This is a genomic window from Bacillus sp. JJ783 (assembly GCF_036963225.1).
Taxonomy (GTDB): domain Bacteria; phylum Bacillota; class Bacilli; order Bacillales; family Bacillaceae_G; genus Bacillus_A; species Bacillus_A cereus_U.
The window spans coordinates 1-57,073 of record NZ_JBALMG010000136.1; the positions used below are offsets into that span (position 1 = coordinate 1).

Genomic DNA, 57,073 nt, shown 5'->3' on the forward strand with positions numbered 1-57,073 from the left:
CCCTGTTGTACATTTACGCCCTGTTGTACATTTACGCCCTGTTGTACATCGATGATGAGAGAATTTATCATCATCGCACTCAAAATTACTTGGATCTTGATATAAGAAATCCTCCATCCCTGCACTTTTGATTTCTTCAACAGCTTTTCTAATATCACGTTTCATAGAAATCCTCCTTATCGTGTATTAAATTGAAAAGGTATTCTTTTTCCTTAACATGATATGAGATACGGTTTCTTTCTGAACAGGACAAGAGTGTAATTTTATATAAATGGATGATAGCGGATGTATGGACAAGGCGTGGTGCATACATTGAATGAAGAGAACTGAGAAGGGATGAGAAAACATGCTGCCTTCATATGATTTTTTTGTTCATCCAATGTACTTAGTGGAATTGAAAAAAGACATTTGGTCAGATAGTCCAGTGCCAGCAAAATTAACTTATGGAAAAAAGAAGTATGACATTGATATTGTCTACCGTGGTGCTCATATTCGTGAATTTGAGAAAAAATCTTATCATGTTAAGTTTTATAAGCCAAAAAAATTTCAAGGGGTGAAGGAATTTCATTTAAACTCTGAATTTATGGATCCATCTCTTATTCGTAACAAATTATCACTAGACTTTTTTAATGATATTGGGGTACTTTCACCGAAGTCACAGCACGTATTTATAAAAATAAATGGTCAAATCCAAGGCGTATATTTACAGTTAGAATCGGTTGATGAAAACTTTTTGAAAAGTAGAGGGTTGCCGAGTGGTTCTATTTATTATGCGATAGATGATGACGCGAATTTTTCTTTAATGAGTGAGAGAGATAAAGATGTTAAAACTGAGCTTTTTGCAGGGTATGAATTTAAATGTTCGAATAAAAATAGTGAAGAGCAACTGAGTGAATTCGTTTTTCAAGCAAATACACTATCGAGGGATGATTATGAAAAAGAAATTGGGAAATACCTTCATGTTGATAAATATTTACGCTGGTTAGCTGGCGTTATTTTGACTCAAAACTTTGATGGTTTTGTTCATAACTATGCACTGTATCATAACGATGAAACAAATTTATTTGAGGTCATCCCGTGGGATTACGATGCGACTTGGGGGCGTGATGTACAAGGGAGACCGCTTAATCATGAGTACATTCGCATTAAAGGATATAATACGTTAAGTGCAAGTTTGTTAGATATACCTGTTTTTAGAAAGCAATATCGAAATATATTAGAAGAAATTTTAGAATTACAATTTACAGAATCCTTTATAAAACCAAAAGTAGAAGGCATGTGCGAATCCATTCGTCCATATTTACTTCAGGATCCATATATGAAAGAGAAAATAGAAGTTTTTAATCAAGAGGCTGAGATGATTTTTCAATATATAAATAAAAGAAGCAACTATATACAAGAACATCTTCATGAATTGGGATGATTTTGAAGGAGATTGAAACATTATCAATCTCTTTTTTTGTATACTAAAGATGGAGAAATAAAAAAGCGAAATAATATTTAGTAGAATGAAGTTGATTAAGAATGGAGTTGTGTAGATATGACGGTTAAATGGATTGATTGGGTAAAACAAATACAATCAATAGCACAAGCAGGTTTAACGTACTCCAAAGATGTGTATGATCTAGAGCGTTTCCAACAATTACGAGACATTTCAATTGCGATGATGTCACATTACACAAAAACAGATTGGGAAGTAGTAGAGAATTTATTTGCAAGTGAGACAGGCTATCAAACACCTAAAGTTGATATACGGGCAGTTATTTTTCAGAATGAAAAATTATTATTTGTGAAAGAAAAAAGTGATGGAAAATGGGCATTGCCAGGTGGATGGGCCGATATTGGTTATACGCCAACAGAAGTCGCAGTAAAAGAAGTATTAGAAGAGACAGGTTATAAAGTAGATCATTTTAGGCTACTAGCAATATTCGATAAAGAAAAACATCAACCATCTCCATCAGCAACCCATATATATAAGGTTTTTATAGGTTGCGAGATTGTTGGTGGAGAAAAGAAACTAAGTATTGAAACAGAGGATATAGATTTTTTTAGTGAAAATGAAATACCTGATTTATCAATCGCTAGAAATACAGAATGGCAGATTAAAGAAATGTTTGCGTTTATGAAGGATCGAAATAAGGAAAAGATACTTGATTAATTAAATGAATCAAGTATCTTTTTAGGGTATATTGATGAAGGGTTGTACATGTTCTTGTAACAAAAAAGAGTATAGTGTAGTCCTCTTTAAAGTCTATGAGTTAGGTGAAGAGATTCACATGATTATATTGGCAGATGGCAATCTTTATGTGATAATGGAATGGTATGTGAAGAAAAAAGGAGATAGAAAAGAATATGTTAGCGAATATAATAGATCAGTTATTACAATTCTTTGCAAGTCTAGGATACTTCGGAGTAGCGCTAGGTTTAATGATTGAAATTATCCCAAGTGAGATTGTACTTTCGTATGCTGGATTTTTAGTGGCAGAAGGGAAAATTAGTTTTGTCGGAGCTGTTATTGCCGGAACAATCGGTGGTACTTTAGCGCAAATCTTTTTATACTGGCTTGGATACTACGGAGGGCGTCCGGTTGTTGAAAAATACGGGAAATATCTGCTTATTAATAAGCATCATCTAGATATTGCAGAAAATTGGTTTAAAAGATACGGGGCGGGTGTAATATTCTCTGCACGCTTTATTCCTGTTGTACGTCATGCTATCTCTATTCCTGCAGGACTAGCTAAGATGCCGTTAAAGCTCTTTACACTGTATACAGTAGTAGCGATTATTCCATGGTCAATTCTTTTTATATACTTAGGAGAAAAGCTTGGTGGAAATTGGCGACATATTAAAGAGTATGCATCTGATTACACACATTACATAATTATAGGTGCGGTTTTCTTTATTGCTCTTTACTTCGGTTTAAAGCTTTTGAAAAAGAGAAAAACAACGCATTAAAGTCAATGATTTTTCATTGGCTTTTTTTAATTGTTTTGGTTCTAAAAAAAAGGAGTTGTCCATAATGTGTAATAATAAAGCGTAGCGGGGGAATGTGATGAAAGGATCACCGTTTTTACGTGGAACGATATTTTTAACGATGGCAACGATGATATCTAAAATGTTAGGGTTCATATATGTTATACCATTTACAGCAATGGTAGGTACGAGTGGGTACGTATTATATACGTATGCATACCGTCCTTATACAATTATGCTTAGTATTGCAACGATGGGATTGCCACTTGCCGTTTCGAAAATGGTATCAAAATATGATCAACTCAATGATTATCATACGGTTAAAAGAGTATTAAAGAGTGGTATCGTTTTTATGTTTATAATGGGAGTTATTTCATGTTTTACACTATATATATTAGCTCCACATTTAGCTAAACTTGTAATTGATGGAAATGATCAAACCGGGAATAGTATAACGGAGGTCACTAATAACATTCAAATTGTAAGTTTTGCGCTAATACTTGTACCAGTAATGAGTTTATTAAGGGGCTTCTTTCAAGGATTTCAATCGATGGGACCTTCTGCACTAAGTGTAGTTGTAGAGCAATTTTTTCGGGTCTTAACCATTTTAATAGGAAGTTTTGTCGTTTTATATGTTTTAAAAGAGTCTATTTCGCTAGCGGTCGGTATTTCAACGTTTGGTGCATTTATGGGAGCTATAGGTGGATTAACGGTTTTAAGTGCGTATTATGTAAAGAGGAGAAGGCACTTAAAGAAAAAAGAGATGGCAAGTATACCACAAACAGCAAAATCTTTTTTCTCGTTATATAAGGAGCTCTTTACATATTCAATACCGTTTGTTGTGGTTGGTTTAGCAATTCCGTTGTATCAGACAATTGATACATTTACAATTAATAAACTACTTATACAAATAGGATATATGCAAGGAGAAGCTGAAAAGATTAATGCGATAATTGGTCTTGTTCAGATGGTTGTACTTATCCCGGTTTCTGTTGCAACGGCTTTTAGTATGTCCCTTGTACCTGAAATGACGAAAGCTTATACAGCGGGAAATGAGAAGCTACTGTATAAGCACTTTACAAGGACAAATTTATTAGTGGTAGGAATTACCGTACCGGCGGCGATTGGAATGATGGTTTTAGCAAAACCAGTGTATACTCTTTTATTTGGTGCGGGAAATGATCCAGAGATGGGCAGTATTATTTTGCAGTATTATGCTCCTGCTTGTATACTATTCTCACTATTTACAGTAACCGCTGCCATGTTACAAGGAATTAATCAACAACAGAAAACAGTGCTAGGATTAGTAATCGGAATAACTGTGAAGATAGTTTTAAATATTGTATTGCTACCGTATTTTGATTATGTAAGTTTTATCATTTCAACATACGCTGGCTATACGATTTCAGTCGGCTTTAACTTGTGGATGCTTTCTAAATATGTTATAAAGGCAACATAAGCTTTTTTAAAGGCAGAGAACACTCTGTCTTTTTCTATGTTTACAAGATTTTTCTTAAAAAAACGTTTTCAAAATAATTTTTCTATTGAAATTTAATCGTTTGTTTCATATGCTGAAAATAGCGGTTCAAAAACTGTTGTTTAAGTGAGGTAGATTCCCACATGTAAAAAGAATCGGGGTGATAGTATGTTAAATATTTATTTAACAGACCGAAACGGAAAACTACAAGAGATTGAGGAAATGCAAAAGGGCTGCTGGATTAATGTACTTCATCCAACAGAAGAAGAAATTCAGTATCTAGTACAAACTTTAAATGTAGACTTAGATTTCATTAAAGACCCTTTGGATGATGAAGAACGCTCTCGTATTGAAAAGGAAGACAATAATACTTTAATTATCGTGGATATTCCGACAGTCAGACATGATGAAGAAGGAAATTCAATTTATGACACGATTCCAATAGGTATGATTGTAATGCCAGATTGTTTTGTTACTATTTGCTTAGAAGAAAATCCAATTTTTGAACGCTTTATTAATCAACGTATTAAAGAATTTTATACGTTTAAAAAGACGCGCTTCGCACTTCAGCTCTTATATACAATTTCTACTTATTATTTAAGGTACTTAAAGCAAATTAATCGAAAAACAATCGATTTAGAGCACCAATTAAATAAGTCGATGAAAAATAAAGAAATTTTCACATTGCTCGGCCTTGAAAAAAGTTTAGTTTATTTTACAACATCATTAAAGGCAAATAAAATTGTAATTCAAAAATTAATGCGAAACAGTACATTTTTGAAAATGTATGAAGACGATCAAGATTTACTAGAAGATGTATTAATTGAGAATAAGCAGGCTATTGAAATGGCGGAAATATATAGTCACATCTTAAGTGGAATGATGAATACATTTAGTTCGGTTATTTCTAACAATTTAAATAGTGTTATGAAACTGTTGACTTCTATTACAATCATTTTATCATTACCAACGATGGTTTCTAGTTTCTTTGGAATGAATGTAAAGGTTCCATTTGAAGGGGAAGCATATGGTTTTGTAATTGTACTTATAATATGTGTAACATTATCTTTCACTTTAGCATTTGTTTTTTGGAAGAAACGTTACTTTTAATGATAAGAAAGCTGCTCTAGCATAGTTATAAAACTGCGCTAGAGCAGCTTTTTTTGCTATAAAATCTCAATTTTGGAACAGAATATAACTTGTGAAATGTAATTTGTATGAAGGTTATGAATTCCATATAACTCTTGTTCAAATAATAAAATGGAGTTAAAATTACATATTGTTAATGAAAAGTTGGAGGAAATACATCATGGAATTGTTTCAATTACCGAAAGCATTCCTGCAAATGAATACAATCTTTATCTCAATATTAATCGAAGCACTTCCTTTTGTGCTAATTGGTGTATTTATTTCTGGATTCATTCAAATGTTTGTGACAGAAGATATGGTGGCAAAATGGATGCCTAAAAACCGATTTCTGTCTGTTTTATTAGCTACTTTTTTAGGTATGATGTTTCCTGGGTGTGAATGTGGAATTGTTCCGATTGTAAGACGATTAATCGGAAAAGGGGTTCCACCCTATGCAGGAATTGCATTTATGTTAACTGGACCGATTATTAATCCAGTTGTATTATTTGCAACATATGTTGCTTTTGGAAGTAGTATGCACATGGTATGGTATCGTTCTATTGTGGCGATTATCGTAGCAATTATCGTTGGAATTATATTATCATTTATGTTTAAAGAACATCAATTAAGAGATGATCACTTCCCAGAAGTGAATCATAAGCGTCCGTTACGTAAAAAAATGTGGGATGTATGTACACATGCTGTTGAGGAATTCTTCTCAATGGGAAAATACTTAGTGTTAGGAGCGTTAATTGCTGCTGCAGTTCAAACGTTTGTACAAACTTCAACATTGCTTGCTATTGGACAAGGTCCGTTTTCTTCATCAGCTGTAATGATGGGACTTGCTTTTATTTTATCACTTTGTTCAGAGGCAGATGCATTTATTGCTTCTTCGTTCCAAAGTACATTTTCAACAGCGTCACTAGTCGCGTTCCTCGTATATGGACCGATGGTGGATATTAAAAATATGTTTATGATGCTTGCGACATTTAAAACAAAATTTGTAATTGTTGTGACGGTTACAGTTACACTTGTTGTTTATGCAAGCTCACTACTCATTTATGCGATGGGGTGGTAGGTTATGTTTCGAGCATATATATTACTAGGTTTCACAATTTTAATTGGTCAGCTTCATATTTCCGGTAACATTACGAAGTATATAAATATGAAGTATGCCTATTTATCAAAAACTGCAGCTATTATTTTAGGTTTCTTAACGATTATACAAATTATTATCGTTTTCCAGAAAGAGCATCAAAAGGAAAAAGAGAAACATGATTGCAGTTGTGATCATAGCCATTGTGGGCATGATCATTCGAAAGATGAAAATACATGGTGGAAACGAACGTTTTCTTATACTCTGTTCTGTTTTCCGATTATTTCAGGATTATTTTTCCCAATTGCAACATTAGATTCGGACATTGTTAAGGCGAAGGGGTTTCACTTTCCTGTTGCACAAGCGGAAAGTAAAGATCCATTTATGACAAGACAATTCTTAAGACCGGATACGAGTATTTATTACGGGAAAGAAGGATATCGTGGTGTAATGGAAAAAGGGAAGAAAGAGTTTGTTACGAAAGACAATATCACTTTAAAAGATGAAGATTTCTTAAAGGGTATGGAGACAATTTATAATTATCCTGGTGAATTTACTGGTAAAACCCTGTCTTATAAAGGATTTGTTTTCCGAGATGATTCTTCTAAAAAGGAACAATATTTCTTATTCCGTTTCGGTATTATACATTGTGTTGCGGATTCGGGTGTATATGGTATGTTAGTTAAAAAACCAGAAGGTGTAGAGTGGAAAAATGATGATTGGATTCAGGTGGAAGGAGAAATTTCAACTGAATTTTATCAGCCATTCCATGCAAATATTCCAGTGTTAGAAGTAACGAAATGGAATAAAGTTGAACAGCCGAAAGAACAATATGTATTTAGAGGAGCCGATTGATAAAATCGGTTCTTTTTTGTGGACTAAAAGTTCTAAAAATTGTTAATATTAAACGTGTAGTTCATGAGATGTAGTAAATGTTTGGATATTAGAGATATATAATTAAAGGGGTGATAACAATGACTGAAGTAAAGGGTAAAACAGCTAATGAATCAAGAGTTTTTAAAACAAGTCGAGTATTTCCAACGGATTTAAATGATCATAACACGCTATTTGGTGGAAAGATATTGGCGGAGATGGATATGGTTGCTTCAATTTCAGCAACGAGACACTCGAGAATGGAATGTGTCACAGCGTCTATGGATTGGGTAGATTTCTTATACCCAGTACGTTCTTCAGATTGTGTTAGTTATGAATCTTTCGTAATTTGGACGGGAAGAACTTCTATGGAGATATTTGTGAAAGTAGTAGCAGAAGATTTAATTTCAGGTGAAAAACGTGTAGCAGCAACTTCATTCGTTACTTTTGTTGCGCTTAGCAAGGAGAATAATCCAGTCCCTGTACCTCGTGTTATCCCTGAGACAGAAGAGGAGAAAGAATTGCATCGAATTGCTGTGTTACGTGCAGAACAGCGTCATATTCGTAAGGCGGAGAGTAAGAAGGTAGCTACACTGCTAACTTTTTGATGTAAAGTACTTTCCTAGTGGTACTATTTTTGTAATGGGCTAGGGGGTTTTATGAAATGAAAAGCGGACACCTAAAAATAGGTGTCCGCTTTTATAGTTTTTTCATCCCCATATCGTATTACAATAACTGCTTAGCAGAAGCAAGCAGCACCGACGATAATTAAGAGGATAAATAATACGACTAGTAGCGCAAATCCATTACCATGTGCGAAGCCCATTGTTATTTCCTCCTTTTATTTTAAGATACAACATACAATATGCAGATGAGCTCTTGTTTGATATGGACGTATATCATGCAATGACATATTTTTTTGTATGATAATGTTTAAAAAAAGGAAAGATATAGGAATAACAGTAGTTAGAGAAAGGAACGTATCCATGAAGCACTTTTTAATTGTAATAATTTGTTTGATAGGTGTATTCATATGGATGAACGTTGATGTGGAAATGGGGAAGAAAATGGCTAGTGGATATGGATTAGAAAAAATTCGATCAGGGGATTTTCAATTATATACGAACGGTGATGAGTTATATAGAAGTTTATTTGAGAATATAAATCGTGCAGAAAAGAATGTGTATATTCATTTTTATATTGTAGGTAAAGATGAGGTAAGTAAAGAATTCTTACAATTATTAGAGAAAAAAGCATCTAGCGGAGTAGATGTAAAATTGTCAGTAGACCGCATTGGCGGATATAAGCTTAAGAAAAAGATAATTAATCAATTAAAAGAAAAAGGCGTGAAGTTTACATTTAGTAAAAAACTTAAATTAAAAAACTTATTTTATTCTTTGCATCAACGTAATCATAGACGCATTGTTACTATAGATGGGAAAGTTTCGTACATTGGTGGCTTCAATATCGGAAAGGAATATCTTGGGCAGGATCCTAAATTTGGTCCGTGGCGTGATTATCATGTACGCATCGAAGGGAATGGAGCTACTGATATGGAACGGAAATTTGCGGAAGATTGGCAGGAAGATACGGGAGAAAAGGTCCCTATACGTCAAGAGTTACCTGTACAAGGAAATATAAAATATCAATATGTATTTTCGAATGGGAAAGGTTTATGGCAGGAGTATGGAGCGCTTTTAAAGAAGGCAAAACATTCCTTAATTATCGCTACACCATATTTTGTACCGAGTAAAGAGATGGTAAAAGGACTGAAAGATGCATTAAATCGTGGTGTTCATGTGAAAATACTCGTTCCATTTAAAAGTGATGCCGTATTGTTAAAACAGGCTGCCTATCCTTATTTGAAAGACATGTTAGATGCTGGAGCGGAGATTTATCAATATCGAAATGGATTTTTTCATGGGAAAGTAACAATCATTGATGAGGACATCGTTGATATCGGTACAGCGAATTTTGATAATAGAAGCTTTTATTTAAATAACGAATCTAACTGTTTCATATATGACAAGAAAGTCGTTGCTGACGTATGGAGTCGATTAAAAGAAGACTTTCATAAATCAAAACGATTTTCTGAAGAAGATTTTGAGAAAATTAGTAGCTGGGATTGGTTTCTAGCAAGAATAGCGAATGGTATCGCATCATATTTATAGTATATAGATGAAAAATAGGAAGGGAGGAGCTTTAATGGATTGTATGAAAGAATTGATGACATATAGTTACACACTTATATATAAAGTTGGAGAGTACACGGGCAAGGTTCGAGATGAAGAATTAAAGGATATTTTACAGCATCATTTGCCGTATATGTTACAAGCATATAATGAACAAGTGAATTTTCAAGAAGGAGAAAATGTACAGCATATAACTTGTAAACAAATGTGGCCGGAATTTACAGAAATAGATAGGGAAACAGATAATGAATATACAGGGGATATGGGGATTGCTATTTGTTATATTACACATTTGAAACGATTGGCATTAAAGTTTGCTCAAGTGGCAGTAGAAGTTGCGAACCCGGAGTTTCGTTCTTTTCTGGAAAATTGTTTTGTGAAAATGAATCGTTACGCATATAATGTTTGGCAATATGTTGTGAAGAAGGAATATAAGATTAAACATGTATATGAAAATGAAAAATTCGCGTGAAAAGCTAAGGTGGAATGAAAGGCGCCTTAGTTTTTTTATGTCTAATTAGAGGGGGGATTAAAGATTGGTTATGTTATCCGAAAATTTACAAAAGTTTACAATATCTTTACTATTTTTAAATCATACCTTTAAAAATAAAGAGTAATATGGGATTGTACATATTCTATCAAAGGGAGGAAACGCAAATGAACAAATGGGTTAAGTCATTAACTGCTATGGCACTTGCAAGTTCTTTATTAATGGTAGGTTGTAGTAAAGGTGAGGATAAAAAGAAAGAAGATGACACAACTTCGCAGCAAGATGAAAAGAAAGATAAAGAAACAAGCGGAACAGAAAAATCTTCTGATTCAAAAGAAAAGAAATAAATGGATAATAGAGCTTCCTCACATATATGAGGGAGCTTTTTTGTTGCGTATTTGTAAGTTTTGCGGAAAAATAGAGAGAAAGAATTGAAAAGGAGAAAGTAAATGAAAGTATGTATATTAGGAGCGACAGGTAGAGTAGGGTCACACATTATGAAATTGGCATTACATGATTCATATGAAGTGACGGTATTAGTTCGTGATTTGAGTAAAGTAGAAATAGAGCATGAAAGGTTGCATATTATAGAGGGAAATGTGTTAAACGGAAATGATATAAAGGAAGCGATTAAAGGATGTGATATTGTAATTAGTGCTCTTGGAACTGATCGGAATGGGACGTTAGAGAAGAGTTTACCGATTATTATAAAGCAAATGGAAGAAGAGGGCATAAAGAAAATTGTTACAATAGGAACTGCTGGTATTTTACAAGCGCGAACAAATCCAAATATATATCGTTTCCAATCAAAGGAATCGAAAAGAAAAACAACAACAGCTGCGGAAGATCACTTAGCTGCTTATAAAGCACTACATAACAGTAATTTATGTTGGACTGTTGTTTGTCCGACGCATTTAATAGATGGTGATGTAACAGGTGTATATCGAACTGAAAAAGATATGTTGCCAACAGATGGATCGAAAATCACAGTTGGTGATACAGCTCATTTTGCATGGAGTTTACGTAATAAAAGCTTATACGAGAAAAGCCGAGTAGGTATTTCATATTAAAAAACCATCCCAAAATAGGGATGGCTAAAAAATGATATAGCATACAAAGATGATAATCATAATGATTTGGAGAATGGCTTTGGCTACTGTACTACTTAAAAAACCGACTACAGTTGCAATTCCGACTAAAAGGGCGTCTTTTGGCGCCTTTTTATGCATTAGTTCCGTAATAAATACAGATAAGAACGGTATGATAATAAGCCCGAATGGTGGGAAGAAGAAAGATCCGACAATGATAGAAACCATACCAACACGTTCGCCCGATTTTGTACTTCCGTATTTTTTTAGGAAGTATCCATTTGCAATAAAGTCAGCAACGAAAATGAAGAGTGTAAAAATGACTTGAATAATCCAAAAAGATGTCGTTAACTCTCCGCCATTTATTCCAAAATGATAAATGAAATAGCCAGCCCATACGGCAAGGATGCCAGGAATAATGGGGTAAATAAAGGAAAGAAATGAAACAATGAAACAAGCAATGATACAAATTGTTAGTAAAACAGTCACTTTATAACTCCTTTGTAGTATCTAATTTATGTACAGCGATCTTTTTAATTTGATGCCCATCAAGTTCTAATACTTTAAATTGAAAACCATCATATTCAACTGAATAGCCAGCCTCAATATTTAAATCAATTGATTGAGAGAGAAGCCAACCACCAATTGTATCTAAATCACTTTCATCGATATGTAGGCCAAACATATCATTTACTTCAGAAATGAGTACTTTCCCATCTAAAACAGTAAGCTTAGGAGTACGCTTTTCAATCATTGGTGATTCGTCTGCGTCAAATTCATCTTGAATTTCTCCGATAATTTCTTCAAGAATATCCTCCATCGTTAAAAGGCCAGCAGTTCCACCGTATTCATCCATAACAATCGCCATTTGTACGCGGTTCTTTTGGAGGTGTATTAACGTTTTACGAATGGGAACTGTTTCAAATACAGTTAAAACAGGATGTATGTAAGCATCAAGTGGTTTGTAAATGCCTTTTGTTTGATTATGAAAAATCTCTTTCGTATTTATCATTCCGATAATATCATCTTTATCCTTTTCAATAATAGGATAACGTGTATACTTTTCAGTTGCAACGATTTTCATATTTTCTTCTAACGTATTTTCAGTAGATAAACAAACCATTTCAGTTCTAGGTACCATAATTTCTTTAGCAACACGATCATCAAATTCAAAAATATTATTTACATATTTATATTCGGTTTGATTAATTTCGCCGCTTTTATAGCTTTCACCTAAAATGAGTCGTAGTTCTTCTTCGGAATGAGCAAGTTCATTTTCTTTTGCAGGTTCTAAACCTAATAATTTAGTGAAAAATACAGCTGAACTATTCAGTAACCAAATGAATGGATACATAATTTTATCAAACAAAATAAGCGGTTTTGCAAATTTTAATGTGATTGCTTCAGCTTTTTGGATTGCGAAAGACTTAGGAACTAACTCGCCTAATACAACATGGAAAAAAGTAATCACACTAAACGCAATAATAAAGGATAGCGTGTTAGCCATTGTTCCAGTAATATTGATTCTTTCAAATAGTGGTCGTAATAAATGCTCTACAGTTGGTTCACCAAGCCAACCAAGTCCTAAAGAAGTGATAGTAATACCGAGCTGACAAGCAGATAAATAAACATCTAAATTAGATAAGACGCTTCTTGCAGCTAATGCTTGTTTATTACCTTCATTAGCAAGCTGGTCAATTCGACTTTTTCGTACTTTTACGACAGCGAATTCTGAAGCAACGAAAAAACCAGAAATAAGGATAAGTATAAAGATGAGAAAAATATTTAATATGTCCAAGTGTGTTCTTTATTCCTACTTTGGAATAAAGATGTCACCTCCTGCAATTATGTTATACTTTTATAATAAATCCAAATGAAAAGATTAGTCAAAGAAAATGGGTAAATAATGGTAGGTTTTAATAGTAGTTTTTTAATTTGCTGTTATTTTGTCCTCTATATAATAGGAATAACCGTCTACTTTTAATTTAGGTAGACGGTTATTCTATGTTATGGTTTCGAAATACTTCTAGTTAAAGTATACGTGTTCTGTTTAGCGTAGTTTGTTGTCCATAAAGCTTGGAGAAACGATAAGATGCTATATGGAATATAAAGTAGTAATAAACCAATTGTGACAACTATAGGTGCATTTTTGCCAAATTGGACGATAAATTGTAATAGTCCATTTGTATGAAAAATACATTCCATAAAAACGAATGAAAGAATAATGGAACTCAAAATAGATTTATGATTGGAAGTAAGCGCAATAAATAACGTATCAACAAGGAAAGATGAATTTTTTATTTCGTATTCATTAGTAGTATTTAAGAACGGTAGCCATTTTTTAATTGCTTGCATAACGATTATCATAGAAGTGCTACATACGATGATAAAAGAGGAGAAGAAAGGAAACTTTATGAATTTCGCGATGTAGAGAAGTGATAATAGGACTAAACATTGTAATATCACAGTGCCAAAAGAATACGGTATCCAGCGAAATAAAGAACTACACTTTTTTAATGAGTTTGGTGCTTTTAAAAATAGATGGCCAATCCCTAGACTTATAAAGAAACCGATTACAAGAGTGAATGTGAAACGAACGATTGATAAAAAATATATTTCCCATATGTAGGGGAACAGTGGTGACGAATGGTTAGAGGTATGTATTATATTTTGTGTATGTATAAGCTGATTTGCTGAGAAAAGGATAGGTTCATGCATCCAATCAATTGTTGGAATTGAAATGGAAGAAAACCGCATTAGATTATGGGAAATACTTACAAATCCAGTTAAGTAGGAATAATTATGTGTAATGAATAATGCTGGAAGAGGACTTATGACAAAAATAATCAAAACACCGGCTATAAATTTACATATATGTGAGCGCAATAAGGACATTCAATCACCTACTCTTTGAATATTCAGAAAATTCTTATTCTTATTTTAGCTTTTTTCGGATAAAGTTACAACACATTTTTCTCGAAGTAAGTTAGAGAGAATATACTATACTGAGATTATCCCGCTTTAACGAGCAGTAGACTCCACCTCAAAATTCGGCGAATGCGTAGAAGTTAGGTCGGGAGATCAACTGCCTATAAAAGCCCGATTGGTGAAGGCTAATAATAAATGGGGTGGAAAAATCCCCACTTATTAAAGTTTCACTTTAAACAAGTGTAGGATTAATGAATAAATTATGACGGAAAAATGAATAATTTTCAGAAAAATAAAATAATATATTTATTTTTTTCTGAAAATATAATATAGTTATGGCACAGAAAGTATTTTAGCATAAGGAGGCTTTTTTATGAGGATTAAAGGGAATTATGTGCCAAAGAGGGAAGTTTTGTTTTGCTCAAGTTCAATTACGATAGGGGAAACGCTGGAGCATTTAAATAAAACGGGGTATCGTTGTGTACCAGTTTTAGATGAAAAAAAAGAGAAGTTTTTAGGGAATGTATACAAAGTAGATATTTTAGAATATAAAGGTTCACTTGAAGATAATGTATTACAATTATTGAACGATAAAAATGGGTACGTGAGAGAAGACTCTTCCTTCTTTAAAGTATTTTTTACAATTAAAAAACTACCGTATTTATCAGTAGTTGATGAAAAAGGGGTCTTCCTTGGTATTTTAACTCATAAAAAAGTTTTTGAACTATTAGAAGATGCATGGGGAGTCCATTCTAGTAAATATTCTGTCATGATTGGAACACAAGATTATAATGGGGCCATTCAAAAATTATCGACAGTGCTAAAGAAATACACTGGTATTCAAAGCTTAATGACTTTTGATAATGATGCTTTATTAGTACGTAGAATTATGTTTACATTGGGAGAAGAGTTTGAAGATAGTGAATTAGAAACATTGCTGAAGGATTTAGAAGATCATGGATTTAGAGTTGTGTATGTTGAAGAGATGAAGAATCCACGTGAAGTTGAAACGATAGAGTAACAAGTAAAAGCCATCTTATTTTTTGATGGCTTTCACTTTCTTTCACATAAAAATATTCAAATATAATAAAATATAAAAATCGTAAATTTCTAAAAAAATTTGTGTAATAGAATAAATAAAGGAGGTATGTGTGGATAATTTTGATTTTCAAAAAATTCTATTTAAAAATATGTTTTTATTTTTCAGCCAAATATGTTACTATATGTGTGATAAAAACAAAGAGGTCTGACAACCGAACTCCACGTTATAACACTCTAATGACTTAAATATTCAAAAAAATCAAAATCTATAATTTGGAGTAATTAAAAGGGGAATGGAGAAATTATGGAGAAAGACATTGCTTTGTAAGGGGCATATTTTATGATTATGAACAGAGAGGAGGATGCATAGCATATTGTGAGAATAGAGAAAAACAATGAAAAAGTGCTATGCAAATGAAAGAATGAAGGGACGATTAAGGCCAGGTGATACGCTAGCAATCGGTTTAATGTTATTTGCATTATTTTTAGGAGCAGGAAATTTAATTTTTCCACCAGTTTTAGGTCAACAAGCAGGAGAAAATGTTTGGATTGCTACAATTGGATTCCTTGTAACGGGAGTCGGACTTCCCCTATTAGCTGTCACAGCTGTCGCGTTTGTAGAGGGGGACTTGAAAGCGCTATCTTCTAGAGTTCACCCTATATTTGCGTTTGTTTTTCCACTGGTTAGTTATTTAGCAATTGGACCATTCTTTGCGATCCCGCGTACTGGAGCTGTTTCATTTGAAATGGGAATGAAGCCGTTTTTATCAGAAGCAATGGTTTCAGAATGGTACATGCTATTCCTTTACACTATAGTTTTCTTCGGAATAACGTGGTATTTATCATTAAATCCATCTAAATTAGTTGATTGGTTTGGAAAGTTTCTCACACCGTTGTTAGTATTAATTGTTGCTGTTATTGTCGGAAAGGCAATTATTGATCCGATTGGAACACCGGCTGCACCACTCGCTGCTTATAAAGAAAATGCTTTCTTTGGTGGGTTTATTCAAGGGTATTTAACGATGGATGCAATTAGTGCTCTTGTATTTGGAATTGTTGTTGTACAAGTTATTCGCTCAAAAGGAATAAAAGAGAGCGGACAAATCGCAAAAATAACAGTCGTATCAGGAGTAATTGCTGTAATAGGTTTAACGTTAATATATTTATCACTTGCTTATCTAGGTTCAACGAGTACATCACTTGGTGTTTCAGAGAACGGTGGTCTTATTTTAACGAATGTTGTAAATGAGTTGTATGGAACGAGTGGGAAAATTTTATTAGGACTTGTTATTACACTTGCTTGTTTAACGACTTCGGTTGGATTAGCATCTGCCTGTGCAGGGTTCTTTTCAAACTTATTTCCGAAATTTTCACATAAAACGATTGTAACAATAGTATGTGTATTTAGTTTAATTGTATCTAACTTAGGATTGACACAATTAATCGCAGTAACTTTACCAGTGTTAATGATCATTTATCCAGTTGCAATTGTATTAATTGTACTTTCGTATTTCCATAAATGGATTGGAAAGCGTAATACAATTTATATTGGTGCAATATTAGGTGCATTGTCGATTAGTTTATTTAATGGCTTAGAAAGTGCGAACATAAAAATTGACGCAATTTCAAATGTACTACAAATGTTACCATTATATAAAGAAGGAATAGGATGGTTAATCCCAGCATGTATTGGCGGGGTTCTCGGTTTCTTCTTCTATAAATCAAATGAATCAAGTGAGTTACAAAAGAAAGGTGCCTAGGCGCCTTTCTTTTTTTGAAGGGGATTTTTATGTTTTGTCTAAGTAATAATTGGGAGGATTGATAAAATGGCTAGTTTTGAAGATTTTTTAACTTTGGATTTGCGTATTGGGACGGTAAGAAAGGCGGAGAAATTTAAAGAAGCAAGGATTCCTGCAATTAAGTTAGAGATTGATTTTGGAGAGTTAGGGGTTAAGCAATCAAGTGCTCAAATTACGAAAAGATACAATCCAGAAGATTTAATCGGTCAACAAGTCGTTGCTATAGTGAATTTCCCGCCAAAGCGTGTGGCAGGATTTAAATCGGAAGTACTTGTACTTGGCGGAGTTCCTGAAGCTGACGATGTTGTTTTACTTCAGCCTAATATGGAACTACCGAATGGAACGAAAATTAGTTAGTGTGAAGGTAGGTGTTAATTTGGATATCGGACGAGAATATTTAAAATGTGCAATTTCGAATTTTAAAGCAACACAAAACCAAGGAGAACGAGTACTTTCTCAATTATCTTATGAACAGATAATGTGGTCTTCTCATGAGGAGGCAAATAGTATTGCGATTATTATTAAGCATTTACATGGTAATATGCGTTCAAGATGGACAGATTTTTTAACGTCTGATGGTGAAAAAATAAATCGTAACCGAGATGGTGAATTTGAAGGCGGCTACAATTCAAAACAAGAAGCTCTTGCTGCGTGGCAAGAAGGGTGGGATTATGTTTTTCGAGCTTTGGATAATGTAACGCCAGAGAAGGTTTTGCAGAAAGTATACATTCGCGGAGAAGAGCACACTGTAATGCAAGCGATCGAAAGGCAAATTTCTCATTATGCTTTACATATTGGACAAATCATTTACATTGGTAAAATGTTAAAAGAAAATGATTGGGAATGTTTAAGTATTCCTAGAAGTCAGTCTACTAGTTATTTACAGAAAAAACGTTCAACGTAATAATATGAAAGAAACCGATATAAAATAGGAAGCAAAAAAATAAGCCAAACGATAGATGGCTCCGTGAACATTAGAATGCTACCCGCAATAAGCCCATATATAATAAGAAAGAAACCAAAGAGTGTATTTATAGGAATAAAACGTGAGACAAATAATTGCTGATTTTTGAAACAAGTGTTGTGAAATAAATAAAAGCGGAAATGCCATGTAGAGGTAATAAGATCTTTCTTTCTCGCTATTCTTTTTTTACATTTATGACAGATAAATGGTGGCTGCATTTCGTTACACTCCATTTTTGGAATTCATTAGTTTCATAACAATTTGAGACAAAATTAAGTACAAAGTGTATACCCCTATATACGCTCCTGCAAGTAGAAAAAATGGATTTAGTAAAATTCCATGAATGCTTGTCATGAAAACTAAATTTTGTATTAAAACATCATATATATTAATAGAAATAATTGTCCCGAGTACATACAGTGCTAAGTATGCGAAAATATGTAGCGTAATACGAATTTTAGGATGTAAAGCAAACAAATAAAAAATAAATGATAAGACGATTGGTAATGTTCCTATTAGTAGCTTCAATTCATTTCACCTCATTAACAATATAGCCGGAATTTAAGCGGTCTATTCTCTAGAGCTTGTACATAACTTGAAATAGAGAGGGTGATAGTATGAATCGAGGCTTTTTTTACGTGAAATTAACAAGTGTACGCAAGTTAATTATATTTGTTATTACTACGGTATTAGCGACTTTCTTTCTTATTAGTGTAATGGTAACTTCCATGAAAGAGACAAAGTCAACGTATTTATATAATTGGTTAAATGAGTTATCAATGAATGGTTACATGTACGTTATTGGGAAAGAGAATCATTATTTTACACAGGAGTACCGGAATTTGAATCAAGACTTTTCTATTTCTTCATTCCTCTTTTCGATGGCTACGAATATTCGTTTTGATGATGTACGTAGTTTTGTCGGAAAGGAGCTTCCGGGATTTGGAAAGTATGATACAGAAATCGTTATAGCAGGTGAAGGAACAAATTACTCCAACTTACCGATAGAGTCGAGTGTCCCTCTTGAAGAAGTAGTGAAGGAACGGACTGGAGAAGCTGGACAAGTTCCTAAGCCTGATCCGAATAAAGAGAAGAAACAACCATCTCAAACGACGGGAAAAAGGCAAGTTGCATTGATTTATCATTCACATAGCTGGGAATCTTATTTGCCGTTACTCAACTTAACGAATGATCCAAATCCAAATAAAGCAACGAGTTCTGTCACGAATATTTCAATAGTTGGCGATCGATTGCGTGAACAGTTAGAAAGTGAAGGGATCGGTGCTACTAACGATAAAACGGATGTTGGTCAAAAATTAATAAGTAAAGGATTAAACAGTAATAGTTCTTATAAACTATCACGAGAAATTGTACAAGAAGCGATGGCTGGTAATAAAGAACTCCAATATTTTTTCGATTTGCACCGTGATAGTGCACGGAAAAATGTCACGACAAAAACAATTGGAGATAAATCATATGCAAAGCTTGCTTTTGTAATTGGGAAAGGAAATAAAAATTATGAAAAGAACTTACAATTAGCAACAGCTCTTCATGAGGAAATTAATAAGAAATATCCAGGAGTGAGCCGTGGTGTAATTCAAAAAGGGTTTCAAACAGGAAATGGAGTCTATAATCAAGACTTATCGGGACAAGCGATTTTAATTGAAGTTGGTGGTGTAGATAATACAGATGAAGAATTAAATAGATCGATTGATGTTCTTGCTAAAGCATTTGGAGGATATTTTTGGCAAGCGGAAAAAGTGAATGGATAAAGTGGGAATTTAATTAGCCCTCATCAATCGGGATACCCGTTAATACGGGAAACACGTAAGCGAGAAGCTTACGTGTTTTTTATTCATAATCTATAGGTAGAAAGACATGTCACAGTATAGACATAATTACCTATTATTATAGTAATATCGAAATTTGTCTATTTATAGTAAGAAATTTAGAAAGGAATTTTCAGAATAGTGGAGAAAATGTTTTTACAAGGAAAATTTTAAACTAACAGAATGGATAGGGGATCAAGATGATACGAGAGATTAGAGTAGAAGATGCAGCATCATTTTTACAATTAAGTAAGCAATTAGACGAAGAAACGAAATTTATGTTATACGAACCAGGAGAACGAAAAACTACAGTAGAGCAACAAGAAAAGATGGTCCACCGTTTTATAGAAAATGAATATGCGACAATATTTGTAGCAGTTGAAGATGATAGAGTAATTGGATTTATTTTAGCTAATGGTAATGATGTTCAAAGAAAGAGACATGTGGCAGGCATTGTAATTGGTATTTTGCAAGAGTATAGTGGCCGAGGTATTGGAACGAGTTTGTTTAAAGAAGTAGAGAAGTGGGCAAGATTACATGATGTATGGCGTTTAGAATTAACGGTAATGGCCCACAATACAAGAGCTCAGGCACTATATAGTAAAATTGGATTTGCACAAGAAGGTGTCAAAAAATCTGCTCTTATCATCGATGGAAAAGGTATCGATGAGTATGAAATGGCCAAATTATTAAAATAAGAGGTCGTTATATGAAAAAAAGATGGGCACTACTTGGTACCGTAGCAATGATACTGATCATTGGAGTAGCAGGAATAAATTATAAGATGTACAAGGAGCAAGAGGCGCGGGAAGTAAATGTAAACAATATATTTCCGAAAGCTAAAGAAACGATTGCTAATATGGATGGGGATATCGCAGTCATTAGTAATCCAAATTCGATGCTTGTACTTGTGAATAAAAATAGGCGTTTACCAGATGGGTATAGACCCCCAGATTTAGTTGTTCCGAAAGTACGTTATTCTAGTGAAGGTGATCAGGAGAAGAAAAAGATGAGGAAAGAGGCAGCGGTGGCACTTGAGGAAATGATTCAGCAAGCCGATAATGAGAGGATTTTCCTTTTTGCAGTCTCTGGATTTAGATCTTTTGATCGACAAAAAGCATTAAATACAATGTATAAAAAACAAGATGGAGAAGCAAAGACAGCGATGTCTAGTGCAGTCCCTGGTACGAGTGAACATCAAACAGGACTAGCTATGGATATTACATCTCAATCTGCTAAATTTCAGTTAGAAACTGTTTTTGGGGAGACGAAAGAAGGAAAGTGGCTTTCTGAAAATGCCCATAAGTTTGGTTTTGTTATTCGATATACGAAAGAGAAAGAAGGGATTACCGGCTATCGTTATGAACCGTGGCATGTACGGTATGTTGGGAATCCGCAAGCTACATATTTATATGAAAACCAACTGACGCTTGAAGAAGTAACGCAGTAATGAATTGAGGGGAGAGGGCTAAGATGACGATGTTATATAAGAAAAAGGTACATGCATATATTACGAGAGAAAAAGAAGGGGTTATGCAACTACTCGTTTTTAAACATCGTGATATACGAGAGGCTGGTATCCAAGTGCCAGGTGGGACAGTATATGAAGGGGAAACGTTAGAGGCGGCAATTTTACGCGAAGTACAAGAAGAGTCAGGACTACGCCATTTTTGTATCGAACGCTTCCTTTCTGATTACATTATTTATATGAAAGAAAAAAAGGAATATCAAAAACGTCATTTTTTCCACATTTCATTATTAACAGATGTGAAAGATACGTGGGAACATATGGTAAGTGCCGGTGAGGAAGACAAAGGTTTAGTATTTTGTTATGAGTGGATTGATATTAACAAATGTCCTGAATTAGCGGGTAAACAAGGCGAGTTTTTACATTTGTTAGAAGAGGTATATGTAAAATAATAAAAAGAGTCTGAGGCGATATTGAATTCGTTTCAGACTCTTTTTATTTCTCTGGAAATTAAAGGTTTTTAAACTGGTAAGTTGAAGTCCTTTAAAGGGATTGTAGTTGTTTATGCGAGGAGCGGAGAAAATGAAAAAGTAATAGATATACGTCATATATAAAAGGAGAATGAAAATGGAAATTCAGTTCAATACATTATTGCAAAAAGAATTAACAATTCATGATATACAAACTGCAATGGAAGAAGGAAAATTAACGTCGAAAGAATTAGTCATGTATTATCTTCATAGAATCGCAAAATATGACCAAGATGGTCCGAAACTCAATTCTATTTTAGAAATCAACCCAGATGCTATCTTTATTGCAGAAGCGCTAGATCATGAAAGAAAGACAAAAGGTATAAGAGGTCCATTGCACGGTATCCCTGTATTACTGAAGGACAATATTGAAACAAGTGATTCTATGCATACAAGTGCAGGGACAATTGCTCTTGAGCATAATGTTAGTAATCAAGAGGCATTTCTTGTTAAAAAACTGCGTGCAGCAGGAGCAGTGATAATAGGGAAAGCAAATATGACAGAGTTAGCAAATGGAATGTCTTTTGAAATGTGGGCTGGATATAGTGCTAGAGGCGGTCAAACGATAAATCCTTACGGCACAGGAAAGGATGATATGTTTGTTGGTGGATCGAGTACAGGGTCTGCCGTTGCAGTTGCTGCTAACTTTACAGTATTATCCGTTGGTACAGAAACAGATGCTTCTATTTTAAGCCCAGCTGTTCAAAACTCTGTTGTAGGTATTAAACCGACTGTTGGTTTAATTAGCCGTAGAGGCATTATTCCGTTCACATATTCTCAAGATACAGCCGGTCCGTTTGCTAGAACGGTAACAGATGCAGCTATTCTACTAGGGAACTTGACGGGAGTGGATGAGGTGGATGTAGCCACTCACAAAAGTGAAGGAAGGACAGAGCAAGATTATACAACTTATCTTGATGTAAATGGATTAAAGGGAGCGAAGATTGGCGTATTTAACAATGCATCAGAAGATTATTACGAAAATGGTGAATATGATGAAAAATTGTTTGAAAAATCGATTCAAGTGTTACGCAATGAAGGAGCGACAGTAATAGAGGATATCGATATTCCATCTTTTCATAGGGAATGGAGTTGGGGAGTACCGCTCTATGAACTTAAGCATAGCTTAGATAATTATCTTTCCAAATTACCTTCTAATATTCCAGTGCATTCGATTTCAGAACTACTCGATTTTAATAGTCAGATAGAAGAAAGGGCATTGAAGTACGGACAAAAAAAGTTAGAAATAAGAAAAGATTTTCCTAATACGTTAAGAAATCCTGAATATTTAAATGCAAGATTAGAGGATATATACTTTTCACAAGAACAAGGAATTGATTTTGCATTAAAAAAATACAATCTTGATGCGATACTGTTCTCTTCATATATAGGCTCTACAATTTGTGCAAAAGCGGGCTATCCATCTATAGCAATACCAGCAGGATATATGAAAAACGGAAGACCTTTTGGGATTACACTTGCAAGTACTGCTTTTAGTGAAGGGACATTAATTAAACTAGCATACGCTTTTGAACAAGCGACAAAACATAGAAAAATACCAAACTTATCGTAAATAGAAACGAGAGAAGGTTGCCTGAAATGGATTTATGGAGGCCAGCCTTCTCTTATTAATAGCTAAAAGTATTGTCGATTTCTGTTGATGAATCGATATCTCATATCGAATCGTTGATATATTGTAAGTTGTGATAGATATAATTGAAAAATCGTTGATATAAATTCATTGGACTATGTAGTTGGAAGTCTTATATAAGAAATAAATCACTTAGATACAATATGTTAAATAGAAATCTCTTTCTTTTGCAATCTCTGATGCTTTAATAAACGAAAAGACAAACAAGCAGAACATAAAATAAGAAAAGAAGCGATGATATAAATAGTACGAACACCGAAAATATCGGTAATTGTAGCTGATCTAGTTGTGATATAGATGTGAGTTATACAATGTCAGCGAGGGTAATACACATTTTGGAGCCTAAATAGTAAGCTAGTGAACGTTTCGGCAATAAGAATTCCACCTTCAAATCAATAATATTTTTAAAATTATAATCTGAAAAAAATATTTTTGAAACAATTAAATTTTTTGTCATTTTTTGAAAGGAATTTTCATGTATAATGAAGAATATATTAATATAGTATTTTATTAATGCTTGTTGTAACAGCGAATATATATAATAGCTTGTAGCAAACGCCCCTCTATGAGAAAGGGCGGATAAACCATTCTTTTCTTCATATACATATAGAAAATGAGAAAGAAAGTGAGGGTTGCATATGGCTGGATGGGTGATTTGGTTTATAATAGCGGGTATTTTATTTATTGCAGAAATGTTGTCGATTACTTTTTACATGCTTTGGCTTGGAATTGGAGCTGTTGTCGGAGGTCTTATTGCTTTGTTTGCTCCTGATGCACTATTCTTACAAGTTGTTGTTGGGGCGATTGTAAGTTTAACATTGACTTTCTTTACGAAAAGAATTTCAAAAAACTTTCGAGAAGCAAAAGGTTTTACTGATACAGTAGATAAACTGGTTGGTAAAAATGGAATTGTTATGCAAGCGATTACAAGTGAAGTGAACGGTATTGTGAAAGTGGATGGAGATACTTGGACAGCTATTTCGGATACTCCTATTGATGCTGGAGAAAAAGTCGTTGTTATAAAGAGGCATAGTACTATTTTACAAGTGAAAAAGGAGAGTGAATAAATATGGCAGTAGCATTAACGTTAACGATTATTTTCGCATTGATTGTCGTTGTATTTATTGCATTGACGATTAAAATTATTTCGCAGCAAAAAGTTGGGGTTGTTGAAAGGTTTGGTAAATTTCAACGGATTATGCACCCAGGATTAAATATTTTAATCCCAATTGTAGATCGTGTTCGTGTATATCATGATTTGCGTATTCAACAAACGAATGTACCACCACAAAAGGTAATTACGAAAGATAATGTACAAGTAGAAATTGATACAATTATTTTCTATCAAATTGTTGAACCAGAGCTTGCGACATATGGTATTTCAAACTATGAATATGGTGTTCGTAATATTACATCTGCAACAATGCGACAAATTATTGGTAAAATGGAGCTTGATGAAACATTATCAGGTCGTGAAAAAATTTCAACAGAAATTCGTTTAGCACTTGATGAAGCGACAGAAAAATGGGGCGTTCGTATTGAGCGTGTCGAAATAGTCGATATTAACCCACCAAAAGATGTGCAAGTATCAATGGAAAAACAAATGAAAGCAGAACGTAATAAACGTGCGATCATTTTAGAAGCTGAAGCAGCGAAACAAGATAAAGTCCTTCGTGCTGAAGGGGAAAAACAAAGTAAAATTTTAATGGCTGAAGGGGATAAAGAAGCGCGTATTCGAGAAGCTGAAGGTTTAAAAGAAGCAAAAGAATTAGAAGCGCAAGGGGAAGCAAGAGCGATTGAGGAAATCGCAAAAGCAGAACAAAATCGAATTGAATTACTTCGCGCAGCAGATTTAGATGAGCGCGTACTTGCTTATAAATCATTTGAATCATTGATTGAGGTTGCAAAAGGACCAGCAAATAAAGTCTTTATTCCGTCTAATGCAATTGAAACACTTGGTACTCTTGGTGCTATTGGGGAAATTTTTAAAGAGAAACAAGCGAAGAAATTACCTTCGTCAGATACAGAAAAATAACTATAAGAGTGAGGAAGAGAAATGGGATGCCATTTCTCTTTTTTGTGCGTATATTACGAAAGGCTTGTACATATCCATGTATAAAGAAGGTGATACAGTGAAAAAGTATGCAACTCGTATACATGGGAAAAAACTAGTTTCGTTACTCTTTTTATATGCACTAATAGTAATTATTATTGCGTCGATTTTGACGTCACTTTTACATACAATGAAATCGAATTATGCGAATCAATGGTTTGGAAAAGTATCTATGCAAGGTTTTATTCAAATGATAGAAAGTGAGAATCGCTATTATGGATTTGATTATTTTAAGCAAAATAAACGAGAATCAGTTGGGAATTTAATGTTCTCTATTGCGACAGATTTGAAAATAAAAGATTTAAGAACATTTGTCGGGAAAGAAGTACCTGGTATGTCAAAGTATTACTCGAATATTATCGTAGCTGGGGAAGGGACGAACTTTACGAATATTCCAAATGAATCTAGTGTACCGATTGAAGAAGTAACGAAAGAGCGAGAAGTAGCAAAAGATAAAGTTACAGAAGCAGAAAAGAAAAATCCAGTGCAGAAAAAGAACGGAACGAAAAAAGGAGAAAGCGCAGTATACATTTATCATACACATAGCTGGGAATCCTTCTTTCCGTTATTACCAGGGGCTACCGATCCATCAAGTCCGGATGTAAATGTGTCCTTACTAGGGAAACGTATGAAAGAACAACTTGAAGGACAAGGAATTCCGGTAATTCATGATAAAACGAATATGGGGGATTTATTAGCGAGTAAAAAATGGAAATGGCCGCAATCATATAAAGCGTCTCATGGATATGTAAAAGAAACATTAGCACAAAATAATAAAATTGCGTTTCCGATTGATATACACCGTGATGATCAGCGGAAGAAGGTAACAACAAAAGTAATTAACGGAAAATCGTATGCAAGATTATATTTTATAATTGGGATGGAAAATGAAGGGCGTGCTGAAAATGAAAAAATTGCAAGGGCAATCAATAGTTATTTAGATGAAAACTATTACGGATTAAGTAGAGGGATTTTTCCGAAGTATAAAAAAGATGGAAATGGCGTTTATAACCAAGATTTATCTAAAAATGCGATGTTAATTGAAGTTGGTGGTGTTGATAATACGTTAGATGAATTATATAACACAATTGATGTGTTAACGGAAGCGTTTAGTAAGTATTATTGGAATGATGCAGAGAAAGTGAATGGGTGACGAACGGGAAACCGTTCCTTTTTTATTTTTGAAATCCTAAAATATGGTATAATAGAATTTTGTGAATATTAAACAAGGAGTGGGATAAACATGCAAATACTATTAATACGTCACGGTGAATCAGAAGCTGATATTTTAAATGTACATGAAGGTCGAGCTGATTTTGAATTAACAGAAAAGGGAAGGCAGCAAGTACAAAGACTTGTACAGAAAGTGAAAGCGGACTTTCCACCAGATTTCATTTGGGCAAGCACATTAAAACGTGCTCGAGAAACGGCTGAAACATTAGCTGAAGCGATTCAGTGCCCAATTCAATTAGAAGAGGAATTAATGGAGTTTAATAATGGAGTGCAAGCAGGTTTATCATTTGAGGAAGCAAAAAAATATCCAGAGCCAAAGTTTCTTCATGACCGGTTTGAAAACGGGGAATCATTTATTGAATTTAGAATGAGAATAGAAGGAATCTTTTCTAAAATCGTGACAGAAAATACATATGATCGGATTGCAATTGTTGCACACGGTGGTGTAATAAATAGTATTTTACGAGCATTTTTCCAAATGCCAATTAGTATGGACTATTATTTTAAAATGGGAGATACGGGTATTAGTTTGATTGAACTTACGGATAAACAGAAAACTGTTCATTTTATAAATGATACAAATCATTTGGATGGATTGTAAGAGGATATGTACAAAGTTGTATTTTTCGATGTTGACGGTACTCTTTTAAGTGAGATTGATAGAAGTATGCACGAAAGTACAAAAGAAGCGATACAAAGGTTAATAGATAAAGGAATTTACGTCGTTGTTACAACTGGGAGACCATATAGTTTATGCTCACAATTTAAAGAACTGGGCATAAATACGTTTATTTCTGCAAATGGTGCACATATAAAATGTGCTGATGAAGTTATACATAAATCGGTACTTTCGATTGAAATTGTTCATGATATTTCAAATTTCGCTGAATTACATGGTCACAGTGTTTCTTATTTTACAGAAGAATTTGTAATGAATGGTATTGCCTCAAAAGACGAACGTGTAATACGAGCATTAAATGAAACGTTAAATTTAGAGCGGTATCCTGACAAAGTTAGAAACTTGTCAGAAGAGATTTATTGTGTATGTCTGTATGCTGATGAAACAGAAGCTCAAAAATTCTTTGAAAGATATCCAGCACTTACGTTTGAACGTTTTCATGGTTACGTTATGAATGTGTTGGAAGATAATAAAGTATCGAAGCTAACTGCAATTCAAAAGGTATTGGAACATCTGGAAATTTGTAAATCAGAAGCAATTGCTTTTGGTGACGGTGGAAATGATGTTGAGATGTTACAGTATGTAGGACTGGGAATTGCGATGGGGAATGGCGGAGAAGAGTTAAAAACAAGAGCAGATTTCGTTACAAAGAAATCAAGTGAAGGTGGTATTTCTTTTGCTTTAAAAGAGTTTGGGATTATTTAAAAATAATAGCTAGTCAGTGCAGAGAGAGCCTGTTTAATAACAGGATTTTTTTGTCTAATAATATTCTTGCAATAAAAGGAAGGGAATGAGTATAATGAAAAGTAGTTAGGTAAGCTAATTAAATGAAAGGAAGGAGAGTGAAAATGAATGGATTCAAAAAAAGGTGCTCTTCCTTTAGGGATTGAGCCTTATGCAGAGTTAATAAAAAAGACAGCATCAGCGGATACGGATCAAGTCGCAGCAAAACTTGGTTTGTTAATGTTATGGACGTCTGATAATGTTCTTGATGCTGTTGACGTAGATTTAGCTCCGCTTGGTATTTCGGAAAGTAAATTAGATTTTTTACTGTTATTTATTTTGCGTGAAATGGAATCGAATGGGGAAGAAGTGAACATGAGTCCTTCGGATATTGCGAGTCGATTAGGGATTACACGTGCTTCTGTCACTGGCTTATTAGATTGGATGGAGAAACGAGAGTTAATCGTAAGATTCCATCATTCTGAAGATCGAAGAAGATTAAAGGTGAAAATTACTCCAAAAGGAAAAGAACGAGTTACGCATTCTTTACCAACTTTTTGGTTATCTTGCGCTTCGTTAGTTGATGACTTTAATCAAGAAGAGCGTCAAGTTTTAGAGAAGCTATTAAATAAAATGCAAGTAACTATGCAGGTGAAATTAGGAGAAGGTAGATAAAAAAGTTGATTGTGAGAGTCGACTTTTTTATTTAACCATATAATTAGGTTACCTTATTATATGGTTAGCTAATTTGATCAAGGTGGTGATATGTCTTTTAACGTAAACAAATTAAGTGAGTATTGAAGGAATGTCATTTTGAGTAATTTGCTTCAGATGTTTTAAACCGATGGGAAAAATCATTGTAAGGGGGAGATTTTATGATGGAAATATCAAAAGAAGTAAATAGTGAAAGGAATTATGCAGTAATGACAGCGGTGTTATGTTGGGCAGGTATGGTAGTTATGTCCAGCCTATATGTGACGATTCCTTTAAATGCTCTATTTTCAGACCTTTTTAAGGTTTCATTAGCGCAATCTGCGGCTACAGGCAGTATATTTTCTGTAGGCTTTGCTATAGGTTGTTTGTTATTTGGGGCAATCTCTGATAAATATGGGCGGAAGAAAGTGATTTTTATCGGATTACTTGCGCTGTCGATTGTTTCTTTTTTATTAGGGTTTGTCGATAGTTTATTTTGGCTTGTTATTCTTCGAGGATTACAGGGTATAGCAGCAGCTACATTTTCTCCAGTAGCGTTGGCTTACGTTGTAGAAATGTTTCCAGTAGAAAAAAAGGTTACAACAATAGGATTTGTTAGTACCGGTTTTTTAGTAGCTGGAATTGCAGGGCAAGTAATAAGTACAGCTGTTAGTCAGCATTTTGGATGGCATATGGTGTTCTTTCTTCTTAGTATTGTCTATATCATTACTGCTGTATGGATTCATTATTCTCTTCCGAAAGGGGAAACGTCTCAATCCTATACTGATATTTTGGGACCAATTAAACAGATGGGTAAAGTTTTTACACATAAAAGCTTAGTATTGAGCTATATGATTGCTTTTGTTTTATTAATGGCTTTTGTTAATATGTATACTGTTTTAGGGAATTATTTGAGCTCTCCTACTTACAATTTAACTCCAGAACAAATTCTTTATTTTCGCTTAGCAGGGCTATTTGGTATGTTGCTGTCACCACTTGCGGGTCGCTTAACAAAGAGGTTCGAAGTAAGGCAAGTTCTTCAAGGCGGATTGTTGGTCTCTATTTTTAGTCTAAGTTCAATGGGCTTTATTTCGAACCTGCCGCTACTTGTAATGATGAGCGTCTGTTTTGTAATAGGTATTGCTATATCCGTTCCGTCTTTAGTTTCTCTTGTCAGCCAATTAGGAGGAAAATCAAGGGGAATAGCAGTTTCTATTTATACTTTCATTTTATTTTTAGGAACTAGTATAGGACCTATTATTTCTATTTATCTTATGAAATTAGGGGACTATGCTCAGACGTTTATTTTATTAGGATTGATACTCTTTATTGGTGTTGTTTCCACTCTTTTTATTCGAATAAAGGAATGCAAGGATCTTTAATATGCTCAACTAATAAAATATGAATTTGCCCGCGATGATGATAAAAATGTGCAACGATTTCAAGCAACCACTCGAATCGAGAGTAAGAAATACCCCAATAGGCAGTTGTAACTTCTGCTAATTCTTCTTGGGAATAGGAAAGAAATGTTTTAGAGAGAAGATTGTATCCTTCAATCATCGTTTGTTGCATGTGAGCAATCGATTCAGGCGTACGTTCTAAATAAAAGGTATGTAACTCTTTTTCAGTAATACCATTTAATATGAGTAAATCAGCGTGGCAAATAAGGGAAAGATGTGTACACATTTCAAATAATGACCGCTTTGATTCAATCGGCTTTATTTTCAAATCACTTTCAGTATATTGGTTCAGTATTTGAATGGAAGTATCGATAGCAATTTTAACTTGATTCAATGCAGATGGAACAAACATTGTAATTATTCTCGCCTCCATATATAATAGTTTCTTAAGGGTATTATATCATACTCAAAATTCCGAAAATTCTAGTAGTTTGACTAGCATAGTGAAAAGTATTATATTGTAAAAGGTCATATGAAACGTGAAATAGAATGGAATGTAATTATTGAGTTAGGAGTTAGACCAATGAGCTTGAAATATGGAAGAGATACAATTGTTGAAGTTGACTTAAATGCTGTAAAACATAATGTAAAAGAATTTAAAAAACGTGTGAATGATGAAAATATTGCAATGATGGCTGCTGTAAAAGCGAATGGGTATGGTCATGGGGCAGTTGAAGTTGCGAAATCGGCTATTGAAGCAGGAATAAACCAACTTGCAGTTGCATTTGTAGACGAAGCAATTGAATTAAGAGAAGCTGGAATCACTGTACCTATTTTAATTTTAGGATATACACCAGTAGCAGCTGTAGAAGATGTAATTCAATATGACGTTATGATGACTGTTTATAGAGTAGAAGATTTACATGGTATAGATGAAGTTGCAAACCATCTTCAAAAGAAAGTGCGAATTCATGTGAAAATTGATACAGGAATGAGCCGTATCGGTTTACAGGAAGAAGAAGTTAAACCGTTTTTTGAAGAGTTAAAAAGTATGCGATATGTAGAAGTAGTAGGGATGTTTACACATTACTCTACCGCTGATGAAATAGATAAAACTTATACAAATATGCAAACAAGTTTGTTTGAGAAAGCTGTAAATACAGCGGAAGAATTAGGAATTCATTTTCCATATATTCATAGTTCAAACAGTGCAGGATCAATGGAACTTAGTAACACATTTCAAAATATGGTTCGTGTCGGTATTGGAATTTACGGTATGTACCCTTCAAGAGAAGTGGATCATACAGTTGCTTCCTTACAGCCAGCGTTGTCTTTAAAATCAAAAGTAGCTCATGTTAAACATGCGAAGAAAAATCGTGGTGTTAGCTATGGGAATACGTATGTAACAACGGGTGAAGAATGGATTGCAACTGTACCAATTGGTTATGCTGATGGTTATAATCGTCAGTTATCTAATAAAGGGCATGCATTAATTAATGGAGTTAGAGTACCTGTTATTGGTCGTGTTTGTATGGATCAGCTTATGCTAGATGTTACAAATGCAATGCCAGTACAAGTAGGAGAAGAAGTTGTATTCTACGGCAAACAAGGTGAAGAAGAGATTGCGGTGGAAGAAATAGCAGATATGTTAGGTACAATTAACTATGAAGTTACATGTATGTTAGATAGAAGAATTCCACGTGTTTATAAAGAAAATGATGAAACGACTGCGGTTGTAAATATATTAAGAAAAAACTGAATCGATATGATTCAGTTTTTTTATTTTTGACAAATGAAAAATGTTCTATTTGCACCATGTATTTGAATGTTTTTAAATCCCACAGAGTTTAAAGAGATAATAATTTCGTCTCTAGAATAACATGCTTCCTCGATGGAAAAGTTAATATTATTCCGATAATTCGTAATAATCATACTTTGTCATAATTTCAAATCCACACTGTGTATATAGTTTTAAAGCATTGTTATTTTTCGTTTCGACGTCTAATTCAATTGTTGAAACGCCTTTTGTAATAAGTGTATGTACCATATAACTAAGAATATCTTTACCATATCCTTTACCTTGATAAGAAGGATGAACTGCGAATCCTGATAGTGTAGTAGACTGCTCTTGCTCAGTAACGGTAATCGTTCCAATTGCTTTTTCATTAATAAAAGCAATGTAAACTTGATGAGAAGGTGACTTCATCATTTTTTGTAACCATGTGGATGTATTTGCTGCCGAATCTCCAAAAGCTTTACTAGCGATTTCTATAAGGTCAGGAAGTAATTCAGAAGATGCAACGGTAAGGTTAATATGATTTTTCATTGTTTTTTGTGCTTCGTTTATTTTGAACTCCATACCGTACTCACTATATAAATAAGGTAAGTTCATTTGTTTTGCAAATGATTTCCCTGAAATAGAGTCACCATTAATTATAAGAAGGGCTTCATCTGCCTCTCTTTTTTGTATTTCTTTCATTGCAGTTTGTAAAAGAGTAGTGCCTATAAGTTGTTTTCTATAGTTTGGATGAACAAATCCTATTAACTCCAGTTTAGTCGGTCTTTCAAAGTCATACATACTTAATGCACCGATTAATTGAGTACCATCATAAAATAGAAAATCATTTACCACTTCTTTATTACGGGCAGTTAAAAAGTTGACATGCAAATCTGACGAGTAATCAATTTTATCGTGTTGCCCGCAAACATGAGCTAAATCTTTCAGCTGTTGTATTTCGTTTGCTGTTAAAGATTTCTTTTTTTCAATATTCATTTCACAATCCCTCCTTTTTCTGTAAATTCTCTAAATTAAGTATATAACATAATGTAATTAAGAGGTAAAAATTAGGGGGAGATTATTATTTCTTTATATAGTGTATTAAAGTTTGAGATTCTACATAAGAAGTACCAAAAAGGTGAAGAATGTGTGTATATAAAGCAATTTCTTTGTATTTGCGAAAAAAATTAGTTATGATAATACTAAGAAAATATATATGTTTTGGGGGTAATGAATGAAAAAATTATTTGAATACGTATTATTAACAATTGGATCTATTATTGTAGCTGGTTCACTAGAGCTTATTTTAGCGCCTAATGGATTAGTAGATGGTGGAGTAACTGCGATTGCTATTATGGCAAATAAGGTTGCAGGGCTACCACTTTACGGAGTGTTTTTAGGACTTAATATTCCTATTTTACTATTTACTGCAAAAGTAATGGGAAAGAAGTTTTTTATCCGTACATCCTATGCAAATGTTGTTACAACACTCGGATTGATTTATTTAAAACCATTTCCAGCAATTACGACTTCGGAATTATTAATTGTACTTTATGGAGGAGTTCTATTTGGTGTTGGTGTTGGGATTGTTGTAAAAATGGGCGGGGCAATTGATGGATCAGAAATGTTAGCTGTTTGGATGAATAAGCATTTTAAAGTACCAATTAGTACATTTTTACTTGCTGTAAATGCGGTTATTTTTGTATTTGTTGCTATTTTATTTTCAATTGAGCAAGCGATGTTCTCATTAGCAATTTTCTATATTGTTACGAAGATGATTGATTTCATATTAGACGGTATTAATCAAGGAAAGAGCGTCATGATTATTTCGAATAAAAATAAAGAAATTGGCGAACTGCTTATGAAAGAATTACAACTGTCTGTTACGTATCTACATGGAGAAGGTGGTTTTTTAGGAGAGCACCAGAGAATTATTTATTGTATTACAAACCGTTTCATTTATCCGAAAATGAAAGATCTCGTTCTCTCTGTAGATCCAAGTGCTATAATTGAAGCTTCTTATTCAACAGAAACAACTGGTGTAAAGCGTCCAGGAAGGACAGCGAAATCAGGGCAAGTATCAGAAAAATAGTGAATGAAAATAACTCCACGCAAGTATAACTTGCGTGGAGTTATTTTTAGTTAGGGAACCAGACTCTTTTCAGTAATTTGACAACAGTTTCGATACAATCTTCTGGAATACTACCAAAACCGAGTAATACAAACGACGCCTCTCTTAAATTATGAATAGAATCGTATGTTGAGAGAGGGTACAACTTAATGCGTTGTTTCGCAGCGGCATGAATAAGTTCTTGTTCGTTCATCCCATTATGAACGTGAAGTACGATATGAAGTCCTGATTGTTCACCGAGTATATGAATGTGAGCTCCCATTTCGTCCGTGACAGATTTAACTAATGAAATGTGCTTTCTTTTATATAGCGTACGAATTCGATTTATATGACGTTCCCAATCACCTTTTTGAATAAAGGTGGCAAAAGCGAGTTGCTGCAGGGTAGAAACCGTTTGTTTAAACATGCCACCAAGTTCTTTATAGGCTCTTAAAAGATGAGGTGGTAAGACGATATATCCCATTCGCAAAGAAGGTAAAAAGGATTTCGAGAAAGTTCCCATATAAATAACACGTTCCTTTGAATCCAGTCCTTGTAAAGAAGGAATAGGTTTGCCTACATAACGGAATTCCCCATCGTAATCATCTTCAATAATATATCCCCCGCAATCATTCGCCCATTTTAATAGTTCGAGTCTTCTAGATAAAGGCATAATTATTCCAAGAGGAAATTGGTGTGATGGAGTGACGTATGCTACATTAGCACCTGATTCACGTAAAGCTGAAATATGAATCCCTTTATCATCTAAAGGGATAGGATGAATAGGAAGATCAGCACTTTGAATCATAGCAGTTATACGGTGAAATCCAGGGTTTTCGATTCCGTATTCTTTTTTTGAACCAAGCAGTTGAAGTAGTAGCCAAAGAAGAGGCTGCGTACCGGCTCCGATAATAATTTGATCAGGTGAAGAATGTACCCCGCGGGCATGATATAAATATTTTGAAATATGCTCTCGAAGAACAAACTCGCCTTGAGGATCTTCTTTAGAAAATAATTTATCTTCGTACTGGCATAAGGTTTCGTGTAATGCTCTTTTCCAATTTGTAATTGGAAAAGCAGTTTGATCAATAAGCCCTTGGCTACAATCATAGTCATATAGTTCTTCTATCGTGTTTTTAGTTTTGTGTGACGCAATGTTTTCACTTTTTTGTATGATATCAATATCAACCTCTGCAACAAAAATCCCACGTTTCGGTTTACTTTCTACATAACCCTCAGCTAGTAATTGTTGATAAGCAGATTCAACAGTAATACGGCTAACATTAAGTTGTACCGCTAAATTTCTGTGAGAAGGAAGGCGTGTACCGGCAGGCAGTGATCCCTGAGAGATTTCTCGTTTCATATATTCGTAAATTTGTAAATAAATTGGTATTTTACTTTCTAATTGCAATGGGATAGTAAGATCCATTTTATGAATTCTCCTTTAAAAACTGGCCATATAAAAAATAATCGAACTGTCACTTAAGTTAGGGGCAGTTACTTTTTATAATAATGATATAACATTTAGAAAATTTTATGAATAGTAAGGAGAGAATCATAATGAATATTAGAGAAGTAGTAACAGAAGCTGATTTACATGATGTATTCCCCGTATTACAGCAATTAAGAACGAAACTTTCAAGAGAAGAAGCAAGTTCTTTATTTCAAAAAATGAAAGAAGAAAAGTATAAACTACTCTCGTTACAGAATGAAGATGGCGAAGTTGTTAGTCTCGCTGGTGTAGCGATTTGTACGAACTTTTATAATGAGAAACATGTTTTTGTATATGATCTTGTAACTGCGAAAGCTCACAGATCAAAAGGGTATGGTAAGGTTCTACTATCATATGTAGAAAAATGGGGGGAAGAGAAAGGGTGCAGTTCTATCGTTCTTACATCAGCGTTTCCAAGGGTTGATGCCCATCGTTTTTATGAAAGAGAAGGCTATGATAAGGTAAGTTATTCTTTTTATAAAGAGTTATAATACTAAGTAGGTTCTATGTGAGATAACATATAGAACCTACTTTTATTTAGAAGTATAAGATGAAGAGGGTTAATTGCTTATTTTGTCGAATAGTTTCTTTACAATTGAGCCGATAATATTGAATTTAAAGAAGGTTAGGGGAGTTTATACTTGGAAAAGATTCAGAAACTATTAGTCCCAAAAGGTGTAAGAGTTATCGTAATATCTGATATTCATGGGGAATTAAATCTTTTAAAAGAATTATTACATAAAGTTAATTTTAAAGATGATGATTATTTAATTATAAATGGCGACCTTTGTGAGAAGGGGAGCGATAGCATTGGCGTCGTAGACTATGTGATGGATCTAGTAATTAGCAAGTCAAATGTTTATGTTGTTGAAGGGAATTGTGAAGTTGTAGTTGAAGCGCTTGTAAATGAAAATCCTGCGCTAATAAATTATTTATGTACGCGAAAAAATACAATTTTTAATGAATGGCTAGGGAAATTGAACGTTACCGTTAATGAAGAAAGTGATATTTGTGAAGTGAAAAACATATTGATGAGCCATTTTTCAAAAGAAATAAAGTGGCTAACAGGATTGCCAACTGCTATTGAAACTGAGGAGTATATCTTTGTACATGCTGGCCTTGAAGATAGAGAGGATTGGAAACAAACAGATAGGAAAAATGCAATTGCAATGCCAGGGTTTTTTAATAAGTCACACCGAGCGGATAAGTACGTAATTGTTGGACATTGGCCTGTTGTGAACTATTCTGAAGAAGCGCCGTCTAATAATCCAGTTATTGATAAGGAGAAAAAAATTATTGCGATTGATGGTGGTAATGCGATTAAAGAAGCAGGGCAATTAAATGCATTTATTATTTATCGAGATATTTTAAATGATACATTTTCCTATACATATGTAGATCATTTTCCGCAGTATGAAGTATTGGCCGATTTTAATACGAATTCAGTAATGCAGGGCGGGGTTACAGCCCATTCCGAACGAGAAAGCCCATCGCCTTTAGGCATGGGATGAAAGTGAGGTTGGAAACGGGGTGCCACTGAAAATCGCAAGGTTCGTGGTACTTTAAGTATCCAAAGTATAGGTAGTTTCTTCGAGTCTTTTTGTTGTAATTTTTCGAAAGTAAATGATACATTGTAACTAGAATCAATGATGATAGAAGTACGTTTCAAAGTGTTTGAGAGGAAAATCTCCTCACCTCATGTAGTTGTAAAGTTTATGGACACGTTCTCATTTTGTTTCTATTGCTAGAAATGTATCAAATGAATGATGTTGAAAATCAAAAAACAAGGGGATGAAACGTATGTCACAGACCCTAACAGTGAAAGTGAAATTGATTCCAACAAAAGAGCAAATCCGTTTATTGGAACAAAGTAGTCACGAATATATCAAAGTTATAAATACACTTGTATCAGAAATGGTTGAAGCAAAGAAAAGTACGAAAAAAAGCACAAAAGATATTGAAGCAAATATCCCAAGTGCAGTGAAGAATCAAGCGATTAAAGACGCGAAAAGTTTGTTTGCTACAAAAGTAAAGAAAAGTAATTATAAAATCATTCCGATTCTAAAGAGACCTGTTTGTGTATGGAACAATCAAAATTATTCATTTGAAGCCACTCATATTTCAATCCCGTTTAAGGTAAATGGAAAGTCGACGCGTTTAAAGGTCCGCGCTTTATTAATCGATAAAAACAATCGCAATCTGAATCTGTTAAAACATAAATTAGGTACACTTCGCATCACAAAGAAATCGAATAAGTGGATGGCACAAATATCTGTCACGCTTCCTACAAATGAAAGGGCGGGAACGAAAATTTTAGGAGTAGACTTAGGTCTCAAGGTCCCCGCAGTAGCAATCACAGATGATGATAAGATTCGTTTTTTTGGAAATGATAGGCAAAACAAATGTAAGAAGCGTAAGTTTCGGTGTATTCGTAAGAAATTAGGAAAAGCCAAAAAAGTGAATGCGATTCGGCGATTGGATGATAAAGAACAAAGATGGATGCAAGATAAAGATCATAAAATAAGTCGTGAAATCATTAATTTTGCGATTGCAAATCATATTTCTGTCATTCGATTAGAACAATTAACGAATATAAGACAGACGGCAAGAACAAGCCGTAAAAACGAAAAAAACCTACACACTTGGTCATTCTATCGTTTGTCAAAATTTATTGAATATAAAGCGATATTAGCTGATATTCAGGTTGAATATGTGAATCCAGCGTATACAAGTCAAAGCTGTCCGAAATGCGCTGAAAAGAACAGGGCACAAGACAGAAAGTACAAGTGTCAATGTGGGTTTGAGACACACCGTGATATCGTTGGGGCGATGAATATTCGCTACGCAACTGTGATTGATGGTAACAGTCAATCAGCCTAAGCACCTATATGGTCTGGTTTAGGAGGGGCAATGAGATGCCCTCATCTTGAAGGCTGTTCAAAACAGAAATGGACTGCGAACGCTTAGTTATTCAAGAATCCCACCCGTAATTCCGTAAGGATTCGGGCTTGCGACTTTAGTCGTGGGAGTCTCAATGTATGTAAACAAATAGGAACAAATGAACTACTTTATGTGAAAAACGAGTATATAAAGCAACTTGAATCAGGTGAGTATACAGTGAAAATGGATATTTCTTGTGCGCAAATAGGCGTTAGAAAAGGGGATATCGTTTCTCTCATTGATGATAGCTGCATGGGATATGATTTAATTAAAAAAGATGGAGTAGAAGGCTGGATAGAGAAAGGGATTCTACTTGAGATAGAAAAGAAGGGAAATAAAATATTTAGCTAAAATAGGAGGGATATAACCTCCTATTTTTTATTAACTATGTTACGAGTTCGTACTTCATCTAATTTTTTCTGAAGTTCCGTTTCTAAATTAAAATCGAAAAAATTAGCGAACTTACATAAATAATTCGTATCTTATAACAAAATTATACAATATAGAGTAGAGTTTTGTTTTGATTTTTCAGAAAAAACATTATAATTATATATGAAATAAAGAGAGATGTAGGAGGAAATTATGCAAAACGTTATATTAAAGGGGAACAAAGTTACAATTCGTACAATTGAGGAATCAGATATAAAAACATTATGGAGTATTGTATATAAAGAAGAAAACCCAGAATGGAAGAAATGGGATGCACCATACTTTCCAATATCAATGCAAGAATACACGCCATATAAAGAAAATTCACAAAAACGTTTAAAAGAAGAACCGCTATCGAATTTAATTGTCGAAAATGATGGTCAAATCATTGGGACAGTAGGTTTTTATTGGGAACATAAACCGACGCGTTGGTTAGAGATGGGAATCGTTATTTATGACCCAGCATACTGGAATGGTGGCTACGGTACAGAAGCATTAACACTATATAGAGATTTACTATTTGAAAATATGGAGATTGGTAGAGTAGGGCTCACAACTTGGTCTGGAAATGAACGAATGATGAAAGTAGCGGAAAAAATAGGGATGCGATTAGAAGGTAGAATGCGAAATTGTCGATATTATAACGGGACATACTATGATTCTATTCGAATGGGAATGATTCGTGAAGAATGGGAAGAGCTTTGTGTAACGAAGGGGTGAGGAAGCGTGTACGCTATTATTGCTACATTTGATAGAGTGTTTACTTATAAAATTAGAGAATTGCAAAGTGAATTAACGAATATAATCGGAACAAACCAACTAGCTGGAGTAGAACCCCATATTACATTGGCTGATTATAATGAGTTAGATGTTAATTTATATACGGAGAAATTAAAGGAGTTTGTAGCTTTTCAAGAGAACATTGCTGCTGTAACTTTTCCTTCTGTTGGAACTTTTCCTACTAACGGAACGATCTTTCTAGCACCGACCATTACCAATGAATTATTAAGATTTCATCATTCTTATCATGATTATTTCAAAACTTTTCATGATAATCCAAACTCATATTACGTACCAGAAAAATGGGTTTCGCATTGCACGATTGCTAATGGGTTAAATTCAAATCAGTTTTTAAGTGTAATGGATTATATATATAAAAAATTTGATGTTACAACAGCTTCGATTGAGAAGTTGAAATTAATTAAAGTAAATTATGAAAATGGTTCTGCCGTTTCTTCTAGTATTTTAGCAGAGTGTAATTTAAAGAGAATGGAGACATCGAGATGACATATGTAATTAGAGAAATGAAGCAAGAAGATATTCATGCTGTACAAAACGTAGCGAAAATAGCTTGGCATGATACTTACGAAGGAATTATTCCGAGAGCGATTCAAGACAACTTTTTAAATGAAGCGTATTCCGATGAAAAAATGAAATATCGCCTTGAAAATACACATTTATTTGTTGCGGAAGAAGAGGGAGAAGTAATTGGATTTGCGAATTTTTCACCAATTAGACTGCAAAATGAAGCAGAATTAGGTGCGATTTATTTGTTGCCAGATCAGCAAGGGAAAGGGATAGGGACAGCTTTGTTACAAAAAGGGATCACGACGTTAAAAGGGATTCGAAAAATGTACATTCATGTAGAAGCGGAAAATGAAAAAGGAAAACGATTTTATGAAGCAAAAGGTTTTGCGGCTTTAGAGCAATTTGAAGAAGATTTCGAAGGGCATATGCTGCAAACAGTGAGAATGGTTTTATACATATAAGGAGGATCAGAAATGAAAATTTTTGATTTCAGTGAAAAAGTGGGAAAGCATATATCAGCATTTCAATCTAACTTTATAATGTCAAAAATATTAAAACATCAAGGGAATATACATATCGGTTCTATGCATCTACAACCGAGTGGAGTTATTGGATATCATGAAGCAGTTGTATCTCAACTGCTTCTAATTGTACAAGGAGAAGGATTTGTTTGCGGATCAGATAAAGAAAAAGTGAAGATAGGAGCTGGACAAGCTGCGTTTTGGGCGGAGGGCGAGTTACATGAAATGAGTACGGAAAAAGGATTGATGGCAATTGTAATTGAGTCAGACGGTCTTGAAAATGGTATTTCAATGATGATTAGAGGGCAGGAGGGAGAAAGGAATGATTACAAAAGCGAATGAGGAAGAAACGAAACAAATATTAAATTATGCAGCTCAATCTCTTTTCGAAGGAACAAAGGGGAATTGTCAGGTAAGTACAGAAAAAGCGATTGAAATTACAAAACCTTTAGTAGAAAAAGGGGCGTATTATATAGTTACAAAGGAAGAAAATAAAGTAGTAGGATGGATACTAATAGGAGGAAATGTGGACTATTTCTCTCGTGAAAAACTTGGTTTTATTTATGAATTGTATGTTTTTTCAGAGTATCGCGGGAGAGGGTTATCACGAAAACTAATGAAAGCTGGGATCAAGGAACTACAAGAAAAGTATTCAGAAATTCGCTTGAATGTATTTGCAGGGAACTTTGCAAAAGAAATGTACGAAGATTTTGGCTTCGTTGAAAGACAAGTAATCATGACTTTGAAGTGAGAAAACGATTTTAAGTGGGCGAAGAAACAAGAAAAAGAAAATGAGTATGTAATTTGTAAAGGTTATATTCTGAATTTTGGGTAAAAAAGGTTTTCTTTTTATTATTAAATAGAGGTAGAAACGCTTAGTAGTCCTTTTAAAAAAAACAATAAATTTATATTGTATAATATAATGTTATTATAGTAAAAGAGAAATTTTGGGAAAATATCATTTTTTTGTTTAGAAATTTTTAAATTATTGATATAATCAATTTGTAGAATTGATTATTGGTTAATTTTACTATTTTTGAATTTTAAGGGGGATTTAATAATGGCAGGACAAATTCGTATGTCACCAGAGGAGCTTAAATCGAAAGCAACTCGATATGGACAAGGTGCAAATCAAATTGAGGACATTTTACGTCAGTTACAAAACTTACAAAATGAATTAAGAGGAGAATGGGAAGGTCGTGCTTTCGAAGGTTTTGATCAACAGTTCAATCAATTAAAACCAAAAGTACAAAACTTCGCACAGCTATTACAAGAAATTAATATGCAGCTTAATAAAACTGCAGAGGCTGTTTCTAGACACGACGAAGATCTTTCTCGTAATTTCGGTCTACAATAAAAACGGGTAAAAAGAAACATGTAATTTAGCCATGCAACTTTCGTTGTATGGCTAAATTACTTTAAAACTAGAGTAAGATAAGGAGTCCTTAACTTAATAGACTCGCAGCCGCAGGAGTGATAAGTAGTGAAAAAGTTTAAGTGGAGCATCTTGTTGTTTATTATTTTAGCTCTTGTGCTATCAACAGGAGTCTCCTATTTAGCATTAAATCAAAATGTTAAGAAAGCTAATGAGAATAGCACGCCAAAAATGACAGTTGCATTAGTAAATGAAGATCAAGGAACTGTATTTGAAGGGAATAAAATAGCGTTTGGAGATCAATTTGTTAAAAATGTAAATAAAAATACGAAACAAGAATGGTACGTAGTTAGTCGCGGAGTAGCAGAAAATGGTTTGAAAAATAATAATTACAATATGATGATTGTAATACCTAATGATTTTTCTAGGAAGGCCGTTGCGATTGATTCAGAACTACCAGAGAAATTAACGTTAAACTACAAAGTAAATGCAACTGGGAATAAAGATTTGAAAGCTGAGGCTGAAAATACGGCGTCTACAATTTTAGAGGATTTCAATAAGCAAATCATCGACGTTTATTTTGCAAGTATTATCGGTAAGTTGCAAGGTGCACAAGATAATATAGGTAAAATAATTGAAAAAGGAAACGTTCAAACAACTATGTACAAAAAAGATGTACACAGTCCTTTGGCAAATTACACAAATCAATTTAAAATAGTGCAAGATTATACTGGTGTTTCTGTTAATAGTTTTAAAGGATTTCAGGATGTATTAAAAGGTTTCGGTCAAGTGTTAGATGAAGGGAATAAATCTAACAATACTTACTTAGAAGGCTTTAATAACTTCCAAAAAATGCAATCTGATAATAACCTGTTAGCGAATAATTTTACGAGTCAATTTAATCAATACATGAGTGAAATGAATACAGGCGATGTTTTAAAGCAGTTAAGTGCATTGGAATCCGCTAATAAAGTTATTACAAATCAATTTACGCTTTCAGAGAAAGAACCAAATATTTTAGCTGATGCTTCAGCAATTCAAAAATATTTAACAGATGTAAAAAAACAAGTGTCAGAATATGATACAGAACTTGCAGGAAAGTTAGAAAGTGATATTCAAGAGACTGTAATTAAAAAGTTAAAGCAATCTATGTCGAACGATGGAAAGCAAGAGATCTTTATAAATACGTTAATGAAACAACCAGACGTTCGAATAAAGAAACAAATCGAAAATTTAATTGCGAAATTACCTAGTTTAAACATGGAAGAAATCGCTCAAAGTGATTTGCCAGATGCAACGAAATTACAACTGCAAAATGTAATTCAATTTACAAATAAATATAATAAAGAAAATAACTTTAATTATGATCCTGTAAATAAAATCTCTTTAGGAAATTCAATTAAAGAAGTAAAGAATAGTCTTTATAAAGAGGGAATTACATTTAGTGATACAGCGAAAGTAATTAAAATGGAATCTTCACAAACTTTGAAGATAAAGATTCCAGAAGAATTTGAACTAGATGGAAGTACAGGATTCTTACATATTGATGGTGATGATCGTACAAGTGATTTTCTTCAAAGCGAAGCAAGAGAAATTACAATATCTCCTCGTAATGAAGGGGATATAAAGATTAGCTTGCATGTGAAGTTAAAAGATCCAAACATCAATATAGATGTTTTCTCTCCTGTAATGTGGCAGTGGGAATTGAGCGGGAATCATAAAAAAGAAACCAGTTCTGAAAAAGAAGAACCTAATAAAGAAGATAAAGGAACACAAACTGAAAACAGCAAGGTGGAAAATGTGGTTCATAAATCACAGTATGGCATAATGCCGTTAGTACACAATGCTCAAACGCCTATTATTCAAAAAACAGAACAAGGTAACAATGATAATGGAGGAACCTCTGAAGGCGGAACGGGAACAGATCCAGGAGGAAACCCAGGAGGCGGAACAGGAACGGATAATGGTGGTAACTCAAAAATTATTGAAAGTACAACGAATCAAGTTGTACATCAAAAAACAGAAGTATTAACAAAAAATACATCTAGTGTATTAATAAAAGAAGCAGTAGATACAGTTGAAAGTTATCAAGGTTTAATTAGTCTGTACGAAATGTATTATGGGATTGATTTAAGAACGCAAGATGTAGGTCCTAAGCTAGAAGAGGGAAGTTTAGATGCAATTGCAACTGAACAATCTTTGTACTACGTATTAAATAAACAAAGCTTAATTGATTTAATTTCAAACCTTGTTTCATCTAGTATTACGACAGAAGTTAAGCAAGATATGACAGGTTTAAAACAAAAAATAGACTCTTATCAACAATTCATTACTAGTGCGGATCAAAATTCAATGCTACTAGCAGAGAAATTAAATGAAACATCGCAGCAAGCAAATAATATGAATCAAAATTTAGGGGAATATTTAAAAGGTTTAGCGACATGGCGTGAAAGTAGCTTAAAGCTAGTTGAGGGACAGCAAGTGCTAACAACAAATAATACTGGTGAGCAAACAGCTGTTTTATCGTTAGATTCTGGTATTAAATCATTAATGATGCAAAGTCAGTCATTGGTCGAGAGTTCGAAGCATAGTTTAACAACATCAGACGATGTATATAAAACATTTGATCAAATTAATGGACAAGCAAAAGAAATTCAAGACAGCGGAACGACAATTGTTTCAAAGGCTGATTCATTATTAAATGACTTTACAAAGAAAATGGAAGATGATAAATCATTCTCCAAAAACTTTACTGGAATTTTGGCTAATAGCCGAATTGGTGATCGCCAAAATGAAATGTTATACCAATTTTTATCTAGTCCAGTTCAGAAACAAAATGATGGAGTAATTGTAGCTGGTAATGCTTTTACACCATATTTAATCGTATTAACTTGTTTTATTGTTGCATTATTTACAGCATACGCAATTGCGAATCAAGAAAAGAAACGAACGCAATCAGATCATTTTGAAGAGAAGTTCTCATTAATTGATATGAATGTACCAACTACAGTAGTGGCATTCGGTATATCAATTGTGGAAGGAATTAGTATAGGTATCATTTCTGGACGTCTTTTACAGTTCGGTCAAGATCAAAGTTTACTATGGATTGCGTTTATCACAATCATTATGATGGCGTTTGTATTGGTCTCAACATACTTATTACGACAAATAAAAATGGTAGGGATGTTTATACTATTAGTATTTTTAAGTATGTACCTATTTTTAACTGAAGCAGTTGGAAGTAAAGTAGATCAAATGTCGTCTGTTGGAAAGGTACGTCAATTCTCACCGCTTCAGTATATAGAAAGTTTTCTAAATGATTTTATTAGCGGTAAAGATACTGGAAAAGTTATTTTCATCGTGTTGTTTGTAATTGCCATTATCGGATTAGTTAGTAATCTATTTGTATGGCATAAGAAATGGGAGGAAAAAGAAGTAAATGATCAAACAATGGAGCATAGTGGCTAAGTTATCATTTCTCTCTATCCTTTTACTGTTTGTCGCGCTACCGATAAGGAGCGCGGCTGACAGTTATCTTGGTGATGATGGGAAGATTAAGTTTAAAGTGGATCGACTTGAAGAAAGCGACCAAGAAAAAAATAAAAAGGAACATAAGGAAACGGAATTAGATAAAGCATCAATTGAGTTATTTAACAAAGAAGTAGAAGAAGAAATTCAGAAAAAGAAAAAGAAAGAACAAAAAGAGATGGAATCTTTACGAGATTCTCTTTTTATAAAACAAAAAGAAATAAATAGTGTTAAAGATACGAAAAATAGTTTGTTTAGCAGTGAATACGTTGTGAGAAAAAGTGCAGATGAAGTAGCGAGTAATGAAACAATGAATGAAAAGCCAATTAGTACAACAATAATAATATTATTTGGCGGTGGCATTGTACTTATTTGCATCGGAATTTATACAGTTCTTCGAAAAAGTTGGAGGTAAGGAGATGGCAATACAAACACACATTAATGTAACAGTAGATTTTAGTAAATGGAATGGAACTACATATGATTTGCGTATCCCTAATCATCAATCTATTAAATATTTATTGAAAAATTTGATAGATACATTAAAGATTGATAATCATGAAGGTTCGCATTTTGTAATAAAAGTAAAAAATAAATCAATTGTTTTAACAGATAACGATCGTTTAATAAATCATCAAATAACAGATGGGGATATTTTGCAAGTGTTGTAAAGAATATTTCCTACTTTTAGTTATTTGAAAATAAGTTATTACGGGTTATAAAGAAAAGGAGAAGAGGATAAAAATGACGGAAAAAACAATTCAAATTGATGCAATGAACTATCAATTTCAAATAGAAAAAGAAAATTGGAAATTGGAGATGACCAAATCTCAAACACGTATAAAAGACTTCCGTCAATTCGATATAATTACGGGCGCATCATCTGAGTTTGTACCATTAACGATAGAAGAAACGGATGATATGTTTACTTTTATATTTCAAGTGGATAAAAAATTATATAAGTGGGACGATCTTAGCCGTTTTGGAAGAAATGAGAAATTAAGACTGCTTCGAAATGTTGCGCAGTTTCGTAAATATTTAAATAAACGAATCACGTTCTTTTTACATCCGGACAATATAGTTTTTAATGCTAATTTAATACCAAGTATTATACATAGAGGAATTAGAGATATTGTTCCACCAACCCCGTTGTTAGAAGAGCAATTTTTAACACAATATAAGTGTCTAATTATTGCTTTATTCTCCCAAAAGCACAATTTTGATGATTTGTATGCTGGGTTACTAAAAGATGCAAAAGAAACAACATTTGAACAAACCGTTGCTCAAATGGAAAGTTTAGATGCATTACTGCAGTTTCTGGATGACAGCTTTGAGAAGGAACAAACAAAAACAGAAAAAAATATGCAGTTAGTACATAAAAAGAGCTACAAATCATTTAAATATTTAGCTTTTTCCTTCATAGCGGCGACAGTTGTTTTAGTTGCTCCTTTAATATATTTCACTTTTATAAAATTTCCTTATCAAAATAAATTATTAGAAGCAAATGCGAATTTCATAGCAACTGATTATGACAAAGTAATTACTCAATTAAATGAAGAGGAATTTGAATCATTACCGGTTGCGTCTAAATATGAGTTAGCATTTGCATACATTACAGCTGAAAAACTAGGTGAAAATCAAAAGAAAGCAATTATGAAAAATATTAGTTTGAAAAGTGATGAAAAGTATTTACTTTATTGGATGTATAACGGAAAAGGTGATTTTGATAAATCATTAGATTTAGCTAAGACACTTGATGATCCGCAGCTTATTATGTACGGCCTTGTTAAACAAATTGAATCGCTGAAAAATAATCCGGACTTGTCAGGAGAAGAGCGTGATCAAAAGTTAAAAACATATGAACAACAATTAGATGAGTATAAAAAGAAATATGGCAATTCATCAAGCGATAAAGACTTGTCGGACACAGAGAAAAAAGAGTAAGCAAGCACTTGATGAGACAGTTGAAAAGGAGCAGTGAACACGGATGGAGCAACTATTAGTATTGACTTATGGAGACAAAATATATAAGTGCACATTACATCCAAATGAGCAATCAATAGTGTCGATTGGAAAAGAGTGGACAAATGATATTACGAATCCAAGTTTAGAACAAGAAGTAGAATTAAAGTGGAATAATGAAGTGAACGCTTGGATGGTAGAAGATCAATTAATAGAATTCAATAAGGAGTTTGAGATTGGAAAAACGAAAGACGTGAGCTTAAAAGTCTTTATATCTATTATTGGCACAACTAAAGTGTTTGATATAGGAACGAAACATTCTCTTACAATTAGTCAAAATAGTTATGATGATATCGCTATTACAGGAAGTAGCGTAGATTTAATGTTATCTCGTGAAACGTTGTACGATGCATTTAAAGTGAACGTATATGACGGGGATGTATTTCATAATTATACGAAGCTACAAGATAGCGTTATGTTAGAAGCAGGAGACCAATTATATTTTGATGGTGTCTTAGTGGAGATTGGCAGTGAAGATATTCAAGTATTGTCTTCAGAAGATAATGTGAAATCTGCGTTACCTATTTTAGTAGAATCAGAAACCTTTTATCAAAGTGGTTATCCAGACTATCATCGTTCACCACGTATTATTTATCGTGAACCAGAAGAGAAAATGACAGTTGCGAAACCATCAAGTAAGCCGGCAAAACCAACTGAGCATTTAGCAAGAATAATCGCACCTTCTCTTGTCATGATTGTTGTAACAGTATTACTTGCTATTTTTATGAAATATGGTCTATTTATATTAGCATCAGTTGCAATGACTGTAGTAACGATAGTTGTTTCTGTCACATCATATATAAAAAATTTAAAGCAATATAAAATCGACATTATTGAACGTGACAAAAGTTATAGAGAGTATATAAAACAAAAAACGAAAGATTTACATGCAGAAAGTGAAAAGCAGCGTCATGCATTACATTATCACAATCCAAATGTTGAAGAAATACGTAATATGGCTGTTCAAGTAAATCCTCGTATTTATGAAAAAACAATGCAACATCATGATTTCTTAACATTTAGCGTTGGGACAGGACAAGCTAATACGAGTTTTGAAATTCAATTTAATGAAGAAGAATTTAGTCAAACGAAAGATGAATTAATTGATATAGCGCGTGAACTAAGACAGCGTTATCTTTCATTGGAAGATGTACCAGTTGTTACAGATTTAATGAATGGACCAGTAGGCTACATTGGACAGCGCTCTTTAGTGCTAGAACAATTACAATTATTAGTCGTACAAACCGCTTTATTCCATAGCTATTATGACTTGCAGTTTATTACTATTTTTCCTGAAGAAGAAAAAGAGAAATGGGATTGGATGCGCTGGTTACCTCATGGAAGTGTTCGTGATATAAATGTACGTGGATTTGTATACCATGATCGTAGCCGAGATCAAGTGTTAAATAGTTTATATCAAATATTAAAAGAGAGAAAACAAAAAGTAGATGAAAAAAGTTCAACAAATGAAAAACTGTATTTCGCACCACACTATATTGTACTCATTACAGATGAAAAACTAATTTTAGATCATGTTGTTATGGAATTTTTCAATGACGACCCGAGTCAATTAGGTGTATCACTTGTATTTGTTCAAGATGTTATGCAAAGTTTACCAGAGCACGTGAAAACGGTAATTGATATAAGAGATGCAAAGCAAGGGAACATCATCTTAGAACAAGGAGAGCTTGTTAACCGTCAATTTAAATTGAATCATGTACCGAAAGGGTTCAATTTAGAAGATGTTTCACGAGCACTAGCACCGTTAAATCATTTGCAAAACTTAAAAAATAGTATTCCAGAAAGCGTAACATTCCTAGAAATGTACGGTGTTGAAAAAATAAAAGAGTTAAACATTACAAGTCGCTGGCAGAAAAATGCAGCGCATAAATCTTTAGCTGTACCGCTCGGATTACGCGGTAAAGAAGACATCGTAAACTTAAATTTACATGAAAAAGCACACGGACCACACGGATTAATAGCTGGTACAACTGGTTCAGGTAAGTCGGAAATTATACAATCTTATATTTTATCTCTAGCTGTCAATTTCCATCCTTACGAAGTTGCCTTTCTACTTATTGACTATAAAGGCGGCGGTATGGCGAATTTATTTAAAAACTTACCGCATTTATTAGGAACAATTACAAACTTAGATGGAGCGCAAAGTATGAGAGCGCTCGCATCAATTAAAGCTGAATTACAAAAAAGACAACGATTATTTGGAGAAAATGATGTAAACCATATTAATCAGTATCAAAAACTGTATAAAGAAGGCTTAGTAAGTGAACCGATGCCACATCTATTTTTAATTAGTGATGAATTCGCGGAACTGAAGTCAGAACAACCAGAATTCATGAAAGAGTTAGTTTCAACAGCGCGTATCGGACGTTCACTCGGAATTCATTTAATATTAGCTACGCAAAAACCGAGCGGTGTTGTAGATGATCAAATTTGGAGTAACTCGAAATTCAAACTGGCATTGAAAGTTCAAAATACGTCAGATAGTAATGAAATTTTAAAAACACCAGATGCAGCTGAAATTACATTGCCAGGACGTGCCTATTTACAAGTTGGGAATAATGAAATTTATGAACTATTCCAATCGGCATGGAGCGGAGCAGATTATGTAGAAAATAAAGAGGATAAAGAACATTTAGACGCAACGATATATGCAATAAACGATCTAGGACAATATGAAATATTAAGTGAAGACTTAAGTGGACTTGGTAGCAGTTCAGACGTAATAAGTGTACCGTCTGAACTTGATGCTGTCATTAATTACATTCACGATTATGCAGAAGTAAATGAAATTGAAGCATTAGCAAGACCGTGGTTACCACCACTTCCAGAAAGCGTATATTTACAAGACTTACATGCTATTCAGTTCAAAGAAGCATGGACGAAAGAAAAGAAACCATTAAAAGCAACAGTTGGTTTACTAGATCAGCCTGAATTACAATCACAAACACCATTAACATTAGATATTAGTAAAGACGGACACGTAGCGGTCTTCTCAAGTCCAGGTTACGGAAAATCAACATTCTTACAATCAGTCATTATGGATGTAGCTCGTCAGCATAGTCCGGAGCATTTGCATGTGTATTTATTAGACTTCGGAACAAACGGTTTAATGCCATTAAAATCTTTACCGCATGTGGCAGATATCATTACATTAGATCAAGTTGAAAAATGCGAGAAGTTTCTTCGTCGCATAGAAGACCTATTAAAAGATAGAAAGCAATTGCTAAGTAAATATGGCGTTGCGAGTCTTGAAATGTATGAGAGAGCTAGTAAAGAAGTATTACCAACAGTATTAATTACGTTAGATAACTATGATGCTGTTAGAGAAGCTGGATTTGTCGAAGACTTTGAACGAATTGTTGCACAAATTGTACGTGAAGGGGCAGCGGTAGGAATTCATTTAATGCTTACGGCTACACGTCAAAATGCATTGAGAGTACAAGTAAATACAAATATTAAACTACAAATTGCTCTATATATGATAGATGAGGCAGAATCTAGAGCTATTGTAGGAAGAACAGAGTTGAAAATTGAAGAATTAGCAGGTCGTGGTTTAGTTAAAATTGACGAACCAACAATCTTCCAAACAGCTTTACCGACAGATGGAAAAGATGTCCTTACTCGAATTGAAAATATACAAGCTGAAGGAAAAGAGATGGATTCCTTCTGGGATGGAGAAAGACCGAAAGTAATTCCTATGGTACCTGAAGTTCTGGAATACAAAGAGTTTATTGCATGGCCAGAAACAAGAAAAATTATTGAAGCAGGCAAACTAACATTTGGTGTAGAAACAGAAAACGTTACACCTCTCGAATTAGATTTAACTGAAGCATCTAATATTGTTGTAGGGGGAATTAAGAAAGATGAAGTTGAAAATGTAGTTCATCAATTCCTTAAACAATTGGCTGAAAGTGGACACTTTGACCTAGGTTTAATTGATACAAGAACACGTAATTTCTCAAACTACAGAGAGAGTGCTGCTTTATATGTAGCTGAAAAAACAGGAATTGAGAAAACGATTAAACAAGTTACAAATGCTTATAAGTCGAGAGAAGCGGCGTTTAAAGAGGAGCAGGAAGATTCAAGTGAAACAGTTAATCCAGCTGAATTTATTAAGAAATTTAAGCCGATTGTAATCGTAATTGCAGATGTAAATGATATTTTAAGTAATTTAGAAGATAGCGATATATATAGTTTAGCGGAATTAATAACAAATGGTGCATTTATGGGCATCCACTTCGTAATTGGCTGTGATGTTGATTCAATTGACAGTCGATACGATTTAGTTTCAAAAACAATAAAAGCGCAATCTCATGTTATTTTACTTAGAAAATCATCGGGACAAATGGTCTTTGATGTATCTAATAAAGATTTAAGTAGTACAAAATTAAATCCATTTGAAGGGTATTTTGTTGAAAATCGTTTTGCTACTAGAATTAAAGTGCCAACTATTTAAGGAGGGATTTGCATGGGGATAGAGGAATTAAATAGTCAAAAATCTGGTTTGTTAAGTAGTATAAGTCATCAACAAGGGCAATTGGCTGAATTACAAATGAAACTACGAAGGCTAACAACTGCTAAAGGGAAATTTGTAAATAATCTTGAAGCAATTAAACAAAATCAAGAGCAGTTTAAGTCTTTAGAAATAAACGAGAGTAGTTGGAAAGGGCAAAGAGCAACTACTTTTAAAGAAACTTATGAACAACAAGTTATTTCGAATTTAGGGAAGTTTATCGGAGAACTAGGGAGAGTGCAAGAAGACATCGATCAAGCTATACGGCGGCTTGAAAGAGAAATCGCTACATGTGAGTCTAGTATTCTTTCTTTAAGTAGAAGTGTTTCAATGGTTGACGCTAGTATTCAAGTAGAAGTACAGAAGGCGGGGAAATGATAAATGGGGGAAATTAAATTAAATAAAGGGGTATTTGATGCGAAAGTAAGTGAATTGAAAAGTGGCGCTAGTGATTTAGGTAAGACTAAATTTAATGGTATACAGTTACAGCGTACGAATTTAAGTAAACTAAAAAAATATTGTGAAGCGATTGAAAAGTTATCGAAAAAAGTGCAGCAATATGAACAAATACTACAAAAAGATATTAGTAGAATTCAGCAAACAGGACAAGAAATGGTTCAGCAAGATGAAAAGCTTGGAAAAGATTTGAAAGACAGTTCAGCTCACCGTGCTATGTAAAGGGATAGGAGGGGGAAAATATGAGCAAAATCATAGAGTTACAAGAAGTAAAAGAACTGCAAGAGCGGTTTAATTCAAGTGCTGAAGAGTTAAATCAACATTTGGAAACATTGCAGCAAAAAATAGAGGACTTTACACAAATTAACTCTTTTCAAGGGAAAGCTGCTGATACTATTAAGAATCATTTATCTACAGTTCATGGAGCTGTTATCACTGGATTTACAGTTACAACGGAAATGTTAAAAAGTCAATTTCAAAAAGCAATAGAGGAGTTTAACAGTGAGGTTGACAGTGATGCAGATGCAAAAATTCATGGAAGTTATTTGGATGATGTAAAGAAAAAAGTTAATGGATATAGTGAGGGATTTAGCCACTCTAATGAAGAGGCGAAAAAAACAGTAGGTACGATTAGTGACATCGTCGCAATTCAATATCCATCATCATCAAGCATCACTGAAGGCGCTGTAAAAAGCCAAAAAGAAATCAGTGATACATTAGAAAAATTAGAGACTTATAACAGTAAGCAAAGTGACCTGCAAGAGTTTGATGAATTAATGCGTAAAATAGATGAGGGAATGAAACAAATAAAAGTGAATAATGGGAATTTGTCTAGCGCCTCAATAGGGAAGTTATTAGCTGACACATCAATTGGAAATATCATTAAGGGATTGGCAGATGCCATGACTAAGTTTGATATTGGGAATAAGGGAGCTAAGGCTACTTTAAATGCTTACATACGCATGCATTATGTTACAAAGAAATTGGGTTTGGAAGTTCTTTTCGATCCTAAAGGCCGAAAAGGTAAAGGGGCATATACATTATCGACTTCTAAGAAAGAAGATATGGTTTTAGCAGAAAGAATACTTAAAATGGATAATAAAGATGACGTGTTATTCAAATATTTAAAGGATAAATTAGAATTTAAATTCGAGGGTTTGAAAACAACAAAGGAACAAATAAAAAAGGCACGCAGAAATATTTATAAATTACCAGAGTTTCAAAATTACGCAGATTTTCAAATGGATCGGGAGAACAAAGGATTGCCTACCGCTATTGGGAAAAAAGGACTGAGTTCATTTAAAGCTGCTTGGGCAGACGGCTTAAAGGATATTAATCCTATGAAATGGAAAGAAGCGTTTAAAGGCTTGGGTAAAGCAGGCGGATTATTGAAAGGAGCAGGTATTTTTGGAGCGGTTGTGTCAGTTGGAGGTAATGTTGTTGATGCTAAAGAAGGTGGTTGGCAGTTAAAAGATGTAGTTGATGTAGCAACAGATTCAGCTGTAGATATTGGAGCAAATGCTGGAGCGATGGCAGCTGGTGCTGTAGCAGGATCGTTTTTCCTTCCGCCGCTTGGTACTGTGGTTGGAGCTGGTACTGCAGTATTTGCTACCTGGGCGATGAATTATAAATTTGAAAAGCTTGGGGGAGACAATCTAATTGATATTACTAAAAAAGGAGTTAAAAATGTAACTGAAAAGATAGATGGGAAATTTAAAATCGGGGAAAAAATAAAATCTATATTTTGGTGATTAGAAAGGTGTATATAAGTAATGTGGAATATAAAAGAAGAGGATTTAGAGAAATTTAGAATGACATGTAGAAGTCGTTTAAATCCTGAAGGTGTCACTGGATTTATGCTCGGAACAATATTTTATACTTCATTGTTCATGATTATTATTTTTTTGGGGGGAATAGATTATTATACCACTGTGTTTGATAAAGTAATTGTTAGGGTTGAATTAGTGTTATATGGTTTGCAAGTAATGTTTTTAATTCTATATTTATTCCCTAAAGCGCGTTTTAAATTTCAAAAATTACAAACGCTCGTTATATTATTATATGCATTTCAACTTGGAACTATCGGATGCACGTTATTTGTTCTTTCTGGAATGATTGAGCATTCAATTGATCTCCATACACGTATTTATGTAGGTCTATTAGTATTAGGTGGAATAATTGTTCATATTGTGACAACAGTTGATACATTTAAACAAGCAAGCGAAGGTGCATTTAGTAGTGGGGACAAATCAGCTTCGTTTTTTAGTAAAACAAAGGGACATGTTATACGAGGTGCTGTAATTTATGTGTTAATTCTTCTTGTTTTGATTTATATAAATAATAATTACTCATTAAACACAATGTTTGGTTATGTTATATGTAATGTTGTTATGTATGCAGTGGCCATTGGTGCAGCAGAATTTCAATTATTGGCTTATTGTAGATTTAAATTCCCTTCATTTAACATATCATGGGAGCAACATAAAAGAGAGTCTCCAAGATATCAAAAGAAAAATAAAAAAGGTAAATCAAAACGTAAGGCGTAAAGGAAATGAGTATAGTAGATTTAAATGTTTGTCATTTACTATAATGTGGAAGGGATATGAAGGGGAGCGTAAGTGACATTTGAAGAAACATAAAAAATATAGCCAAGAGAAGGTATAGTAAAAGGAGTAGGTATTATGAAAATTCAATATAAAGCATTATCACTCTTAAATTTAATTAGCATTACCCAAATTGTAAAAAAAGAAGATTGGTTATTACCTGCTATCGCACTGAGAAATCAAGTTGTTCATAATGGAATATATGCAGTAGGTCCTGTTCTTTTTAAATATCAGCCATTGGACAATGAACCAGAGTACGGCGAATATACGTATTCTGTTCCAGTAAATGAACGTGTTAAATTAGGGGAGAATTCTGCATATGAATACGTTGATGGATTAATTATTGAAGAGGCATTAAGTGTTCGATTTACTGATGAAGATGGTGATATGGAGGAAGCTTATAATTTAATACATGAGTTTGCAGAACAGCATCATATTAAATTAGATAGCGGTTTTTATCACGTATGTTTAGATGTATACGGTGACATGTGGCTAGATATTTATGCTCCTATTATAGAAGTAGGTGAAACAATAAAATGATAATTGAAGGACAAAGTATTGCATATACAAATGTTGTTTCAAAAGAGTACTATTTTCATTACGAAGATATGGAAGAAGCAATTGAACATTTTATGTCAGAAATTGCAACAGCGAATTTAACAGTAAAAGGTCCGATGTTTTATGCTTTAAAAAATATACCATCTGATGAAAATATGTACGTTGAATTATTCATGCCAGTAAATGAAGATAAAATTCCAACATCAGAAACACTTCAATTTAGGAGCTATTATTATGTTGATGAGATGCTCATGAAACGATATACGGGAGATTATGAAAAATTAACAGAGCAGGTATACGGTGAAATGCTTCAGTATATGGAGGATAATAACCTGAATTTAGCCTCGCCAATTTATCATGTGTTTAGCGGTGATGAGTCTTTACAGTATGTTGAAGTGAAGATTGCTGTATTTAATGAAGAATAATATTTTAAGCTTGTGACTTTTAAAATATGGAAACATCATGAAATATCATAAAAGAGATAGTTTTGAATAGGGTTTGGGGAAATGACATAAATAAAACCTTCTCTTCTTGTTAGAATGAGGAGGTTTTTTTATTCTAAAATCTATATGCAATTGATTGAATAGTTCGACATTAGATTTTTCAGTTGGGCCAATCTGTATGGGGAGTAGTTACGTTCTGCAGTTCGCTTTGTTCTTATTTTGAAAGGTAAAATTTATTCGAAAGTCAATTTGGAAAGAGGGAAAGGTGTTATTTTGGATAAAGATCGGAATGTTTCGGAAACAGAGAAAAGTTTTTTTCAAAGGACAATAGTATCTATCTATAAAGCGTTAGAACTTATAGTGAAATATACAATGATTCTTATAATAATAATGTCAATATTTGTGATAATTGCTGCTGTTTATTTTAAAATATATGAGGGTATAGGGGCGGGGGTATTCCTCTTAATCTCGTCATTATTTGCATATTTGGTATTTTTTAAGAAAAGTAAAAATGCCTAAATTAATAGCGAAAATAAAAATCCAAAGATTAACAACTATAATATGTTATTTGAAGAGGGAAAGTTTTGTATATGGCATGAATGTATAACA

General features: G+C 33.7%; 59 protein-coding genes and 5 pseudogenes. 52 read left to right on the forward strand and 12 right to left on the reverse strand.

Annotation, left to right across the window (positions count from 1 at the left end):
* Positions 1–165: pseudogene (gene exsB, locus V7038_RS24120) on the reverse strand (exosporium protein ExsB); the annotation flags it as partial.
* Between the two features lie 181 nt (positions 166–346).
* Here exsB and cotH point away from each other — a divergent pair.
* The 8 genes from cotH to V7038_RS24160 all read left to right on the forward strand — a co-directional run bounded on the left by cotH (position 347) and on the right by V7038_RS24160 (position 8,155).
* Entirely contained in the window at positions 347–1,423 is a 1,077-nt protein-coding gene (gene cotH, locus V7038_RS24125; protein WP_199661742.1) for a spore coat protein CotH, read from the forward strand.
* 117 nt (positions 1,424–1,540) lie between these two features.
* The gene (locus V7038_RS24130) at positions 1,541–2,158 is read left to right on the forward strand and encodes an NUDIX hydrolase N-terminal domain-containing protein (protein ID WP_002200768.1); all 618 of its coding nucleotides are present in this window, start codon (positions 1,541–1,543) and stop codon (positions 2,156–2,158) included.
* A gap of 194 nt (positions 2,159–2,352) precedes the next feature.
* Positions 2,353–2,955: a DedA family protein gene (locus V7038_RS24135; protein WP_000880692.1), complete on the forward strand. Its 603-nt coding sequence runs from the start codon at positions 2,353–2,355 to the stop codon at positions 2,953–2,955.
* 97 nt (positions 2,956–3,052) lie between these two features.
* Positions 3,053–4,432 (forward strand): putative polysaccharide biosynthesis protein, encoded by a 1,380-nt coding sequence (locus V7038_RS24140; RefSeq protein ID WP_335695754.1) that lies wholly within the window; start codon positions 3,053–3,055, stop codon positions 4,430–4,432.
* Positions 4,433–4,618: 186 nt separating this feature from the next.
* Positions 4,619–5,560, forward strand: coding sequence for a magnesium transporter CorA family protein (locus V7038_RS24145; protein WP_002148556.1), 942 nt, complete (start codon positions 4,619–4,621; stop codon positions 5,558–5,560).
* 199 nt (positions 5,561–5,759) lie between these two features.
* Positions 5,760–6,656 carry a permease gene (locus V7038_RS24150; RefSeq protein WP_002118586.1) on the forward strand — a complete coding sequence of 299 codons (897 nt, stop codon included), beginning with the start codon at positions 5,760–5,762 and terminating at the stop codon, positions 6,654–6,656.
* Positions 6,657–6,659: 3 nt separating this feature from the next.
* Complete coding sequence (locus V7038_RS24155; RefSeq protein WP_002200765.1) at positions 6,660–7,529, forward strand: TIGR03943 family putative permease subunit; 870 nt, start codon at positions 6,660–6,662, stop codon at positions 7,527–7,529.
* A 119-nt stretch (positions 7,530–7,648) separates the two neighbouring features.
* Positions 7,649–8,155 carry an acyl-CoA thioesterase gene (locus tag V7038_RS24160; protein ID WP_002200764.1) on the forward strand — a complete coding sequence of 169 codons (507 nt, stop codon included), beginning with the start codon at positions 7,649–7,651 and terminating at the stop codon, positions 8,153–8,155.
* Between the two features lie 131 nt (positions 8,156–8,286).
* Here the strand turns inward: V7038_RS24160 and V7038_RS24165 are convergent, their stop codons facing one another.
* Complete coding sequence (locus V7038_RS24165; protein WP_000505094.1) at positions 8,287–8,373, reverse strand: YjcZ family sporulation protein; 87 nt, start codon at positions 8,371–8,373, stop codon at positions 8,287–8,289.
* Positions 8,374–8,533: 160 nt separating this feature from the next.
* On the opposite strand from V7038_RS24165, the gene cls reads away from it, so the two are divergent.
* The 4 genes from cls (at position 8,534) to V7038_RS24185 (ending at position 11,299) form a co-directional block, all read left to right on the forward strand.
* Entirely contained in the window at positions 8,534–9,718 is a 1,185-nt protein-coding gene (cls, locus tag V7038_RS24170) for a cardiolipin synthase (RefSeq protein WP_199661740.1), read from the forward strand.
* A 34-nt stretch (positions 9,719–9,752) separates the two neighbouring features.
* On the forward strand, positions 9,753–10,211 hold the full coding sequence (locus tag V7038_RS24175) for a spore coat protein (protein ID WP_199661739.1): 459 nt from the start codon (positions 9,753–9,755) through the stop codon (positions 10,209–10,211).
* 185 nt (positions 10,212–10,396) lie between these two features.
* Positions 10,397–10,576 (forward strand): hypothetical protein, encoded by a 180-nt coding sequence (locus V7038_RS24180; protein ID WP_001045959.1) that lies wholly within the window; start codon positions 10,397–10,399, stop codon positions 10,574–10,576.
* A gap of 102 nt (positions 10,577–10,678) precedes the next feature.
* Positions 10,679–11,299 carry an NAD(P)-dependent oxidoreductase gene (locus V7038_RS24185; RefSeq protein ID WP_002202271.1) on the forward strand — a complete coding sequence of 207 codons (621 nt, stop codon included), beginning with the start codon at positions 10,679–10,681 and terminating at the stop codon, positions 11,297–11,299.
* 24 nt (positions 11,300–11,323) lie between these two features.
* Here V7038_RS24185 and V7038_RS24190 read toward each other — a convergent pair whose 3' ends face one another.
* The 3 genes from V7038_RS24190 to V7038_RS24200 all read right to left on the reverse strand — a co-directional run bounded on the left by V7038_RS24190 (position 11,324) and on the right by V7038_RS24200 (position 14,212).
* Positions 11,324–11,806, reverse strand: coding sequence for a DUF456 domain-containing protein (locus V7038_RS24190; RefSeq protein WP_335695755.1), 483 nt, complete (start codon positions 11,804–11,806; stop codon positions 11,324–11,326).
* A 1-nt stretch (position 11,807) separates the two neighbouring features.
* Positions 11,808–13,115, reverse strand: a complete 1,308-nt coding sequence (locus V7038_RS24195) for a hemolysin family protein (protein ID WP_335695756.1) — start codon at positions 13,113–13,115, stop codon at positions 11,808–11,810.
* A gap of 209 nt (positions 13,116–13,324) precedes the next feature.
* On the reverse strand, positions 13,325–14,212 hold the full coding sequence (locus V7038_RS24200; RefSeq protein WP_199661736.1) for a hypothetical protein: 888 nt from the start codon (positions 14,210–14,212) through the stop codon (positions 13,325–13,327).
* A gap of 406 nt (positions 14,213–14,618) precedes the next feature.
* Between V7038_RS24200 and cbpA the strand changes: the two genes are divergently transcribed.
* The 4 genes from cbpA to V7038_RS24220 all read left to right on the forward strand — a co-directional run bounded on the left by cbpA (position 14,619) and on the right by V7038_RS24220 (position 17,989).
* Positions 14,619–15,266, forward strand: coding sequence for a cyclic di-AMP binding protein CbpA (cbpA, locus tag V7038_RS24205; RefSeq protein WP_002200760.1), 648 nt, complete (start codon positions 14,619–14,621; stop codon positions 15,264–15,266).
* Positions 15,267–15,708: 442 nt separating this feature from the next.
* Positions 15,709–17,046, forward strand: coding sequence for a branched-chain amino acid transport system II carrier protein BrnQ4 (brnQ4, locus tag V7038_RS24210; protein ID WP_087952844.1), 1,338 nt, complete (start codon positions 15,709–15,711; stop codon positions 17,044–17,046).
* A gap of 66 nt (positions 17,047–17,112) precedes the next feature.
* On the forward strand, positions 17,113–17,442 hold the full coding sequence (gene csaA / locus V7038_RS24215; RefSeq protein ID WP_199661735.1) for a chaperone CsaA: 330 nt from the start codon (positions 17,113–17,115) through the stop codon (positions 17,440–17,442).
* Positions 17,423–17,989 carry a DUF1572 domain-containing protein gene (locus V7038_RS24220; RefSeq protein WP_002200757.1) on the forward strand — a complete coding sequence of 189 codons (567 nt, stop codon included), beginning with the start codon at positions 17,423–17,425 and terminating at the stop codon, positions 17,987–17,989. The genes csaA and V7038_RS24220 overlap by 20 nt, the downstream gene beginning before the upstream one ends.
* Here the strand turns inward: V7038_RS24220 and V7038_RS24225 are convergent.
* Both V7038_RS24225 and V7038_RS24230 read right to left on the reverse strand, forming a co-directional pair.
* Positions 17,962–18,267, reverse strand: a complete 306-nt coding sequence (locus V7038_RS24225; protein ID WP_002200756.1) for a hypothetical protein — start codon at positions 18,265–18,267, stop codon at positions 17,962–17,964. The genes V7038_RS24220 and V7038_RS24225 overlap by 28 nt on opposite strands.
* 4 nt (positions 18,268–18,271) lie before the next feature.
* Positions 18,272–18,577, reverse strand: coding sequence for a hypothetical protein (locus tag V7038_RS24230; protein ID WP_002200755.1), 306 nt, complete (start codon positions 18,575–18,577; stop codon positions 18,272–18,274).
* An 89-nt stretch (positions 18,578–18,666) separates the two neighbouring features.
* Here V7038_RS24230 and spoIIP (V7038_RS24235) point away from each other — a divergent pair, with 89 nt between their 5' ends.
* The 5 genes from spoIIP (V7038_RS24235) (at position 18,667) to V7038_RS24255 (ending at position 23,449) form a co-directional block, all read left to right on the forward strand.
* Positions 18,667–19,821: a stage II sporulation protein SpoIIP gene (gene spoIIP / locus V7038_RS24235; protein WP_078173780.1), complete on the forward strand. Its 1,155-nt coding sequence runs from the start codon at positions 18,667–18,669 to the stop codon at positions 19,819–19,821.
* A 257-nt stretch (positions 19,822–20,078) separates the two neighbouring features.
* The gene (locus tag V7038_RS24240; protein WP_002202264.1) at positions 20,079–20,576 is read left to right on the forward strand and encodes a GNAT family N-acetyltransferase; all 498 of its coding nucleotides are present in this window, start codon (positions 20,079–20,081) and stop codon (positions 20,574–20,576) included.
* An 11-nt stretch (positions 20,577–20,587) separates the two neighbouring features.
* Positions 20,588–21,328: a M15 family metallopeptidase gene (locus V7038_RS24245; protein ID WP_002200752.1), complete on the forward strand. Its 741-nt coding sequence runs from the start codon at positions 20,588–20,590 to the stop codon at positions 21,326–21,328.
* Between the two features lie 23 nt (positions 21,329–21,351).
* Positions 21,352–21,798 carry an NUDIX hydrolase gene (locus V7038_RS24250; RefSeq protein ID WP_199661734.1) on the forward strand — a complete coding sequence of 149 codons (447 nt, stop codon included), beginning with the start codon at positions 21,352–21,354 and terminating at the stop codon, positions 21,796–21,798.
* 175 nt (positions 21,799–21,973) lie between these two features.
* Positions 21,974–23,449 (forward strand): amidase family protein, encoded by a 1,476-nt coding sequence (locus tag V7038_RS24255; protein WP_335695757.1) that lies wholly within the window; start codon positions 21,974–21,976, stop codon positions 23,447–23,449.
* A gap of 224 nt (positions 23,450–23,673) precedes the next feature.
* On the opposite strand, the pseudogene V7038_RS24260 reads toward V7038_RS24255, so the two are convergent.
* Positions 23,674–23,799: pseudogene (locus V7038_RS24260) on the reverse strand (MFS transporter); the annotation flags it as partial.
* 366 nt (positions 23,800–24,165) lie between these two features.
* Here V7038_RS24260 and V7038_RS24265 point away from each other — a divergent pair.
* The 7 genes from V7038_RS24265 (at position 24,166) to V7038_RS24295 (ending at position 30,350) form a co-directional block, all read left to right on the forward strand.
* Positions 24,166–24,594, forward strand: a complete 429-nt coding sequence (locus V7038_RS24265; protein ID WP_002158137.1) for an NfeD family protein — start codon at positions 24,166–24,168, stop codon at positions 24,592–24,594.
* Between the two features lie 2 nt (positions 24,595–24,596).
* The gene (locus V7038_RS24270; RefSeq protein WP_002158136.1) at positions 24,597–25,562 is read left to right on the forward strand and encodes an SPFH domain-containing protein; all 966 of its coding nucleotides are present in this window, start codon (positions 24,597–24,599) and stop codon (positions 25,560–25,562) included.
* Between the two features lie 97 nt (positions 25,563–25,659).
* Complete coding sequence (spoIIP, locus tag V7038_RS24275) at positions 25,660–26,793, forward strand: stage II sporulation protein P (protein WP_335695758.1); 1,134 nt, start codon at positions 25,660–25,662, stop codon at positions 26,791–26,793.
* A gap of 90 nt (positions 26,794–26,883) precedes the next feature.
* On the forward strand, positions 26,884–27,474 hold the full coding sequence (locus V7038_RS24280) for a histidine phosphatase family protein (protein WP_002200747.1): 591 nt from the start codon (positions 26,884–26,886) through the stop codon (positions 27,472–27,474).
* Between the two features lie 6 nt (positions 27,475–27,480).
* On the forward strand, positions 27,481–28,257 hold the full coding sequence (locus V7038_RS24285) for a Cof-type HAD-IIB family hydrolase (protein WP_070139183.1): 777 nt from the start codon (positions 27,481–27,483) through the stop codon (positions 28,255–28,257).
* Between the two features lie 147 nt (positions 28,258–28,404).
* Positions 28,405–28,950 carry a MarR family winged helix-turn-helix transcriptional regulator gene (locus tag V7038_RS24290; RefSeq protein WP_002202259.1) on the forward strand — a complete coding sequence of 182 codons (546 nt, stop codon included), beginning with the start codon at positions 28,405–28,407 and terminating at the stop codon, positions 28,948–28,950.
* A 203-nt stretch (positions 28,951–29,153) separates the two neighbouring features.
* Entirely contained in the window at positions 29,154–30,350 is a 1,197-nt protein-coding gene (locus tag V7038_RS24295) for an MFS transporter (protein ID WP_002202258.1), read from the forward strand.
* Here V7038_RS24295 and V7038_RS24300 read toward each other — a convergent pair.
* A complete protein-coding gene (locus V7038_RS24300) occupies positions 30,319–30,780 on the reverse strand; it encodes a DinB family protein (protein ID WP_335695767.1) in 462 nt (153 codons plus the stop codon). The genes V7038_RS24295 and V7038_RS24300 overlap by 32 nt on opposite strands.
* 171 nt (positions 30,781–30,951) lie before the next feature.
* On the opposite strand from V7038_RS24300, the gene alr reads away from it, so the two are divergent.
* Positions 30,952–32,127, forward strand: coding sequence for an alanine racemase (gene alr / locus V7038_RS24305; RefSeq protein ID WP_335695759.1), 1,176 nt, complete (start codon positions 30,952–30,954; stop codon positions 32,125–32,127).
* 20 nt (positions 32,128–32,147) lie between these two features.
* Here alr and V7038_RS24310 read toward each other — a convergent pair.
* Positions 32,148–32,270, reverse strand: a pseudogene (locus tag V7038_RS24310) (class I SAM-dependent methyltransferase); the annotation flags it as partial.
* A 4-nt stretch (positions 32,271–32,274) separates the two neighbouring features.
* Entirely contained in the window at positions 32,275–33,141 is an 867-nt protein-coding gene (locus tag V7038_RS24315; RefSeq protein WP_070170046.1) for a GNAT family N-acetyltransferase, read from the reverse strand.
* A 238-nt stretch (positions 33,142–33,379) separates the two neighbouring features.
* Between V7038_RS24315 and V7038_RS24320 the strand changes: the two genes are divergently transcribed.
* Positions 33,380–34,237 (forward strand): YitT family protein, encoded by an 858-nt coding sequence (locus V7038_RS24320; protein ID WP_070139185.1) that lies wholly within the window; start codon positions 33,380–33,382, stop codon positions 34,235–34,237.
* Positions 34,238–34,283: 46 nt separating this feature from the next.
* Here V7038_RS24320 and V7038_RS24325 read toward each other — a convergent pair whose 3' ends face one another.
* Positions 34,284–35,684, reverse strand: coding sequence for a PLP-dependent aminotransferase family protein (locus V7038_RS24325; RefSeq protein ID WP_335695760.1), 1,401 nt, complete (start codon positions 35,682–35,684; stop codon positions 34,284–34,286).
* A gap of 131 nt (positions 35,685–35,815) precedes the next feature.
* Here V7038_RS24325 and V7038_RS24330 point away from each other — a divergent pair, with 131 nt between their 5' ends.
* From V7038_RS24330 to V7038_RS24435, 22 genes and pseudogenes are all read left to right on the forward strand, one after another.
* Complete coding sequence (locus tag V7038_RS24330) at positions 35,816–36,238, forward strand: GNAT family N-acetyltransferase (RefSeq protein WP_199661725.1); 423 nt, start codon at positions 35,816–35,818, stop codon at positions 36,236–36,238.
* Between the two features lie 150 nt (positions 36,239–36,388).
* Positions 36,389–37,213: pseudogene (locus V7038_RS24335) on the forward strand (metallophosphoesterase); the annotation flags it as partial.
* A gap of 334 nt (positions 37,214–37,547) precedes the next feature.
* Positions 37,548–38,627, forward strand: a complete 1,080-nt coding sequence (locus V7038_RS24340) for a transposase (protein ID WP_335695761.1) — start codon at positions 37,548–37,550, stop codon at positions 38,625–38,627.
* Positions 38,628–38,783: 156 nt separating this feature from the next.
* Positions 38,784–39,038, forward strand: a pseudogene (locus V7038_RS24345) (metallophosphoesterase); the annotation flags it as partial.
* A 231-nt stretch (positions 39,039–39,269) separates the two neighbouring features.
* Entirely contained in the window at positions 39,270–39,836 is a 567-nt protein-coding gene (locus tag V7038_RS24350; RefSeq protein ID WP_002202247.1) for a GNAT family N-acetyltransferase, read from the forward strand.
* 6 nt (positions 39,837–39,842) lie between these two features.
* Positions 39,843–40,403, forward strand: coding sequence for a 2'-5' RNA ligase family protein (locus V7038_RS24355; RefSeq protein WP_002202246.1), 561 nt, complete (start codon positions 39,843–39,845; stop codon positions 40,401–40,403).
* Complete coding sequence (locus V7038_RS24360) at positions 40,400–40,885, forward strand: GNAT family N-acetyltransferase (protein WP_002200736.1); 486 nt, start codon at positions 40,400–40,402, stop codon at positions 40,883–40,885. Before V7038_RS24355 ends, V7038_RS24360 begins: the two co-directional genes overlap by 4 nt.
* A gap of 12 nt (positions 40,886–40,897) precedes the next feature.
* Entirely contained in the window at positions 40,898–41,287 is a 390-nt protein-coding gene (locus V7038_RS24365; RefSeq protein WP_002202245.1) for a hypothetical protein, read from the forward strand.
* Positions 41,268–41,696 carry a GNAT family N-acetyltransferase gene (locus V7038_RS24370; protein ID WP_002202244.1) on the forward strand — a complete coding sequence of 143 codons (429 nt, stop codon included), beginning with the start codon at positions 41,268–41,270 and terminating at the stop codon, positions 41,694–41,696. Before V7038_RS24365 ends, V7038_RS24370 begins: the two co-directional genes overlap by 20 nt.
* A 309-nt stretch (positions 41,697–42,005) precedes the next feature.
* Positions 42,006–42,302, forward strand: coding sequence for a WXG100 family type VII secretion target (locus V7038_RS24375; RefSeq protein WP_002200733.1), 297 nt, complete (start codon positions 42,006–42,008; stop codon positions 42,300–42,302).
* 126 nt (positions 42,303–42,428) lie between these two features.
* Positions 42,429–45,788, forward strand: coding sequence for a type VII secretion protein EsaA (gene esaA / locus V7038_RS24380; RefSeq protein ID WP_335695762.1), 3,360 nt, complete (start codon positions 42,429–42,431; stop codon positions 45,786–45,788).
* Positions 45,760–46,263: a type VII secretion protein EssA gene (essA, locus tag V7038_RS24385; protein ID WP_002202241.1), complete on the forward strand. Its 504-nt coding sequence runs from the start codon at positions 45,760–45,762 to the stop codon at positions 46,261–46,263. Before esaA ends, essA begins: the two co-directional genes overlap by 29 nt.
* 4 nt (positions 46,264–46,267) lie before the next feature.
* Positions 46,268–46,519 (forward strand): EsaB/YukD family protein, encoded by a 252-nt coding sequence (locus tag V7038_RS24390; protein WP_002202240.1) that lies wholly within the window; start codon positions 46,268–46,270, stop codon positions 46,517–46,519.
* Positions 46,520–46,592: 73 nt separating this feature from the next.
* A complete protein-coding gene (gene essB, locus V7038_RS24395) occupies positions 46,593–47,792 on the forward strand; it encodes a type VII secretion protein EssB (RefSeq protein WP_002202239.1) in 1,200 nt (399 codons plus the stop codon).
* A 43-nt stretch (positions 47,793–47,835) separates the two neighbouring features.
* On the forward strand, positions 47,836–52,347 hold the full coding sequence (essC, locus tag V7038_RS24400) for a type VII secretion protein EssC (RefSeq protein ID WP_335695763.1): 4,512 nt from the start codon (positions 47,836–47,838) through the stop codon (positions 52,345–52,347).
* A gap of 12 nt (positions 52,348–52,359) precedes the next feature.
* Entirely contained in the window at positions 52,360–52,782 is a 423-nt protein-coding gene (locus V7038_RS24405; RefSeq protein ID WP_002202236.1) for a YwqH-like family protein, read from the forward strand.
* Positions 52,783–52,785: 3 nt separating this feature from the next.
* Positions 52,786–53,082 (forward strand): TIGR04197 family type VII secretion effector, encoded by a 297-nt coding sequence (locus tag V7038_RS24410; RefSeq protein WP_335695764.1) that lies wholly within the window; start codon positions 52,786–52,788, stop codon positions 53,080–53,082.
* 20 nt (positions 53,083–53,102) lie between these two features.
* Entirely contained in the window at positions 53,103–54,611 is a 1,509-nt protein-coding gene (locus V7038_RS24415) for a T7SS effector LXG polymorphic toxin (RefSeq protein WP_335695765.1), read from the forward strand.
* 21 nt (positions 54,612–54,632) lie between these two features.
* On the forward strand, positions 54,633–55,406 hold the full coding sequence (locus V7038_RS24420; protein ID WP_199661391.1) for a hypothetical protein: 774 nt from the start codon (positions 54,633–54,635) through the stop codon (positions 55,404–55,406).
* Positions 55,407–55,541: 135 nt separating this feature from the next.
* Positions 55,542–56,003 carry a DUF5085 family protein gene (locus V7038_RS24425; RefSeq protein WP_335695766.1) on the forward strand — a complete coding sequence of 154 codons (462 nt, stop codon included), beginning with the start codon at positions 55,542–55,544 and terminating at the stop codon, positions 56,001–56,003.
* Entirely contained in the window at positions 56,000–56,446 is a 447-nt protein-coding gene (locus V7038_RS24430) for a DUF5085 family protein (RefSeq protein WP_000582718.1), read from the forward strand. The genes V7038_RS24425 and V7038_RS24430 overlap by 4 nt, the downstream gene beginning before the upstream one ends.
* Before the next feature lie 291 nt (positions 56,447–56,737).
* Positions 56,738–56,983 carry a hypothetical protein gene (locus tag V7038_RS24435; protein ID WP_078173794.1) on the forward strand — a complete coding sequence of 82 codons (246 nt, stop codon included), beginning with the start codon at positions 56,738–56,740 and terminating at the stop codon, positions 56,981–56,983.
* The last annotated feature ends 90 nt before the right edge of the window (positions 56,984–57,073 follow it).

Excerpts from the sequence above, each read along its gene's own strand:
- cotH (WP_199661742.1), top strand. The coding sequence starts at position 347 with ATGCTGCCTTCATATGATTTTTTTGTTCATCCAATGTACTTAGTGGAA.
- V7038_RS24130 (WP_002200768.1), top strand. The coding sequence starts at position 1,541 with ATGACGGTTAAATGGATTGATTGGGTAAAACAAATACAATCAATAGCA.
- V7038_RS24135 (WP_000880692.1), top strand. The coding sequence starts at position 2,353 with ATGTTAGCGAATATAATAGATCAGTTATTACAATTCTTTGCAAGTCTA.
- V7038_RS24140 (WP_335695754.1), top strand. The coding sequence starts at position 3,053 with ATGAAAGGATCACCGTTTTTACGTGGAACGATATTTTTAACGATGGCA.
- V7038_RS24145 (WP_002148556.1), top strand. The coding sequence starts at position 4,619 with ATGTTAAATATTTATTTAACAGACCGAAACGGAAAACTACAAGAGATT.
- V7038_RS24150 (WP_002118586.1), top strand. The coding sequence starts at position 5,760 with ATGGAATTGTTTCAATTACCGAAAGCATTCCTGCAAATGAATACAATC.
- V7038_RS24155 (WP_002200765.1), top strand. The coding sequence starts at position 6,660 with ATGTTTCGAGCATATATATTACTAGGTTTCACAATTTTAATTGGTCAG.
- V7038_RS24160 (WP_002200764.1), top strand. The coding sequence starts at position 7,649 with ATGACTGAAGTAAAGGGTAAAACAGCTAATGAATCAAGAGTTTTTAAA.
- V7038_RS24165 (WP_000505094.1), bottom strand. The coding sequence starts at position 8,373 with ATGGGCTTCGCACATGGTAATGGATTTGCGCTACTAGTCGTATTATTT.
- cls (WP_199661740.1), top strand. The coding sequence starts at position 8,534 with ATGAAGCACTTTTTAATTGTAATAATTTGTTTGATAGGTGTATTCATA.
- V7038_RS24175 (WP_199661739.1), top strand. The coding sequence starts at position 9,753 with ATGGATTGTATGAAAGAATTGATGACATATAGTTACACACTTATATAT.
- V7038_RS24180 (WP_001045959.1), top strand. The coding sequence starts at position 10,397 with ATGAACAAATGGGTTAAGTCATTAACTGCTATGGCACTTGCAAGTTCT.
- V7038_RS24185 (WP_002202271.1), top strand. The coding sequence starts at position 10,679 with ATGAAAGTATGTATATTAGGAGCGACAGGTAGAGTAGGGTCACACATT.
- V7038_RS24200 (WP_199661736.1), bottom strand. The coding sequence starts at position 14,212 with ATGTCCTTATTGCGCTCACATATATGTAAATTTATAGCCGGTGTTTTG.
- cbpA (WP_002200760.1), top strand. The coding sequence starts at position 14,619 with ATGAGGATTAAAGGGAATTATGTGCCAAAGAGGGAAGTTTTGTTTTGC.
- brnQ4 (WP_087952844.1), top strand. The coding sequence starts at position 15,709 with ATGAAGGGACGATTAAGGCCAGGTGATACGCTAGCAATCGGTTTAATG.
- csaA (WP_199661735.1), top strand. The coding sequence starts at position 17,113 with ATGGCTAGTTTTGAAGATTTTTTAACTTTGGATTTGCGTATTGGGACG.
- V7038_RS24220 (WP_002200757.1), top strand. The coding sequence starts at position 17,423 with ATGGAACGAAAATTAGTTAGTGTGAAGGTAGGTGTTAATTTGGATATC.
- V7038_RS24225 (WP_002200756.1), bottom strand. The coding sequence starts at position 18,267 with ATGCAGCCACCATTTATCTGTCATAAATGTAAAAAAAGAATAGCGAGA.
- spoIIP (WP_078173780.1), top strand. The coding sequence starts at position 18,667 with ATGAATCGAGGCTTTTTTTACGTGAAATTAACAAGTGTACGCAAGTTA.
- V7038_RS24240 (WP_002202264.1), top strand. The coding sequence starts at position 20,079 with ATGATACGAGAGATTAGAGTAGAAGATGCAGCATCATTTTTACAATTA.
- V7038_RS24245 (WP_002200752.1), top strand. The coding sequence starts at position 20,588 with ATGAAAAAAAGATGGGCACTACTTGGTACCGTAGCAATGATACTGATC.
- V7038_RS24250 (WP_199661734.1), top strand. The coding sequence starts at position 21,352 with ATGACGATGTTATATAAGAAAAAGGTACATGCATATATTACGAGAGAA.
- V7038_RS24255 (WP_335695757.1), top strand. The coding sequence starts at position 21,974 with ATGGAAATTCAGTTCAATACATTATTGCAAAAAGAATTAACAATTCAT.
- V7038_RS24265 (WP_002158137.1), top strand. The coding sequence starts at position 24,166 with ATGGCTGGATGGGTGATTTGGTTTATAATAGCGGGTATTTTATTTATT.
- V7038_RS24270 (WP_002158136.1), top strand. The coding sequence starts at position 24,597 with ATGGCAGTAGCATTAACGTTAACGATTATTTTCGCATTGATTGTCGTT.
- V7038_RS24280 (WP_002200747.1), top strand. The coding sequence starts at position 26,884 with ATGCAAATACTATTAATACGTCACGGTGAATCAGAAGCTGATATTTTA.
- V7038_RS24285 (WP_070139183.1), top strand. The coding sequence starts at position 27,481 with ATGTACAAAGTTGTATTTTTCGATGTTGACGGTACTCTTTTAAGTGAG.
- V7038_RS24290 (WP_002202259.1), top strand. The coding sequence starts at position 28,405 with ATGGATTCAAAAAAAGGTGCTCTTCCTTTAGGGATTGAGCCTTATGCA.
- V7038_RS24295 (WP_002202258.1), top strand. The coding sequence starts at position 29,154 with ATGGAAATATCAAAAGAAGTAAATAGTGAAAGGAATTATGCAGTAATG.
- V7038_RS24300 (WP_335695767.1), bottom strand. The coding sequence starts at position 30,780 with ATGTTTGTTCCATCTGCATTGAATCAAGTTAAAATTGCTATCGATACT.
- alr (WP_335695759.1), top strand. The coding sequence starts at position 30,952 with ATGAGCTTGAAATATGGAAGAGATACAATTGTTGAAGTTGACTTAAAT.
- V7038_RS24315 (WP_070170046.1), bottom strand. The coding sequence starts at position 33,141 with ATGAATATTGAAAAAAAGAAATCTTTAACAGCAAACGAAATACAACAG.
- V7038_RS24320 (WP_070139185.1), top strand. The coding sequence starts at position 33,380 with ATGAAAAAATTATTTGAATACGTATTATTAACAATTGGATCTATTATT.
- V7038_RS24325 (WP_335695760.1), bottom strand. The coding sequence starts at position 35,684 with ATGGATCTTACTATCCCATTGCAATTAGAAAGTAAAATACCAATTTAT.
- V7038_RS24330 (WP_199661725.1), top strand. The coding sequence starts at position 35,816 with ATGAATATTAGAGAAGTAGTAACAGAAGCTGATTTACATGATGTATTC.
- V7038_RS24340 (WP_335695761.1), top strand. The coding sequence starts at position 37,548 with ATGTCACAGACCCTAACAGTGAAAGTGAAATTGATTCCAACAAAAGAG.
- V7038_RS24350 (WP_002202247.1), top strand. The coding sequence starts at position 39,270 with ATGCAAAACGTTATATTAAAGGGGAACAAAGTTACAATTCGTACAATT.
- V7038_RS24360 (WP_002200736.1), top strand. The coding sequence starts at position 40,400 with ATGACATATGTAATTAGAGAAATGAAGCAAGAAGATATTCATGCTGTA.
- V7038_RS24365 (WP_002202245.1), top strand. The coding sequence starts at position 40,898 with ATGAAAATTTTTGATTTCAGTGAAAAAGTGGGAAAGCATATATCAGCA.
- V7038_RS24370 (WP_002202244.1), top strand. The coding sequence starts at position 41,268 with ATGATTACAAAAGCGAATGAGGAAGAAACGAAACAAATATTAAATTAT.
- V7038_RS24375 (WP_002200733.1), top strand. The coding sequence starts at position 42,006 with ATGGCAGGACAAATTCGTATGTCACCAGAGGAGCTTAAATCGAAAGCA.
- essA (WP_002202241.1), top strand. The coding sequence starts at position 45,760 with ATGATCAAACAATGGAGCATAGTGGCTAAGTTATCATTTCTCTCTATC.
- V7038_RS24390 (WP_002202240.1), top strand. The coding sequence starts at position 46,268 with ATGGCAATACAAACACACATTAATGTAACAGTAGATTTTAGTAAATGG.
- essB (WP_002202239.1), top strand. The coding sequence starts at position 46,593 with ATGACGGAAAAAACAATTCAAATTGATGCAATGAACTATCAATTTCAA.
- essC (WP_335695763.1), top strand. The coding sequence starts at position 47,836 with ATGGAGCAACTATTAGTATTGACTTATGGAGACAAAATATATAAGTGC.
- V7038_RS24405 (WP_002202236.1), top strand. The coding sequence starts at position 52,360 with ATGGGGATAGAGGAATTAAATAGTCAAAAATCTGGTTTGTTAAGTAGT.
- V7038_RS24410 (WP_335695764.1), top strand. The coding sequence starts at position 52,786 with ATGGGGGAAATTAAATTAAATAAAGGGGTATTTGATGCGAAAGTAAGT.
- V7038_RS24415 (WP_335695765.1), top strand. The coding sequence starts at position 53,103 with ATGAGCAAAATCATAGAGTTACAAGAAGTAAAAGAACTGCAAGAGCGG.
- V7038_RS24420 (WP_199661391.1), top strand. The coding sequence starts at position 54,633 with ATGTGGAATATAAAAGAAGAGGATTTAGAGAAATTTAGAATGACATGT.
- V7038_RS24425 (WP_335695766.1), top strand. The coding sequence starts at position 55,542 with ATGAAAATTCAATATAAAGCATTATCACTCTTAAATTTAATTAGCATT.
- V7038_RS24430 (WP_000582718.1), top strand. The coding sequence starts at position 56,000 with ATGATAATTGAAGGACAAAGTATTGCATATACAAATGTTGTTTCAAAA.